At 40.4% G+C, this 57,671-nt stretch carries 51 protein-coding genes and 1 riboswitch (1 of these 52 running past the window's edge); of the genes, 24 read left to right on the forward strand and 27 right to left on the reverse strand.

Features of this window, described 5'->3' with window-relative positions; translation table 11 throughout:
• Positions 1-759: 759 nt before the first annotated feature.
• Positions 760-3,288: a phosphocholine-specific phospholipase C gene (locus BVH02_RS19435; RefSeq protein ID WP_086503186.1), complete on the reverse strand. Its 2,529-nt coding sequence runs from the start codon at positions 3,286-3,288 to the stop codon at positions 760-762.
• Positions 3,289-3,622: 334 nt separating this feature from the next.
• Between BVH02_RS19435 and BVH02_RS19440 the strand changes: the two genes are divergently transcribed.
• The gene (locus tag BVH02_RS19440; RefSeq protein ID WP_086503140.1) at positions 3,623-4,189 is read left to right on the forward strand and encodes a Pycsar system effector family protein; all 567 of its coding nucleotides are present in this window, start codon (positions 3,623-3,625) and stop codon (positions 4,187-4,189) included.
• 68 nt (positions 4,190-4,257) lie between these two features.
• Here BVH02_RS19440 and BVH02_RS19445 read toward each other — a convergent pair whose 3' ends face one another.
• The 11 genes from BVH02_RS19445 to BVH02_RS19495 all read right to left on the reverse strand — a co-directional run bounded on the left by BVH02_RS19445 (position 4,258) and on the right by BVH02_RS19495 (position 14,260).
• The gene (locus BVH02_RS19445) at positions 4,258-4,839 is read right to left on the reverse strand and encodes an O-methyltransferase (protein WP_086503141.1); all 582 of its coding nucleotides are present in this window, start codon (positions 4,837-4,839) and stop codon (positions 4,258-4,260) included.
• A gap of 55 nt (positions 4,840-4,894) precedes the next feature.
• Entirely contained in the window at positions 4,895-5,602 is a 708-nt protein-coding gene (locus BVH02_RS19450; RefSeq protein ID WP_086503142.1) for an SIMPL domain-containing protein, read from the reverse strand.
• A gap of 126 nt (positions 5,603-5,728) precedes the next feature.
• Complete coding sequence (locus BVH02_RS19455) at positions 5,729-6,700, reverse strand: Kelch repeat-containing protein (RefSeq protein ID WP_086503143.1); 972 nt, start codon at positions 6,698-6,700, stop codon at positions 5,729-5,731.
• A gap of 57 nt (positions 6,701-6,757) precedes the next feature.
• A complete protein-coding gene (locus BVH02_RS19460) occupies positions 6,758-7,057 on the reverse strand; it encodes a type II toxin-antitoxin system RelE/ParE family toxin (RefSeq protein WP_086503144.1) in 300 nt (99 codons plus the stop codon).
• On the reverse strand, positions 7,054-7,323 hold the full coding sequence (locus BVH02_RS19465) for a hypothetical protein (protein ID WP_205635760.1): 270 nt from the start codon (positions 7,321-7,323) through the stop codon (positions 7,054-7,056). Before BVH02_RS19465 ends, BVH02_RS19460 begins: the two co-directional genes overlap by 4 nt.
• Before the next feature lie 161 nt (positions 7,324-7,484).
• Positions 7,485-8,333 (reverse strand): prephenate dehydrogenase, encoded by an 849-nt coding sequence (locus BVH02_RS19470; protein ID WP_086503145.1) that lies wholly within the window; start codon positions 8,331-8,333, stop codon positions 7,485-7,487.
• Between the two features lie 122 nt (positions 8,334-8,455).
• Positions 8,456-9,601 carry a pyridoxal phosphate-dependent aminotransferase gene (locus BVH02_RS19475; RefSeq protein WP_086503146.1) on the reverse strand — a complete coding sequence of 382 codons (1,146 nt, stop codon included), beginning with the start codon at positions 9,599-9,601 and terminating at the stop codon, positions 8,456-8,458.
• A gap of 165 nt (positions 9,602-9,766) precedes the next feature.
• Positions 9,767-10,591 carry a prephenate dehydratase gene (locus BVH02_RS19480; RefSeq protein ID WP_086503147.1) on the reverse strand — a complete coding sequence of 275 codons (825 nt, stop codon included), beginning with the start codon at positions 10,589-10,591 and terminating at the stop codon, positions 9,767-9,769.
• 3 nt (positions 10,592-10,594) lie between these two features.
• Complete coding sequence (locus BVH02_RS19485) at positions 10,595-11,836, reverse strand: 3-phosphoshikimate 1-carboxyvinyltransferase (RefSeq protein ID WP_086503148.1); 1,242 nt, start codon at positions 11,834-11,836, stop codon at positions 10,595-10,597.
• Positions 11,837-11,848: 12 nt separating this feature from the next.
• Positions 11,849-12,892: a 3-dehydroquinate synthase gene (aroB, locus tag BVH02_RS19490; RefSeq protein WP_086503149.1), complete on the reverse strand. Its 1,044-nt coding sequence runs from the start codon at positions 12,890-12,892 to the stop codon at positions 11,849-11,851.
• Between the two features lie 270 nt (positions 12,893-13,162).
• On the reverse strand, positions 13,163-14,260 hold the full coding sequence (locus tag BVH02_RS19495) for a chorismate mutase (RefSeq protein ID WP_086503150.1): 1,098 nt from the start codon (positions 14,258-14,260) through the stop codon (positions 13,163-13,165).
• Positions 14,261-15,239: 979 nt separating this feature from the next.
• Here BVH02_RS19495 and BVH02_RS19500 point away from each other — a divergent pair.
• The 5 genes from BVH02_RS19500 (at position 15,240) to BVH02_RS19520 (ending at position 20,783) form a co-directional block, all read left to right on the forward strand.
• Positions 15,240-16,427 (forward strand): proline dehydrogenase family protein, encoded by a 1,188-nt coding sequence (locus BVH02_RS19500; RefSeq protein ID WP_086503151.1) that lies wholly within the window; start codon positions 15,240-15,242, stop codon positions 16,425-16,427.
• Between the two features lie 75 nt (positions 16,428-16,502).
• Complete coding sequence (gene lysS, locus BVH02_RS19505; protein ID WP_086503152.1) at positions 16,503-18,209, forward strand: lysine--tRNA ligase; 1,707 nt, start codon at positions 16,503-16,505, stop codon at positions 18,207-18,209.
• Positions 18,210-18,464: 255 nt separating this feature from the next.
• Positions 18,465-18,845 carry an RDD family protein gene (locus tag BVH02_RS22085; RefSeq protein WP_086503153.1) on the forward strand — a complete coding sequence of 127 codons (381 nt, stop codon included), beginning with the start codon at positions 18,465-18,467 and terminating at the stop codon, positions 18,843-18,845.
• Positions 18,829-19,059: a hypothetical protein gene (locus BVH02_RS19515; protein ID WP_205635761.1), complete on the forward strand. Its 231-nt coding sequence runs from the start codon at positions 18,829-18,831 to the stop codon at positions 19,057-19,059. Before BVH02_RS22085 ends, BVH02_RS19515 begins: the two co-directional genes overlap by 17 nt.
• 278 nt (positions 19,060-19,337) lie before the next feature.
• Positions 19,338-20,783 (forward strand): M48 family metalloprotease, encoded by a 1,446-nt coding sequence (locus BVH02_RS19520; RefSeq protein ID WP_086503189.1) that lies wholly within the window; start codon positions 19,338-19,340, stop codon positions 20,781-20,783.
• 179 nt (positions 20,784-20,962) lie between these two features.
• On the opposite strand, the gene BVH02_RS19525 is transcribed toward BVH02_RS19520, so the two are convergent.
• Together BVH02_RS19525 and sucD are read right to left on the reverse strand one after the other, a co-directional pair.
• Positions 20,963-22,594, reverse strand: a complete 1,632-nt coding sequence (locus BVH02_RS19525; protein ID WP_086503154.1) for an ABC-F family ATP-binding cassette domain-containing protein — start codon at positions 22,592-22,594, stop codon at positions 20,963-20,965.
• 207 nt (positions 22,595-22,801) lie between these two features.
• Positions 22,802-23,683 carry a succinate--CoA ligase subunit alpha gene (gene sucD, locus BVH02_RS19530; protein WP_086503155.1) on the reverse strand — a complete coding sequence of 294 codons (882 nt, stop codon included), beginning with the start codon at positions 23,681-23,683 and terminating at the stop codon, positions 22,802-22,804.
• 288 nt (positions 23,684-23,971) lie between these two features.
• Here sucD and BVH02_RS19535 point away from each other — a divergent pair, with 288 nt between their 5' ends.
• From BVH02_RS19535 to BVH02_RS19550, 4 genes are read left to right on the forward strand one after another with little or no spacing between them, the layout of a single operon-like run.
• A complete protein-coding gene (locus BVH02_RS19535) occupies positions 23,972-25,147 on the forward strand; it encodes a hybrid sensor histidine kinase/response regulator (protein ID WP_086503156.1) in 1,176 nt (391 codons plus the stop codon).
• A 2-nt stretch (positions 25,148-25,149) separates the two neighbouring features.
• Positions 25,150-25,782 (forward strand): ABC transporter ATP-binding protein, encoded by a 633-nt coding sequence (locus BVH02_RS19540; RefSeq protein ID WP_086503157.1) that lies wholly within the window; start codon positions 25,150-25,152, stop codon positions 25,780-25,782.
• Positions 25,779-27,044, forward strand: coding sequence for an ABC transporter permease (locus tag BVH02_RS19545; protein ID WP_086503158.1), 1,266 nt, complete (start codon positions 25,779-25,781; stop codon positions 27,042-27,044). Before BVH02_RS19540 ends, BVH02_RS19545 begins: the two co-directional genes overlap by 4 nt.
• Positions 27,045-27,072: 28 nt before the next feature.
• Entirely contained in the window at positions 27,073-27,513 is a 441-nt protein-coding gene (locus tag BVH02_RS19550; RefSeq protein ID WP_086503159.1) for a hypothetical protein, read from the forward strand.
• A 117-nt stretch (positions 27,514-27,630) separates the two neighbouring features.
• On the opposite strand, the gene BVH02_RS19555 is transcribed toward BVH02_RS19550, so the two are convergent.
• Complete coding sequence (locus BVH02_RS19555; protein ID WP_086503160.1) at positions 27,631-28,452, reverse strand: aminotransferase class IV; 822 nt, start codon at positions 28,450-28,452, stop codon at positions 27,631-27,633.
• Between the two features lie 130 nt (positions 28,453-28,582).
• Between BVH02_RS19555 and BVH02_RS19560 the strand changes: the two genes are divergently transcribed.
• On the forward strand, positions 28,583-29,002 hold the full coding sequence (locus tag BVH02_RS19560) for a hypothetical protein (protein ID WP_086503161.1): 420 nt from the start codon (positions 28,583-28,585) through the stop codon (positions 29,000-29,002).
• On the opposite strand, the gene BVH02_RS19565 is transcribed toward BVH02_RS19560, so the two are convergent.
• From BVH02_RS19565 to BVH02_RS19575, 3 genes are all read right to left on the reverse strand, one after another.
• Complete coding sequence (locus tag BVH02_RS19565; RefSeq protein ID WP_086503162.1) at positions 29,003-29,443, reverse strand: c-type cytochrome; 441 nt, start codon at positions 29,441-29,443, stop codon at positions 29,003-29,005.
• On the reverse strand, positions 29,440-30,090 hold the full coding sequence (locus BVH02_RS19570) for an SCO family protein (RefSeq protein ID WP_086503163.1): 651 nt from the start codon (positions 30,088-30,090) through the stop codon (positions 29,440-29,442). Before BVH02_RS19570 ends, BVH02_RS19565 begins: the two co-directional genes overlap by 4 nt.
• Positions 30,091-30,207: 117 nt before the next feature.
• Positions 30,208-30,741, reverse strand: coding sequence for a CopD family protein (locus tag BVH02_RS19575; RefSeq protein ID WP_086503164.1), 534 nt, complete (start codon positions 30,739-30,741; stop codon positions 30,208-30,210).
• Positions 30,742-30,794: 53 nt separating this feature from the next.
• Between BVH02_RS19575 and BVH02_RS19580 the strand changes: the two genes are divergently transcribed.
• From BVH02_RS19580 to BVH02_RS19590, 3 genes are read left to right on the forward strand one after another with little or no spacing between them, the layout of a single operon-like run.
• A complete protein-coding gene (locus BVH02_RS19580; RefSeq protein WP_086503165.1) occupies positions 30,795-31,202 on the forward strand; it encodes a hypothetical protein in 408 nt (135 codons plus the stop codon).
• Complete coding sequence (gene meaB, locus BVH02_RS19585; RefSeq protein ID WP_086503166.1) at positions 31,199-32,194, forward strand: methylmalonyl Co-A mutase-associated GTPase MeaB; 996 nt, start codon at positions 31,199-31,201, stop codon at positions 32,192-32,194. The genes BVH02_RS19580 and meaB overlap by 4 nt, the downstream gene beginning before the upstream one ends.
• Positions 32,195-32,196: 2 nt before the next feature.
• Positions 32,197-32,934, forward strand: coding sequence for a DUF3298 and DUF4163 domain-containing protein (locus BVH02_RS19590; RefSeq protein ID WP_086503167.1), 738 nt, complete (start codon positions 32,197-32,199; stop codon positions 32,932-32,934).
• A 210-nt stretch (positions 32,935-33,144) separates the two neighbouring features.
• Here BVH02_RS19590 and BVH02_RS19595 read toward each other — a convergent pair whose 3' ends face one another.
• Complete coding sequence (locus BVH02_RS19595) at positions 33,145-34,194, reverse strand: YncE family protein (RefSeq protein ID WP_086503168.1); 1,050 nt, start codon at positions 34,192-34,194, stop codon at positions 33,145-33,147.
• Positions 34,195-34,272: 78 nt separating this feature from the next.
• Positions 34,273-36,225 (reverse strand): TonB-dependent receptor, encoded by a 1,953-nt coding sequence (locus tag BVH02_RS19600; protein ID WP_223271922.1) that lies wholly within the window; start codon positions 36,223-36,225, stop codon positions 34,273-34,275.
• 18 nt (positions 36,226-36,243) lie between these two features.
• A riboswitch (cobalamin riboswitch) is annotated at positions 36,244-36,459 on the reverse strand.
• A gap of 99 nt (positions 36,460-36,558) precedes the next feature.
• Between BVH02_RS19600 and BVH02_RS19605 the strand changes: the two genes are divergently transcribed.
• The 5 genes from BVH02_RS19605 to BVH02_RS19625 all read left to right on the forward strand — a co-directional run bounded on the left by BVH02_RS19605 (position 36,559) and on the right by BVH02_RS19625 (position 42,242).
• Positions 36,559-37,719: an ABC transporter substrate-binding protein gene (locus tag BVH02_RS19605; RefSeq protein ID WP_223271923.1), complete on the forward strand. Its 1,161-nt coding sequence runs from the start codon at positions 36,559-36,561 to the stop codon at positions 37,717-37,719.
• Positions 37,706-38,737 carry an iron ABC transporter permease gene (locus BVH02_RS19610; protein ID WP_086503169.1) on the forward strand — a complete coding sequence of 344 codons (1,032 nt, stop codon included), beginning with the start codon at positions 37,706-37,708 and terminating at the stop codon, positions 38,735-38,737. Before BVH02_RS19605 ends, BVH02_RS19610 begins: the two co-directional genes overlap by 14 nt.
• Positions 38,738-38,740: 3 nt before the next feature.
• Positions 38,741-39,718: an ABC transporter ATP-binding protein gene (locus BVH02_RS19615; protein ID WP_086503170.1), complete on the forward strand. Its 978-nt coding sequence runs from the start codon at positions 38,741-38,743 to the stop codon at positions 39,716-39,718.
• A 347-nt stretch (positions 39,719-40,065) separates the two neighbouring features.
• Complete coding sequence (locus BVH02_RS19620) at positions 40,066-41,550, forward strand: DUF5687 family protein (RefSeq protein ID WP_086503171.1); 1,485 nt, start codon at positions 40,066-40,068, stop codon at positions 41,548-41,550.
• On the forward strand, positions 41,547-42,242 hold the full coding sequence (locus tag BVH02_RS19625) for an ABC transporter ATP-binding protein (RefSeq protein ID WP_086503172.1): 696 nt from the start codon (positions 41,547-41,549) through the stop codon (positions 42,240-42,242). The genes BVH02_RS19620 and BVH02_RS19625 overlap by 4 nt, the downstream gene beginning before the upstream one ends.
• A 365-nt stretch (positions 42,243-42,607) precedes the next feature.
• Here the strand turns inward: BVH02_RS19625 and BVH02_RS19630 are convergent, their stop codons facing one another.
• From BVH02_RS19630 to BVH02_RS19645, 4 genes are all read right to left on the reverse strand, one after another.
• Positions 42,608-44,047, reverse strand: coding sequence for a TolC family protein (locus tag BVH02_RS19630; RefSeq protein ID WP_086503173.1), 1,440 nt, complete (start codon positions 44,045-44,047; stop codon positions 42,608-42,610).
• Positions 44,040-47,207 (reverse strand): efflux RND transporter permease subunit, encoded by a 3,168-nt coding sequence (locus BVH02_RS19635; protein ID WP_086503174.1) that lies wholly within the window; start codon positions 47,205-47,207, stop codon positions 44,040-44,042. The genes BVH02_RS19630 and BVH02_RS19635 overlap by 8 nt, the downstream gene beginning before the upstream one ends.
• 29 nt (positions 47,208-47,236) lie before the next feature.
• Positions 47,237-48,307 carry an efflux RND transporter periplasmic adaptor subunit gene (locus BVH02_RS19640; RefSeq protein ID WP_223271924.1) on the reverse strand — a complete coding sequence of 357 codons (1,071 nt, stop codon included), beginning with the start codon at positions 48,305-48,307 and terminating at the stop codon, positions 47,237-47,239.
• Positions 48,308-48,482: 175 nt separating this feature from the next.
• Entirely contained in the window at positions 48,483-48,983 is a 501-nt protein-coding gene (locus BVH02_RS19645; RefSeq protein ID WP_086503176.1) for a hypothetical protein, read from the reverse strand.
• 331 nt (positions 48,984-49,314) lie between these two features.
• Here BVH02_RS19645 and BVH02_RS19650 point away from each other — a divergent pair, with 331 nt between their 5' ends.
• Complete coding sequence (locus BVH02_RS19650) at positions 49,315-50,781, forward strand: sulfatase family protein (protein ID WP_223271925.1); 1,467 nt, start codon at positions 49,315-49,317, stop codon at positions 50,779-50,781.
• A gap of 147 nt (positions 50,782-50,928) precedes the next feature.
• Here the strand turns inward: BVH02_RS19650 and BVH02_RS19655 are convergent, their stop codons facing one another.
• The 3 genes from BVH02_RS19655 to BVH02_RS19665 all read right to left on the reverse strand — a co-directional run bounded on the left by BVH02_RS19655 (position 50,929) and on the right by BVH02_RS19665 (position 54,759).
• Positions 50,929-51,873 (reverse strand): carbohydrate kinase family protein, encoded by a 945-nt coding sequence (locus BVH02_RS19655; protein ID WP_205635762.1) that lies wholly within the window; start codon positions 51,871-51,873, stop codon positions 50,929-50,931.
• A gap of 96 nt (positions 51,874-51,969) precedes the next feature.
• Positions 51,970-53,292 carry an MFS transporter gene (locus tag BVH02_RS19660; protein WP_086503178.1) on the reverse strand — a complete coding sequence of 441 codons (1,323 nt, stop codon included), beginning with the start codon at positions 53,290-53,292 and terminating at the stop codon, positions 51,970-51,972.
• Positions 53,293-53,316: 24 nt separating this feature from the next.
• Entirely contained in the window at positions 53,317-54,759 is a 1,443-nt protein-coding gene (locus BVH02_RS19665) for a mannitol dehydrogenase family protein (protein WP_086503179.1), read from the reverse strand.
• 154 nt (positions 54,760-54,913) lie between these two features.
• Here BVH02_RS19665 and BVH02_RS19670 point away from each other — a divergent pair, with 154 nt between their 5' ends.
• The 4 genes from BVH02_RS19670 to BVH02_RS21590 all read left to right on the forward strand — a co-directional run.
• On the forward strand, positions 54,914-55,924 hold the full coding sequence (locus tag BVH02_RS19670; RefSeq protein ID WP_086503180.1) for a LacI family DNA-binding transcriptional regulator: 1,011 nt from the start codon (positions 54,914-54,916) through the stop codon (positions 55,922-55,924).
• Between the two features lie 381 nt (positions 55,925-56,305).
• Positions 56,306-56,599 carry an IS66 family insertion sequence element accessory protein TnpA gene (gene tnpA / locus BVH02_RS19675; RefSeq protein ID WP_086503181.1) on the forward strand — a complete coding sequence of 98 codons (294 nt, stop codon included), beginning with the start codon at positions 56,306-56,308 and terminating at the stop codon, positions 56,597-56,599.
• A gap of 32 nt (positions 56,600-56,631) precedes the next feature.
• On the forward strand, positions 56,632-56,946 hold the full coding sequence (gene tnpB, locus BVH02_RS19680) for an IS66 family insertion sequence element accessory protein TnpB (protein WP_223271926.1): 315 nt from the start codon (positions 56,632-56,634) through the stop codon (positions 56,944-56,946).
• A gap of 74 nt (positions 56,947-57,020) precedes the next feature.
• A protein-coding gene (locus BVH02_RS21590; RefSeq protein WP_262481347.1) for an IS66 family transposase crosses the window boundary here: on the forward strand, positions 57,021-57,671 show its 5' portion. It continues 300 nt past the right edge of the window; 651 of the gene's 951 nt are visible here — the first part of the coding sequence; it begins with the start codon at positions 57,021-57,023; its stop codon lies beyond the right edge, outside the window.

The following is a 57,671-nucleotide window of genomic DNA, read 5'->3' on the forward strand; positions in this document are numbered from 1 at the left end:
ATCAAAAGTATTGTTTACCGAATCCTATAAAGCTATTGTCACTTTACTTGCAGAAAAGAGGATATAGGTAATAATTTATTTCCTTCGATTTACTAACAATGAAGGAGCATGATTTTCATCGCAAATTGTGTCAGTCCAAGCACCCGAGAGACGGGAGTCTAGAGGTTCGAGGACAATGATAAAAGGGGCTTCGACTTCGCTCAGCCTGACACCGTTATCTGGCAGCATGACCCGTCATCACTCTTTTGTAAGTTCTATACTTTTATTATTCAGCCTGACTAGATTAACACTACTCAATTAGGGAAGTGATTTTAATCTCAAATCGGGATATTTTTTACTCAAAAACTGAGGAGATGAAAAGTGTTAGGGTTAACCGAAAGCAATTTTTGAGTTCAATGTTAGAAGTTCCGATTTATCAACTCCCCCTTTCTTAAAGGGGGCTAGGGGGATTTATTTAAGCACAATTCTAACTGAGAGGCTTCACTTTCACTCAGAAACATATCCATTTATCAAAGAATTGCGCTCTGGCTTTTAACGATCTTCAAATATAAAAATTGCTATGGCACAACTTGTGAATTGTTCCGATAGCAATCATTTTAAAACATAAACTTCCCCCACATGAACAATCTTTTCAAAGGACTTATCGCAGGCTACGGAGCATACAAAATAGGCGGAGGGTGCCTAGGTACTATTTTAGTGTTTGTATTAATCTTTTTTCTTTTAGGTCAGTGTAGTTAAGCGAATACTCAGCTAACTACATCAAACCACCTTTCCCATCTGAGGATCTGAAATGCTGTCTTTGCCTGTTTCCAATCTTCCGGCGTAGGTGTATTTCAGATCCGAGTTACCTTTCCCTTCAATGGTAATCTGATACCAACCTTGATGCTTCTTCGTGTCGATTTTAAGGATGGCTTCTTCTCCCACCTTAATTTTGATTTCCTTATCTAGCTTTAGATAGATGGAGTCTTTGGCCTTCATCGTTAGGCTGTTTGAGGAGTTGTTTCTGATTTTTAATTCGAGCTCATCACTGACTTTTTTGTTTTTTAAAACTGAAGCAGCACTTACCTCTATATTCGAGCCAGCAGTGGATCTTATGAATTCCCGATAGAAGCCATTTGGCCCATAAACACGGAGATGGCAATGTCCATCTTCAAATTCGGAGATTGGCCACTCATAAAAAATACTATCTCCAGACTTGACTGCAAAAGCCCATGTCTTCACAGGCTCAAAAGCCTTGGTTTTTAGGTTCAGATAGTTTCCTGGAGCATAGACATTGAATCCTGATCCTAAGGCCTCTTTTCCAAAAACATCCTGCGAAGCGGTAAAAGTGATTATAAATTTCTCGCCGTCCGTGCTAAGTTTTCCATCTGCATGAAGATCATATTTCAAGCCATTTGAAGGTTTGGTTCCGGATTCTTGCACTGCGAAAACTTTAGAATTTGCTTGATTTTTAGCTTCCTTTTTCGCCTTCTCCTCGCTTAGTTTTATAAAGTTGGTGGGGATGTTCTTGAATTTTGCGTTATAGATCTGCTGGATAAATTCATCCTGATTTACAGGTTCTGCATGTGTGATTTTCTCTCCATTATAAGGCCTGAAGGCTGAAGTCAAGTCTCCGCTTACTGTTCTTCTCCAAGAGCTTATATTAGTTTCTTCTATAGTTTGTCCAGTCTTTTTTGAGAGGAATTTTTCTAGAAACTGTATGGTTGAGGTAATGTCGCATACCTCAGAATTGACCCAGCCGCCGCGTGACCATGGTGAGGCAATGATCAGCGGAACTCTATACCCTAAGCCGACTGGACTTGTTCGAGAGTCTTCAGGTTTAAAACCTGCTTTTATCTCTTCTTCAGCTGTTACAAATTCTCCCTTGCTGGATAGACCGGCTGACATTTTCCCATTTGGCTCAGTAGGATGAGGTGGTACGAATGGAGGAATGTGATCAAAATAGCCATCATTTTCATCATAATTGATAATGAAAATCGTCTTCTTCCAAACCTCAGGATCCTCCGTCAAAATATTCATCACTTCAGAGGCATACCATGCGCCATACCAAGGAGCACTTGGGTGATCGGAAAATTTTTGCGGAGCAACTAACCAAGTGACAGTAGGCAAGGTGCCTTCATTTACATCTTTTCGGAATTGGTGCAGGATATCTCCTTTTGGAATAAGAGTTTCCCGGTCTTCACCGTTTTCTTGATACGCAAGTTTTTCTGTTTGGTGATAATCCGGGTCTCCAGTATTCGTTTGGAATGCCTTTTTATGAAGACTTTTAGCTCGATCCGAAATCTTCTCATATTCCTCGGCGTTCCATTTCTGAAGATATTCGCCTAGGTATTCCAGGCCATCTTCCTTCTCCTTCAATTCCTTTTGAAGCTCTACCAGATTAGTGGGATTACTGGCCAATAGTACTTTCAGGCTAGCTATTTCGGCAGGTAGTTCTTTTTCTCTTTTTTGAAGAAAAAGGTAATGCCTAGGGTGAAAGCCTACTCCAAATTGTGAGAACCACTCTAAGTTGTTATCGGTAAAATTACCCAAAAGTGATTCCGCTTCCCCGTCTAAATCTGTGGTAATACTGATTTCGTTTTGGTAAACTTTCCAAGAAATTTCATTATTCTCAAGCAACTCTGGAAAAGTTCTCCAGTTACCCTCCTTGCCATAAGTCAGTTCTCCATTACGGACTTTGGCTTTTTCCCCATCAGCACCGTGAGTTTTTCCTGTCCAGAAATAACTTCTATTGGTCGTAGTGCCAGCCAGTGCTGCGCAAAAGTGCTGGTCACAAACTGTAAATGCATCGGCTAGCGCGTAATAAAATGGAAGGTCCTCACGGCTGTAAAAGCCCATGGTCAGTGGGAGGTCATAGTATTCCTTGCCCGGCCTTTTGGCCTCAATCCAATTGTTGTATTTCCCATCATTGCGAGCATCAACTTGATTTTCCCAAGAGTGAGGAGTTCCGCTCATCCAAGTAGCCTTGGTATCCTTGATGTCAAAGCGAAAAGGTGCAAAGCGATTCCCGTTTTTGTCTGGCTGAAGCCAGACGGGATTCTGGTCAGGAAGAGTGATTGCACGTGGATCATTAAATCCTCTCACGCCTTTCATGGTACCAAAGCAGTGATCAAAAGATCTGTTTTCCTGCATAAGCATCACCACATGTTCAGCATCATAAAAAGTAGTTCCTGGCACTGCAGGTATAGCCATCGCTCGCTGTACAGCCATTGGCATGGAGCTCCAGATACTTGCTCCACCAGTGACTAAAGCTGCTTTCTTTAAAAATTCTCTTCTTGAATCCTTCATCTTTACACTCATTTTTAATATTAAGTAGTATGATTATCCGCTTTTGTACTAGTTACCAGATACAAGCAATATTTAACTTGCTTAATTCTATCAATTAGACCGTTTGTGTTCCCCCTCTTCTGTCTTCAAGCCAATTGAACAAATGATATATAACAACTTGAATGATTGTGGATAATCAGGTTAAGTATAGTGACTTTTTATGTTTGATGAGCGATTTCTAAGGTTTCGTTTTTGTTAAGGTTAACAGGGGATTTGGTAATTAAAACTCTCTCAGAGACTTACCTTTTCTTGAATAATTATTTTGTAATTTCAGTTAAACAAAAAACAATTACCCATGGAAGAATTTTTAGAACCCAAAAAGGATAAAAATGAGCGTCCTCAACAGACTTTTTTCAGGGTTACTTTCATGAATAATTGTAATCTTCTCCAGATCGCCGATAATAAAGCTAACATTGTCATCAGCATCAATGCACTGGTAATTTCTTCTGTGGTTGCTATTATAGGATATGGGACTATCTCTCATCAGCTGGATTACCAAGGTGCTATTACCTTGGTTCCAATTTTAATACTGCTGACTACTTGTCTCACTTCCACCATTTTGGCCGTTCAGGCTGCTAGACCTAAAGTTCTTGGAAATAGGAGCAAAAGCAGTGAGGAAGAAAAGTCTAGCATGATGTTTTTTGGTGTGAGTTCTAATTATACTTTAACAGAATATCTTGCTGAAATCGATTTACTCCTGAATTCAAGGCAACAGGTGCAGGAGCAGATGGCAATTTCTTTATACTACCAAGGGAAAGTTTTAAATAGAAAATATAAGCTCCTTGCTCATGCCTACACCGTATTTATTATGGGTTTGGCGATTGGTGTTGCCACATTTGTTATCTATCTGTTGCTGCTGTAAAAAAAGAAGAGAGCGCTTTCCATTATTATGAAATGCGCTCTCTTCGATTTATTAACTTTGATTTTATACTACTTGATTTTAGTCATGATAATAATTCCAGTTGACCAATTCATTTTTGTAAGGCAAAAGTCTTTGCGAGCTTCCAACGTTTTAATTAGCTTTTCAGCTTTCTCCGCATGTCCATCTGGCCAATTAGGTTGCTCATCCATGTCGTCGATTACATAGATTCCCCCGATCTTGAGTAAGTTGAGAACTTCATCTAGGTCGCTGTATTTTCCCGGCCAGGCGTCTGCGAAGATCAAATCAAATTTGTCTTCACCATATTTTTGAATCCACTCTGTCCCATCTTGGCAAATTATTTTTACCCGAGAATCTAGACTGAAGAGCTGGCTAACGATAGCATTAAGTTTGGGGTCATTATCAATAGAAATAATTCTCCCAGATTCATCCATTCCATCCACCATCCAAGAAAGAGAAAGGCCAATTCCTGTCCCTAATTCTAGGAATTTTCCACAGGGTTTACTGGCAACCAATGATTTCAATAGGGTTCCAACATAAAGATCCGAGGGCATTTTAAAGCCTATTTCTTCGCATTTGGCTTCTATGATAGCATGAATAGCTGGTTTGTTTTTAATTTCGAAATCTTTCATGAATTTAGATTGAAAAAGTTAGCTATATAAAAAAAGCCACCTTAGTGGCCTTTATTTAGTTATTATAAGTGTATTTGACATAAACACGTTTTTCTACGCTTTGGTCATCTGGATTAAGCATGGGCGGTGCAGGAGCTGAATCAGCACTAGTCCGCATCATTTCCATTTTGGCATAAGGACGGAAAGTTGGCTGAGATTCCAAAGAAACTCTATGAACTCTAATGTTTTTTATACCCAAAGTTTGAGCAATAAGAATGGCTCTGCTTTCAGCATTTTTCAAAGCTGAGGTGAGTAATTCGTCTTCCAACGACTTTTGTGTAGCTTCTGAAATCTGGAAATTCAGATTATAACTCATGTCTCCAGCACCTTGAATGGATTCTACGATTTTTTGCAAATCTTCATTTTTGCTGCTCGTTACTATTCTGAGTGCTTGTCTGGCTACATAGCCAGAATCTCGTTGTACTCCACTTCTATAGATTCTATTTACATCTACTGAGTAATTATCTGCAATCAATTTAAAATCTTTGATTTTTGCCTTTTTCAGAGCATCAGAAAGCAGCTGAGTTTTTTTGTTTAATACAGCAACCGCATCGGTGACTTTCATCGCTTTTTCTTCCAAATTAATCTGGAAGGCAGCTTCGTCCGGAGCTACTTTTCTTTCGCTAAATCCTTCCACTTCGATCAAGGGAACTGTCATGTTATCCTGTGCAAAAACAGGGACCGCCAGTAATACGGCAAATAGTATCGTTAAGTAAGTTTTCATATGTGTTTGTTTAGTTCTGAGAATATCTATTCAAAATGGAAGCCAGTTATGAGGAAGGTCTGCTCAGTTAAGAGAAATTAAGAGGGGCGAACATCAATGTTAAAATTCAAGGTTAACTTTTATCTATTACTTCCATTCCAATACTTCCATGGTATTCAGCTCAGGCCCACCACCACGTTTTGCACTTCCAGCGGCTACATAAAGTTTGCCTTTGTAGTAAATCACTCCAGTACCATGGCGGCCTTGATTTAAGCTTGGCAAGCTAAACCATTTGCCACTTCGAGTATCGAGCACTTCTACTTCCGAATGGCTACTTTCTTGAACCTTACTCTCACCATTCATCACTACCATAAACGGCCCTTTTGCTATTGAAGAAGTTCCACCCCGTGGGGTAGGCAAACCTGCAGATACGGTACTCCAGCTATTTGTTTTGAAATCATAAAAGTCTACTTCTGGAATTACTAAGTCCAAAACTTTACCTATTTCTGCATGAGAAGTTCTTCCTCCTGCTGCATAAATTTTGTCTTCGACCAGCACCGCTCCGAAGTGATCTCTAGGTCTCGGAGAATCAGGCAAGATTTTCCATGTTTTAGTTTTAGTGTCATATTCATCAAACCAAGGCACAAAATCTGCATAATGCCCGTCAACTATCCCGCAGACTAAATAGAACTTGTCTCCTCGTACGACCACGCCGACAGAGCCTCGGCGTCTCTCTTCAGGGATTTCTGCTCCTTCTCGCCAGCTGTTGGTTTTAGGGTTGAAAATGAGAAAGTGAGTCAAAGGTGTTTCGTGAGGATAGTTACCCGTCATTGCTCCGATCACATAGATTTCATTTTTAAATGAAACAGCCTGAAAATGATGAAATTCTATTGGAGCCATCGCCAATGTCTTCCAAGTTTTGGTCTTGGGATTGTATTCTTCAATAGGTTTTATCCCTCGGCCACCAAGGAGATAAAACTTTCCTTTGTTTTCCACAAAGGAATTTTCATGCCTTGGAAGTGGGTAATTGACTGTTTCTACGGCCGTCCACTGTTCATTGGATTGTGCAAATGCTGTTAGGGAAATAAGTAGAAATGCTGCAATCAAAAAGTGTTTCATGGGTGTTGGATTTAGGTTTGTTTGGGATGAAAATACGGATTCGTACACAACTTATTCTTACCTGATCGTGTAATCTTGAGAATTCTGATGCGAATGAATAATAGCAAGAATTACTATCCTATTTTTCGAGGGATCAAATAGGTAGTGAATATGGTAGGGAAATTGATTTAATAAAACCGTTCGAACTTGGTTATACTTTATTTGGAAAGCCTCTGGAGATTGAGAAATGCGTGATTTAGCTTCTCGTATTCTGGATAAAAATTGCTTGGCTAATTTGGGGTTAATGTCATTATAATAGGCAACAGCTTTTTTGATGTCAGAATTGACTTTAGCATTGTCTACAAAAATGAATTTCATAAACTCTTTTCAATATCGTCAAGCGTTCTTTCAAAATCGCCTACATTTTCCGGATCATCGAAATAATCTGAAATACGCTCATCTAAGATTTTTTTTTGCCAAGACATTAATTCAGTTGAGGGCTCTACTTCTTCTTGCAACTCAGAATACTTTTCTTTTAGAGACTGCCATTCTTTGATTGGAATTATAACTCCCGTAGTTTTTCCTTCTTTATCTTGAATATATTGAAGTGTCATTTTATTCGTATTTGATGGTTTTAAATCCATAGGAATATACTGAATAAACGAGTAAAAGCTGAAAAACAGTTCATGAATTTGATTTTCAGATCTTTAATATCTATTTCTATGAAAAATACAACGCCACATGTATTACTACAAATGGCGCTCTTACAATATCCGAAATCATATATCCGAAATCCGAAATAAACTTATTTTTCCAAATCTAGAATATCTCGGATTTTATTGATTTCCGTCATATCATCAGATAATGCTTGTCCATCGCTTGCGGCGATATTATCACGGAAAGCGGACAGATTCGCAATATAACCATCCAGAGCAGACAAAATATTATCCTTATTTTCTGTAAAAATCGGAGCCCACATGGCTGGACTAGATTTAGCCAAACGAACTGTGGACGCAAATCCTGAACCTGCCATATCGAAGATATTTTTCTCATCTTCCATTTTCTGCAAGACAGTTTTGCCAAGCATAAAAGAAGAAATATGAGATAGATGAGACACAAATGCCAAGTGACGATCATGCTCCTCTGGATCCATGAACCTAAGTTTTAAATTGAGTGCATCAAAAAGTTTGTATGCTTTCTCCTTTAGTTGCAAATCCGTTTTTTCTAGATCACAGATGATGGTTACTTTTCTGTCGAGCAAGCCTGCAAATGCAGCACTTGGTCCAGAGTACTCCGTTCCAGCAATCGGGTGGGCAGCAAGGTATTGCTTTCTTTTTGGGTGGTCTGCAACCAAAGCACAAAGTTTTGCCTTGGTAGATCCTACATCAAAAACTAAGGTGTTTGCGCCTATTTGATCAAGCGTTTTCAAAAGTAAATCACCTAATGCATCAGCTGGGGTAGCTAAAATCACAATATCTGTGTCTGCATCAGCTGCATCTTTAGCTTCGTCGATAATCCCTAGGTTCAAAGCTTCCTGCAAGTTCTTCTCACTTACGTCGGTTCCTGTGATGATAATATCTGTGAATTTATTTTTAGCAGCTAGGCCAAAAGAACCTCCTAAGAGTCCCAGTCCTACAATGTGTATTTTTTTCATATCAAATTGTTTAAAATTTATATCTGTATTTCATCAGTAAAAAGACGAAAACATGATAGAATGAGCTCAACTCAAAGCCTTAGGCCTCTTCGGTCACCCGTCTTCGGTCTTCGGTCCATTTTTTATTTAATGCGGTTAATTGCTTCCAAGATCTTGAACTCAGGCATACAAAGAGAGAAGCGAACATAATCGTCGCCCTCCGAACCAAAGATTTTCCCAGGAGTGATAAATATATTTCTCTCGTAAAGTAGCTCATCCACCACTTGATCAGCAGATTTTCCATTTGGCACCTTGCACCAGACAAATAAGCCAGCAGCATTAGTGTCATAGGTCAAGTTGAGCTTATCAGCAAGCTTCCAGACTAATTTTCTTCGGCTTTGATATGTACTTTCAATGTCTGAAAACCAACTTTCTCCGAGGTTCAGCGCTGCAATTGCACCTTTTTGAATCCCTAGAAACATCCCAGAATCCATATTGCTTTTTACTTTCAAAACTTTAGCAAGCCAATCTTCCCGACCTGCTAGCATTCCCACGCGCCAGCCAGGCATATTGAATGCTTTGCTTAGTGAATTGAGCTCCATTGCAACTTCTTTAGCTCCGGGAATCGATAAAATGCTAATCGGCTCCTTAGTCAAAATATGACTGTAAGGATTATCGTGAAGCAACACGATCTCATGCTTTTTGGCAAACCCAACCAATTCTTGAAGAATCACTCGGCTTCCCGGCGCACCAGTTGGCATATGCGGATAGTTGATCCACATGATTTTCACCTTACTCAGATCTTTACTTTCCAATTCTTCCAGATTTGGCCTGCCTGCTTTTGCCAGATCGATGTGGTAATAAATAGGTGTAGCACCTAACAAATTTGTGACGGAAGTGTAAGTAGGATAGCCCGGATTTGGGATCAATACCTCATCTCCTGGGTTTAAAAAAGTCATGCTAAGATGCATGATGCCCTCTTTGGACCCCATCATCGGCAAGACTTCTTTATTTGGATTAAGAGAGACGCCATATTCTCGAGCGTAGAAATTCGCTATGGATGTTCTCAACTCAGGAATTCCTTGGTAGTTTTGGTAACCATGGGAATGTGGATTGTCTGCGGTGCTTTTTAGCGCATCAATTACCTTCTTGTCAGGAGCCAAATCTGGGCTGCCAATTCCAAGGTTAATGACTGGTTTTCCGTCGGCAATCATCTGATTTACCTCGCGAAGTTTGGTGGAAAAGTAATATTCCTCTACACTACTCACTCGATCTGCAAAGCCCTTCATCTATTAATTATTTATGTATTCCCGCTTTTTTCAGTAGGTGTAAATAGTATTTTAACTCTTTTATTGAAGTCATTTCTCTCTTCTGTTTCCAGATAACTTTGGAAGTCTCCCAGCCTTATGATCAAAGATATTATGGCTTATTTGTCATTGCAGACATTCACTCAATTATTTCCTACTTACGTATTCTCCGAAAATTTTCACCTCTCCAAAACTTCCTCGAATTTCCTCGATTGTCTGAGATAAAATAACGTGATTTTCAAAAACTAAATCTAGGAAAAAAGCATATTCCCAAGGTTTTTCGATCACAGGAATTGACTGAATTTTGCTTAAATCAATTCCTCTATCAGAGATCAAAGTCAGCAATTTTGCCAGTCCACCCTTTTGGTTTTGAATTGTTACTTTGATGGATGCTTTATTTACGGAGTCAGAAGGTTTTACAGATTCTTTTTGAAGTATTATAAAACGAGTGAAATTACTTTTCACTGTCTGAATATCTGGTGAGATAATTTGCATTCCATAAATATCAGCAGCTATACTAGAAGCTATAGCCGCAACACCTTTTAGATTCCCTAATTTAATGTCACGCGCCACAGATGCGGTGTCGGTATCTTCTTTGAGTTGGATATGAGGATGCTGCGCAAAAAAAGCCTTGCACTGCAACAATGCCATAGGATGGGAGCGAACTTCAGTAATTTCTTGAATAGACTGACCCGGAAGCGCCATGAATTGATGCCCGATAGGCAGGTAATATTCGTCTCGAATACTCAATTCATAGCGGTCGATCAAATCATAGTTTGGAAGAATTGCTCCTGCTATCGAATTCTCAATTGCCATCACAGCAAAGTCAGCCACGCCATTTGCCACAGCTCTGGCCACTGGCTCGAAGGTGGTGAAATCCAATATTTCTATATCTTCTCCGAAATTGCGCAGTGCAACTTGATGATGAAAAGAGCCAGGAACGCCCTGTATAGCAATTTTTAAAATGCTCATTATTTAAGATTGGCTAACGATGGATATTCCAGCAAGCTGGCAGTGTTTCCAGAAACTTGGGTAAGATTTATCCACTACAGACTTATCCTCGATGCTTACGCGTGTTTTGGTGATCAAAGGCATAAAAGCCATAGCCATCCGGTGGTCATCGTATGTATGAATCTTCACCTCTGAAGGCATAGTCACAGATGGGATTACCTGATATACCTCAGGTTCAATTTCTTTTAAATCTGCATTGAACTTTGCTAGCTCTTGCTGCAAAGCGAAGATTCTATCTGTCTCCTTGATCCTCAAACTTTCTAAACCTGTAAAAGTCGCATCCTGTCCTAGAATAGCACAGGTCACCGCAATCGTCTGAGCCAAATCAGGGCAATGCGTGAAATCCCATGTTTGTAATCCCGTTACAGCCAGTTTTTGCAATAAAACTCCTCCGTTTTGGAAAGTGCTTTTAATGCCTAGTTGTCCCATGATTTCCACTACAGCTGAATCTCCCTGAAGACTGTTTTCTTTCAAACCAGAAAGAAAAAGCTCTCCAGAATCCGCACAGGCCAATAAACTGTACCAGTATCCAGCGCCAGACCAGTCACTTTCTACTGCGAAAGTAGTCGGCTTGTACGCCTGATGTGGAACAGAGATTATATTGTCACTCCAAGTGTAGTTGATTCCAAACTGTGACATGGAATCCAATGTCATTTCTATATAGGAGCGAGAACCGACTTTTCCTATCAATTCAATTTCCAGCCCTTTTGGAAGCAGAGGGGCAATCATCAGTATTGCAGAAATGTACTGGCTAGAAACGTCACCTCTTATTTTGACATGTGTGCTTTTTTGGTCAGAAAGGCCATGAATCGCCATCGGTGGATAGCCTTCCACACCTAAATAATGGATTTCCGCACCTATAGTTCTCAGCGCATCCACTAAAATGCCAATAGGACGCTCACACATGCGGGCAGTTCCAGTCATGACTTTATTTTGGTTGGTGATAGCTGCGTAAGCAGTCAGGAATCTCATCGTGGTCCCAGCGTCCAACACATCATAAACAGGCGGATTTTTCTTAAGCAAACTGATCATGGTCTGCGTGTCACGCGCTTCAGCTAGATTGCTTAACGTATTTTTGCCGTCAGTCAAGGCATCAATAATTAGCACCCGATTGGATTCGCTTTTGGAAGAAGGAAGTGGAATATAGGTAGCCGAAAAATCTGTTTTCTGAGCCAGATGAATGGTCTCCTTGGTTTCAGTAGTCAAAATATAGGATAATTAGGTCTGAGGTAGGTTTTGATAATAGTGAATTGCTTCTCTGATTTCTTCTCTGGTGACAGGGATATTATAAGTGCAATTTCCGATGGAACTCAACAAAGAAAACATGAGCTGTTTGCCTTCGTTCTTTTTGTCTTGTAGGCAAAAATCAAGTACTGACGGAAGGTCCGAATCGAGAATTTCTATTTTGCCATAAACTTTCAAAAAGGCAGACTGAATTTGCTTCACTTCTGCCATAGAAAGGTCTAATTTCTTATGAGAAAGCCATGCTTCGCAGATCATTCCTACGGCTATAGCTTCTCCATGTAATAAATGTCTTGGGCCATCCAAAAAGTAAGTTTCAAATGCGTGACCTATTGTATGTCCAAAGTTTAAAATTTTACGCAAGCCAGATTCTTTCGGATCTTCTTTGACTACGGCCCTTTTGATCTCTACAGAATGATGAATCAGAGGAGGCCAATAGGAGGATTTCCAATGCTCAAAATCCAGGCTTTCGAAGTATTTCTTATCACGAATCAATCCATGCTTGATGATCTCAGCATAGCCGGATCGAAGTTCACGCTCAGGTAATGTCTTCAAGAATTCGGATGCTACAATGACCGTTTCGGGTTCATTGAATACGCCCAGATGATTTTTCAATCCTTCGAAATCTACTCCCAATTTACCGCCAACACTTGCATCCACTTGCGAGAGTAAGGTGGTGGGCATATTGATGAAGCGTATTCCTCTTTTATATATGCTGGCGCAAAAGCCACCCATATCTCCCAATACGCCACCCCCGATATTTAGGAAAAGTGCTTTTCGATCAAGTTGGGCTTCTGTCATCGCAGCCCAGATAACCATACAAGTGGCTATCGTCTTGTTCTTTTCTCCAGAATCTATCGTCAGAAAAGTGCTGTTAGAAGGAAAAATTTCTTCTACTAAAGGCAGGCAATGCTCTTTGGTGTTTTCATCTGTCAGAATAAAAAGACTAGAGAATTTGAGTTCACCCAGTACGGAAGTCAAATCAACAGATGCGTTTTCAGAAAAGATAATTGAGTTCACAAAGACGGGAGTTTACTGAGTCTAAAATTAGGGTAAAAAAATCTGAGGAGAAATATTCCCCTCAGATTTACTATAAGCTCAGTGTTTATTTTCTTACTATATATGTATTTCCGCATCTATACCAATAAAAGATAAAATACGGCTTAATCAGATGGTAAACACCTGAATTGAGGCAACCTTCGGTCATCCGTCATCGGTCTCCCGATAGCTCTCGGGACAGCCTGTTAAGCCAAGGAGATATATTTACTGGCATTATTGCTGAAAATTACTTTACTTCTTCACGGCATCAGCTTCTCTAAGCTGCTTTTCCTGACGCTTTACTGACTCTTCATGAATACAATAAAGTAACTCCTTCATGAACTTCTCGCTTAGGTTCTTAGCTACGCCTTTTTGAGTACGACTTTCCATCACATCTTTCCAACGATCCGACTGAAATACAGATAAATGATGCTCTCTTTTGTGCGCACCGATTTGGTCGATCACTGCGAATCTTTCCTGAAGGATATCCAACAACTGATCGTCCATGTGGTCAACAGCTCTTCTAAGATCGTTCAATCGCTCACTAGGTTGCTCAGATTCTACCGGCTTTTTGAAATCAATAGCATCTATAATTTCTTTTAAACGAGCAGGAGTAACTTGCTGCTTAGCATCTGACCATGCATTGTCTGGATCATGGTGAGTTTCGATCATCAAGCCATCCAAACCAAAGTTCATGGCTTTCTGAGAGATTTCAAGAATTCCATCTCTTTTCCCTACGATGTGAGAAGGATCATTGATCACTTCCATTCCAGTCCAAACGCGCTTCAGGTGCATTGGCATAGACCAGTTTGGCTTATTTCTGTATCGTTTGTCATACGCATCAGAGAAACCTCTGTGAATCGCAGCTAATTTCGTAAGTCCTACTGCATGGAATCTTTCCAAAGCTCCCATCCAAAGTTCAAGATCTGGATTCATTGGATTTTTCACCATCACTGGAATGTCAGTTCCTCTTAGTGCATCAGCAATTTCTTGTACTGCGAAAGGGTTTACTGTAGTTCTAGCGCCTACCCACACCACATCTACATTATTTCTAAGCGCAATTTCAGCGTGAGCTGCATTTCCTACTTCTATTGTGATTGGGATATTTAAGTGATGACGAACGATCTCCATCCACTTTAATCCTTCTTCACCGATACCTTCGAAGCTTCCTGGTCTAGTTCTTGGCTTCCAGATCCCAGCACGGAACATGGATGGGATAATGTTGTTTTCTTTCATCTCGATACAAATCTGTTCGATTTGCTCTGGAGACTCTGCCGAGCAAGGTCCTGCGATAATAGTTGGGCCAGTAAGTCCTAGGCCCCAGTCTTTAATTTGCTTGTGTTCTTTCATAATACTGAGCTTTAAATGAAAAAAGCCCGACTCTTTCGAATCGGGCTTTATGTGTTATATTTTTTATTAGTCTAAGCTAGGCAATACACAACTCCGATTCGATTTTGTCTTCGAAAGTAAAAGTAAAAGAAGCTAAAATATGTCGCTGTTGTGTTTAACATGTCCCAAATGTAAAGTGGTGATTTTTAAAATCAAAATTAATTTTTTGCCAGCTATGTTATTTAATCTTCAAAATTTCAGGTGTTTCATTGAATATTCCTAAATCCGAGGAGAATCGCAGTGGCTTTCCGAATTATATTTCGATTAAATATAAAATAGGTCTTAAAAAGTCTATTTTTTAATTTTTGAAATAAATTAATGTGTATATCCGCAATTCTACCAGTAAGCAGACTAAAGCAATACAAAATAAGCTCAACTCTAAATTTTAGGCCACTTCGGTCACCTGTCTTCGGTCTTCCAGCCGGATGAGCAAAGAATTAATGGCTGCTGGCAAGAATGCGGATAATCATATAAATTAATAAATGTCTAGAGGAATGAAAGAGAAAGGATGTTGGTTGGGGGAAGAATGAATTCAATGAGCGCTTTGACGGAACCGACTCCCAACTGTAAATGCTAGCTAGTCGTCAACTACTCGTCCTTAAGGAGTATTTATGTGTGATTAAAGCATTTTTTAAAGCGTTTCCATTTTTCTTTATTGTTTAAGAGAACGTTTGAAAAAAATGCATTTTGAAGGAAGATATGGTCGCTTGTAGGGTAGGGGGTGAGATTTTTTCTTTTCGTAAGTAAGTTGAAGTGAATTTCTTTTCGCTTTTTTTGATCGTTTTCAATTTGTTGTCAAATGATCTCTACTTCGCTGGACATGACACAATACGCATGTCTTATTTCTCCTGTATCATATCTCGTATCACCCCTCATTTATAGCAACAAAAACCAACCTAGAGGAGTTTTTTTAATATCTTTGCAGCTTTATTTCTGGAATATGCCCGTCAAACCCACTATCTCATTTGAGAACTTAAAGGTAGCTTTTGCTTCAAAAAGTGATGCAGAACTTAAGAGAATGTATTTGGTTTTTGCCTTGTTGAATAATAAGCTTGTCTCTAATCTGGGGATTGCAATGACTAAAATTGGTTTTGCGCTTCATTTGCCGATCAAAGGAATAATGAAGCAGACAATGTTTGGACATTTCTGTGGTGGTGAGACAATAACTGAAAGTACGGCTGCAGCCCAAAAACTTGCGGAATACGGTGTAGAAAGTACGCTTGACTATTCAGTAGAGGGAGATGGAGACGAGGCGAGTTATGATGAGACCTGTGCTGAGATCCTGAAGACTATCGACAAAGCAGAGAATCAAACATCTTTGCCATTCGCAGTTTTCAAAGTGACGGGGCTCGGTGATTATCGGCTGATGACTAAAGTGCAGGCTGGAGAGATACTTTCTCAGGATGAAAGCCTTGCCTTTGACAGAATGAAAAACCGTGTGGATCAACTATGTCATGCGGCTTTCCAGAAAGGAATAAAAATCCTGGTTGACGCAGAGGAATCTTGGTTTCAGGATACAATTGATGCCATGGCATACGAGGCCATGGAGAAGTATAATAGGGAAACTTGCACTGTATATAATACTTATCAGATGTATCGACATGATATGCTGGCAAGATTGAAAGCAGCTGAAGAAGTAGCAAAAGTTAATGGCTACGTGCTAGGTGCAAAGCTGGTGCGTGGTGCATACATGGAGAAGGAAGGTGAGCGGGCAGCGGAAATGGGCTATGCAAGTCCTATTCAGCCGAATAAATTAGCTACTGACACTGATTACAATCTTGGTGTGGAGTTTTGTATATCAAATGGTGTATACTTGGTTAGCGGATCACACAATGAAGAAAGCAATCAACTTGTGGTAAGACTAATCGAGAAACATGGGATTGCTAAGGATTCTGACCGCGTATTCTTTGCGCAGCTCTACGGAATGAGTGATAATATCTCTTTCAATCTGGCAGATGCTGGATATCGAGTGTTGAAATATGTGCCTTACGGGCCAGTGGAAAAGGTAATGCCTTACCTGATGCGTAGAGCATCGGAAAATTCTAGTATTGCAGGGCAGAGCAGTCGGGAGTTTTCGATGATTAAGAAGGAGATTAAAAGACGGAAGTCGGGAGACGGAAGACCGTAGCAACCTACTTCGGTCTCCCATCTGCTGTCTTCCAGCCAATAAATAACAAGAACTGAAAATTTCAAATTATATAGAATGCAACTTTTGAGCGAACAGGAAATAGATAGACGTAAAGACAGGGAAGAACTGATGAAGTTGGGGATCAATCCCTATCCAGCTGAGGAGTTCCCTATCAATGTCACTTCAGAGGATATTCATCGCAACTACGAAAACAGGAAGTTAGATTATAAAAATATCAAGATCGCAGGTCGATTGATGAGCCGTCGTATTATGGGTTCTGCTTCTTTTGGAGAGATTCAAGATGCTTCTGGAAGACTTCAGTTTTATATCAGACGTGATGACATCTGTCCAGGTGAAGACAAGACACTTTACAATTCTGTGTTTAAAAAGCTTCTTGGAATCGGTGATTTCTTGGGTTTAAAAGGATATATTTTTACTACTCAGACAGGTGAGATTTCTCTCCACGTGACGGAGTTAACCGTACTTTCCAAGTCAGTGAAGCCACTTCCTGTGGTGAAAAGAGACGAGGATGGTAATGTGCACGATGGATTTACAGATCCTGAGATGAGATACCGTCAGCGCTATGTGGATCTAACAGTGAATCCTGAAGTGAGGAAAACCTTCGTGACTCGCTCTAGAATCATTACTCAGATGCGTCGTTACTTCGATGATCACGGATGGCTAGAAGTGGAAACTCCAATTCTTCAGGCCGTTCATGGTGGAGCAGCTGCTCGTCCATTCGATACGCATCACAACACGCTGGATATGCCGCTTTTCCTAAGAATTGCGAATGAGCTCTATCTAAAAAGACTGATCGTTGGTGGGTTTGATGGTGTGTATGAGTTTGGGAAAATGTTCCGAAATGAAGGCATGGATCGTACCCACAATCCGGAATTCACTTCCATGGAAATCTACGTAGCCTATAAAGACTATATCTGGATGATGAAGATGGTGGAGGAGCTGATCGAAAAGGTGACTCAAGAGATTCATGGCAAAACCAAATTGATCGTGGGTGCAAATGAGATCGAATTTGCTGGACCATATAGAAGATTGACCATGTATGATTCTATCAAGGAATATGCAGGAATCGATGTGAGCAAGATGGATGAGGAAGGCTTGCGCAAAGTTTGTACTGAGATGGGAATTGCAGTGGATGCGACGATGGGCAAAGGGAAATTGGTGGATGAGATCTTCGGTGAGAAGGTTGAACCCAACTTAATCCAACCAACTTACATCACGGATTATCCGATTGAGATGACGCCTCTGGCAAAAAAGCATAGAACTGAACCAGGTTTGGTAGAGCGATTTGAGCTGTTTGTAAACGGTAAAGAAATCGCAAACGCTTATACTGAGCTAAACGATCCAATCGATCAGCGTGAACGCTTTGAAGATCAGTTGAAACTGGCGGAAAGAGGTGATGATGAAGCGATGGCGATGGATGAGGATTTCCTTCGTGCTTTAGAGTACGGTATGCCTCCAACGTCTGGTTTGGGGATCGGAATCGATCGATTGACAATGTTGCTGACAAATAATACGACGATTCAGGAAGTGCTATTCTTCCCACAGATGAGACCTGAGAAGAAGCAGGTGGAAATGACTGAAGAGGAAAAAGGCATTTTTGAACTCTTGAAGGTAGAATCCCCAGTTGGGCTTGCTGACCTGAAAGGAAAAGCTGGACTAAGTGGTAAGAAGTGGGATGTAGCGATGAAAGGCTTAACAGGCAAAGGGATTGCAAAAGTGACCAAAGACGGTGATGCTGTGACGGTGTCGCTGGTAGATTAATACGTTTAACATTTAGATAAAGCGAAACCGGGCTGAGAGGCTCGGTTTTTTTTTTCCGTGACTGTCTCCACTCGAGACCTAACAATTTGATCGTAATTAAAAATTTACATGACTAGGAGGGGAGAAATACAAACTTCAACATGGTCAACGCATGTGTCCCGTCTAGTGGCTTATTGTATATTTAGTTTTTATTTATGGAAGTTTAGTTGTGGTTTGTGTAAAGTATTATTATAATTGCGCCTAAATAATTAGATAATGAATTTGAGAGTTAGGTTAATTCACTTTTTTATAGACACTTTGGTCTACTTTTTTATTGCTTTGAGCATATTAACTCTAAATAATAATACAGTACGCATCGAACTATTAAAGCCTATTCTTTTAGTTTTTTATTTTATAAATTATTTTCTTTTTGAATTTTTTCTCGGTAAAACTCCAGGGAAATACTTTACCAGAGTCCAAGTTGCAGATTACAAAACTTTCCATAATCCTAATATTTGGCAAGTTTTGATTCGAACGATGGGAAGGATGATCCCCCTGTATTTTCTCTCTTATTTTATTACTGGTAAAGGTCTCCATGATCATATTTCAAATACATTTTTAATTCAAACCAATCAAAAAAATGAAAAAACTAAGTAACACTTTTGTAATTGCTCTACTTGTCATTTCAATGTCTAGTTGTGCTACAGTATTCGGTGGGAAAGTTTCCGAATACCAAAGGACAAAGCCTAAGGCTGGAGAACCACAGCGTGAAGTGAGAGTGGGTGCACTCATCGCCGATATTATTTTATTCTTGCCGGGTGTCATAGTTGATTTTGCAACTGGCGCCATTTACAAGCCAGAAGGAAAATAGGAATCTGGATAGTTAGACAAAACCGACTTAAATAGTAAGTCGGTTTTTTTATTTATGAACGCTCTGAAATATTTTTACGACTTTTATTTCTTTTCAGAAAATCTCCCACCACTTGCTTTTGGCATTATACTACATGAAAATTTCAAACTAATAATTGTCTATGATTTTAAATTAACAGCCTAATTTAAATTATGGAGAGAACCTATTCTTCATTGGGTAAAGAAGTGGAACGATATTTTCCTTACGCTCTACAAATAAACCACTCAACCTTTGATCTTATGAAAACTTTTAAAGATTTTCTAAAACTCTTTTCAGTGATGCTGATATTGAGTTTAAGTGCCTGCGCGATTAATCCTGTCACAGGAAAAAAGCAGATAGTACTTATGTCTGAAGCGCAAGAAATTGCGATGGGGCAGCAGTCCGATCCGGAAATAGTTGCCTTTTTTGGGCTTTATGAAGATCCCCAACTTCAAGAGTTTATCACAGCTAAGGGTAAGGAAATGGCGGCAATTTCACACCGACCAAAATTAGCTTACGAGTTCAAGATCGTTGACTCTCCAGTCATTAATGCTTTTGCAGTCCCCGGTGGTTACGTGTATTTTACTCGGGGTATTATGGCTCATTTCAATAATGAAGCAGAGTTTGCAGGAGTGCTGGGTCATGAAATCGGTCATGTCACAGCTAGGCATTCCGTCATCCAGCAGCGTAATCAGTTATTTGGTCAATTAGGACTTATAGCAGGAATCATATTTGTGCCGGAACTAGGGCAATTTATGGATCCTTTGTCCCAAGGAATGCAGTTAGCATTATTAAAATTTGGAAGAGATGCAGAGCGACAATCGGATAAATTAGGTGTGGAATATTCTTCCCAAATAGGGTACGATGCAACTGAAATGGCTGACTTTTTTGAAACACTGGAAAGGCAGCAGGAAAATTCTGGAGCAGGAGAAATCCCTCCATTTCTTTCTACTCACCCTTCCCCTGAAGAAAGAAATGCTACTGTTGAGAAAATGGCTTTGGACTGGCAGCAAAAATCAAAAATGTCTGAGTTTGCAGTTAACAGAGACAGTTATTTAAAGAAAATTGATGGACTTGTAGTAGGTGAAGATCCAAAGCAAGGCTTTGTGGAGAATAGCACATTTTATCATCCAGTACTGAAAATCCAATTCCCTATTCCAGCCACTTGGGCTCATCAAAATACGCCACAACAGTTTCAAATGGCACCTAAGACAGGAGATGCCGTCATGATGCTCACCTTAGCTCCTGGCGCTAGCTTGGAAGAAGCTTCAAATGCAGTGCTTCAAAACTATAAATTGACTTTGGTTGAATCTAAGAAGGAAACGATCAATGGGATGCCTTCTATTCTTATGATTGCCGATCAGCCACAGGAACAAGGGACCATTCGGGTACTTTCATCTCTTATTCAGTTTGAAGGAAATATTTACAGCCTGATGGGGATTACAGATCTCACAAAGTTCAACGCGGTACAACCAGTTTTTTTACAAACCATGCGGGAGTTTAAGGAATTGAGAGATTCTGAAAAATTAAATCGTAAACCTGATGTCATCAAAATCAAAACCGTTCCGAACCAGATGACATTACAGGCAGCTTTCCAACATTTCGGAATGCCTAATGAAAGATTTGAAGAACTATCACTTTTGAATGGTATGCATTTGACGGATCAGTTGAGGAAGGGTATGCTGATCAAAGTGGTAGGTAAATAAGAGAAATATTTTAACAGATAGATATAAGAAAAAAACCGAGCTGTGAGGCTCGGTTTTTTTTATACTTCTAGCATACATATTTATGTGCGAGTAGAATAATTGAGGCTATTTAAAACAAATACTTTACAGCTTACTGAAAAGTTTCACCGGTCATCTGGCACCTTATAACCAACATCAATCTAACGCTCTACTTCCTTCAGATTTTCAATCTTCTTATTTCTCAGGAAGCCATTTATATCTTCGAAGTGCTCTTTAACACGCTTATTTCCGAATTCAAAAACCTTAGTCACCAAGCCGTCTAAGAAATCTCTATCGTGGGATACAATGATCAAAGTTCCGTCAAAAGCCTTCAACGCATCTTTGATGATGTCCTTAGTTTTCATGTCCAAATGATTGGTCGGCTCATCGAGAATAAGCAAGTTCACCGGCTCCAGCAATAGCTTGATCATCGCCAAACGTGTTTTTTCTCCACCAGATAAGACTTTCACTTTCTTGTTAATCTCATCACCTTTAAACATGAAAGCGCCCAAAATATCCTTCACTTTCGTACGAGCTTCGCCAACCGCGATGTAGTCAATTGTCTCAAAAATTGTCAAATTTTCATCCAAAAGAGAGGCTTGGTTCTGAGCAAAATATCCAATCATGGAATTGTGTCCCAATTCACATTTGCCATCGAACTCAATCTCACCCATAATCGCTTTGATCATAGTGGACTTTCCCTCACCATTTTTTCCTACGAAAGAAACCTTCTGACCACGCTCTATCGTCATGGAAGCATTCTTGAAGACCACATGCTCATCGTATTTCTTGCTCATGTCCTCGACGATCACAGGATAGTTACCAGATCTCGGAGAAGGGGGGAAGCGAAGTTTTAAGGCAGAACTGTCCACCTCGTCCACTTCGATAATTTCCAATTTCTCCAGCATTTTCACGCGGGATTGTACCTGCAGAGTCTTAGAGTAAGTGCCTTTAAAGCGGTCGATAAACCCTTGAATATCCGCAATGACAGCCTGCTGCTCCTCGTATTGCTTTTGCTGCTGCTCGCGACGTTCTCTTCTCAGTTCTAGGTAGTGGCTATATTTAGCTTTGTAGTCATATATACGACCCATCGTTACCTCGATAGTTCTCGTCGTGATATTGTCTACAAACGCTCTATCGTGGGAAATCACAACGACTGCCTTTGCTTTGTTCAATAAGAAATCCTCCAGCCACTGAATCGATTCAATATCCAAGTGATTGGTAGGCTCATCAAGAAGGATCAGATCAGGTTTTTGCAAAAGGATCTTTGCCAACTCAATTCGCATTCTCCATCCTCCAGAAAACTCGGAAGTATTTCGAGTTAAATCAGCTCTTTCGAAGCCTAAGCCTAACAATACCTTCTCAACTTCCGCCTCGTAATTTACTTCCTCGATAGCATAGAATTTCTCGCTCAATTCTGAAACATCCTCGATCAGCTTGTAATATGAATCCGACTCATAATCAGTTCTCACGGTTAATTCATCGTTGATCCGCTCGATCTCAGTCTTCATAAACATGTAGCTAGCGAAAGCTTTGGACGTCTCGTCCATCACTGAGCAATCGTCCGATGTCAATAAGTGCTGTGGTAAATAAGCAACAACAAAGTCTTTTGGAGCAGAAACCGATCCCAAACTTGGCTTGGTTTGACCCGCTATGATCTTTAACAGTGTGGATTTGCCAGCACCGTTCTTACCCATAAGGGCAATCTTATCGGTTTCGTTGATGGCGAAAGAAACATTACTAAAAAGAGTGGTGCCGCTGTGAATGACGCCGACGTTATCTACTGAAATCATAAGTCTTGGAATTGAAGCGGCAAAGGTAAGGAATTGAGAATTTAAAAATTGTAAGATTTGAAAATTGAAAAGTGGGAAGGTTCTTTAACGTTTCCAATCTCACTTCTCATGTCTTTTTCTGGAAATTTCAAACAAAAAAAACCGCCACGAAATCAATCGAGGCGGTTTTCAAACATCCGACATCTAGCATCGGACATCTAACATATTTTAAGCATTCACACCCAATACCTGAGCTATAGTAGCTCCGATCTCAGCTGGAGAATCTACTACGTGAATTCCATTTTCTCTCATGATTCTCATTTTGGCTGCTGCAGTATCGTCAGCACCACCGATGATCGCACCAGCGTGACCCATTCTACGTCCAGCAGGAGCAGTCTGACCAGCGATAAATCCTACTACTGGCTTCTTGTTGCCAGTTTCTTTGATCCATTTCGCAGCTTCAGCTTCGTAGTTTCCTCCGATTTCACCGATCATGACGATTGCGTCAGTCTCAGGGTCTTCCATCAACAACTGTACAGCTTCTTTAGTAGAAGTTCCGATGATAGGATCTCCACCAATACCGATAGCAGTAGATACACCCAAACCAGCTTTTGCAACTTGATCTGCAGCTTCGTAAGTCAAAGTTCCTGACTTAGAAACGATTCCTATTCTTCCTGATTTGAATACAAAACCTGGCATGATACCAACTTTCGCTTCTCCTGGAGTGATTACTCCTGGACAGTTAGGGCCGATAAGTGTGGCTCCTCTTTCGATGATATAAGGCTTAGCTTTCATCATATCAGCAACAGGGATTCCCTCAGTGATAGCGATGATTACTTTTATGCCTGCGTCAGCCGCTTCCATGATCGCATCAGCAGCAAATGCTGGCGGCACGAAAATGATAGAAGTATTAGCGCCAGTTTTTTGAACAGCTTCTTCTACAGAGTTGAAAACAGGCTTTTCCAAATGGGTAGAGCCACCTTTTCCTGGAGTAACACCGCCGACTACGTTAGTTCCGTATTCGATCATTTGCTGTGCGTGAAAAGAACCCTCAGACCCGGTGAATCCTTGAACGATCACCTTGGAATTTTTATTGACTAGTACACTCATGATGCGATTTCTATAGTTTGGCACAAAAATATAACAAACAGACCGCCAACAAAAGAAAAGGATAACATAATACAAGGAATTCGAAGATTCTTTGAAAAACTGACCATACAGAGGCTAAATTGTAGGTTTAAATAGAAGAATGTCTAATTTAGACTTTTGGTTTATGGATAAGTAAGTAATCATAGTTTTAAAGTAGGTTTTGGGAAGCAATTGTTCTATTCCCACTTGTCAGACCCATTTTTTTTATATTTTCGACTCAAATTAGATTTACCGCTTTCAAGATTTGCTATGTTTAGCCTAAAAATCCTCATTGTTGAAGACGATCCAGTATCAGCACTTTTGCTACAGCGTGCGCTTGAGAAAAATAGACACGAAATCCTGGGAATAGCCGATTCCGGGGAAAAGGCGTTGGAAATCTTGGGAGCAAACCATGCAGATATGGTGATGATGGATATCAATCTTGCTGGTGAACTCGACGGGATAAAAACCACCGAAATCATCAATGAGATATATGATATTCCGGTAGTTTACCTCAGTGCAAGCTCTGATGCTGAGACGCTTAATAAAGTGGTGGGGACCAATCCAAGTGCTTATGTGATCAAGCCTTTTAACATCCGAGAGCTAAACATGGTGATCGAATTGGCTATCTATAAAGACCGGAAAGAAAAGGAACTTCACAAGCTTAATAATGAGCTTGAAGAAAAAGTAAAGCAACGTACCATACAGCTTTTCAATGCCAATACAGAGCTTACTAAAGCACTGGAAAAAGAGCGTGAAATCAATGAACTGAAATCAAGAATTGTTTTAAATGTCTCTCATGGGTTTAAAACTCCACTTACTTCAATCTTGAGTTCGGCTCAGTTATTACAGATTTATGCTGAGAAGGACCACCCTTTCAAGCCAAAGATCACGAAGCACGCATTCAAAATCGAGAATTCGGTGAGGGCATTGAATAATTTGCTTACAAGTGTTCTATTTTTTGGAAAAGCAGATGCAAACAAGATAGAGTTCAGGCCTAAAAAGATGTTTTTGGGAGCCTTTGTAAAAGAAATACTGGACATTGTGAACGCAGGAAAGGAGAATGATGTGAAAATCAAAACTGAACTAATTAACCTACCAAAAGTAATAACTTCAGACTCTGAGCTTTTATATCAGATTTTTGAAAATCTTGTTTCAAATGCAGTGAAATACTCTAAGGATGGGCAGCAAGTAATTTTTAAAATGGAATTTGCAGATAATAAGTTGATAGGCACCGTTGAAGATCAAGGCATCGGAATTCCTGTTGCCGAGCAAAGTCAGCTTTTCGAACGCTTTTTTAGGGCAAAAAACGTCGGCGTAGTTGATGGTTCAGGATTAGGGCTTTCTATAGTGAAAAAATCAATAGATGTGTTGAAGGGAGAGATTAGTTTTCAGAGCAGTGTCAAAAATGGAACAACCTTTAGGGTAGAAATTCCAGTTAATTAAATATGCTTTTTGAATCGAAGAATCTAAAATATGGCCATCCAGGCCAACAGCCCTTGATGTTTCCTGATATCACGTTGCAGAAAGGCGAAAGTTTGCTGGTGCTAGGTAGGTCTGGATCAGGGAAAACTACCTTGTTAAATTTACTTGCTGGATTACTTCATCCAACCACAGGCGAGGTAAAACTAGATGGGCAAAATTTGGCTGCAATGAGCGGGCAGAAATTAGATTTGTTCCGTGGAAAAGAGATTGGAATTGTATTTCAAAAACCACACTTACTTGCCGCTTTGAACGTTAAGGAGAATTTACAGATGGCTCATTTTTTTAGCAAGAAAAAAGGTCAAGCGGTAGATCATTTGCTAGCAGAATTGGGGCTGGCGGGAAAAGCTAAGGCGTCAGTCTTGACGTTGAGTGAGGGAGAAGCACAACGTGTTTCCATAGCTCGGGCATTAGCAACTAGTCCAAAGTTAATTCTAGCAGATGAACCTACTTCCAGCTTAGATGATGAAAATGCTTATAATGTCATCCAGCTGCTTAAAAATCAAGCATCCAAAATCGGAGCTGCATTGATCATCGTCACGCATGATCAACGGGTGAAGACTCAAATTCCCAATTTTGTAGAAGTAACAGGCTTATGAATTTATTTAAACTCAGTTGGAAATATTTGACCTTCAGGCCACTTTCAACAGGTCTAAATGTGTTTTTGCTTGCTCTTGGATTGGCTATTATCACCGTTCTGCTACTGATGCAGGATCAGTTCGAGAAGAAAATGAATCAGGATGCCGCGGGCATTGACTTGGTAGTTGGAGCTAAGGGGAGCCCTTTGCAATTGATTTTGGCGGGTGTATATCATATTGATTTTCCGACAGGAAATATCCCGATGGATGAAGCGCAAAAATTGTCCAGAAACCGATTAGTAAAGAATATCATTCCGATGGCTCTTGGTGATAATTACCAAGGGTTTAGAATAGTAGGTACTAATCATGATTATCCAGGGCTTTATGAGGCAGAGATGCAAAGTGGAGAGCTTTGGGCAAAGCCTTTTGAAGTTGTTTTGGGAGCAGAAGTTGCTGGGAAATCTGGCTATGTGGTAGGAGATGAGTTCTTGGGCAGTCATGGAATAAGTGTGGGAAGCCATGAGCATGATGCAAATAACTTTAGGGTAGTCGGTATTTTAGAAAGGAAAGGCAACGTACTAGATCGGTTGATCTTGACCAGTGTGGAATCTATATGGTTTACCCATGACGTAGAAGGTGTGGCTGAAACAAACGATTCTACTGGTAATGAAGAAATACACCCTGTACTAAATCTTCAAGATTCTGTCGCAACTAGAGGGTTTCCGAAAACCACTGAATCTCGAGAGTTGACCACTCTTTTGATCCAATATAGAAACCCTATGGCGGCAATTCAGCTCCCAAGGTTGATTAACTCAGGGACCTCCATGCAGGCGGCTTCGCCTTCTTTTGAGATGTCTAGGCTCTTCGAATTACTTGGTGTGGGAATTACGCTGTTACAAGGTTTAGCGATAGTGATTATAGGTGTTTCAGGACTTGGGATTTTCATTGCACTATATAATTCGCTCAAGGAAAGAAAATATGATCTAGCAATTCTAAGAGCTATTGGTGCATCGAGAGGGCAGCTTTTACTATTAATTTTTCTAGAAGGGATTATGCTGACTTTTATGGGTGCAATTCTTGGGATTTTGCTTGGACACACATTCCTTTCTGTGATCATTTCTCAAAATGAGCAAGGTGTAATCGGTACACTTGAGCCATGGGTTTTCCTTAAGAAAGAACTTTGGATAGTAATTTATGCGTTAGTGGTGGGAGTTTTATCTTCTATAATTCCTGCGGTTGCAGCTTATCAAACAAGCATTGCAAAGCAATTGACAAAGGCTTAACTAGCGTGCGATTTAAAAACCCGAATATATGAAAAAGTTGAAAATAGCCTTTATAGCTGTTCTAGCGATGATTGTTGGACAAGAATCTCTGCAGGCTCAAAGTAAAAACGTTTGGCAGAGTCTCACAGAGGTCACATACAAAATCTCAGAAGACGAATATGGCGAGCTTTATGTCCCAGTCTTCTCAGAGAATATTACGAAGTTGGAAGGTAAAGTAGTAGAAGCAGACGGTTATATCATTCCTTTCGAAGGTATGTTTAAGCCCGAGCACATCATATTGTCAAGTTTACCACTTGCAGAATGTTTCTTTTGTGGCTCTGGTGGCCCAGAGACAGTGATGGAGGTGGATATGGCTACACCGATTAAATACACATCTAATAGAGTGCGGGTGCGTGGAACGCTAACTTTGAACAGTAAGGATCCTGAGAAGTTGATGTATATCTTGAAGAATGGAACGCTGGTTGATTAAAAACTTTTTTTAATCGCTGACTTTTATAAAGGATTGCGAAAATGCTACTTAACCTTAGAGGTGTAATAAACCTCTAAGGTTTTAGGAATGAATTGCATACGAAAGTTAAGATTGATATTAGTAGCAAAGTTCCCTCTCCAAATCCCTAAATTTCGCTAAAAGATCAAGTGAAACAGGCCCTGGTTTTCCATTTCCGATTTCATGGTCATCGATCTGAGTTACTGGAAGTAGGATTTTAGTAGTGCTGCTAATAAATGCTTCGTCTGCATTCAAAGCTTCCTGCATACTTATTGGTCTGATTTGTACTTTACCAGCCAATTCAATGATATGCTTACGGGTAATTCCCATGAGTACATGTGAATCAGGTGTGCTGATGATTCCATTTTTAACGATGAAAAAATTGCTTCTGGAGCTCTCACTTACATGGCCATTTATATAGTACAGTACATCCTCTGCACCAGCATCATTCCAACGCATACTGTCCCAAACTGACAATGCGTAATTGGTTGTTTTGATCTCTGGGATCGGTCTCACATATTCTAGACTAAGAAGTTTTATACCCTTTTCATACTTTTCCTGAGATGGGAAAATAAGTGATTCTGCGAAAATAAATAGTTTGCCTTTGGCAGGAGAAAAGTGATTTGGAGAAACTCCACCACTCAAAACCATTCGTAGGCCACCTTCTTTAAGATGATTTTTTTCGATCAATTCTTGAATCACCGCCTTTAGCTCTGCACGAGAATATTCAAGTGGCAGGAAGGTTTTTTCAGCAGACGAAAAAAAACGATCCAAGTAGCTATCCAAGAAAAGGGGTTTAAAATTGACCGTTCTGAAAAAGTCAAAAATTCCATAACCTCTGATAAAACCTAGGTCCATCGGATGAATGCTTGCTTTTTCAGTTGATATTATTTGCCCGTCGGCAAAGCAGAATGGTTTCATAGAATTATGGGGGTTTAGAGCTTCTAAAAATAGTAGCTCTAGCTGAATAAATCACCTTTTTTTGTGATCTTACTTTTTGTTACTATTTTGAGATTAAATAATAACTTTACGGCATATAAAACGATTTATCATGAAGCGAACAATTCTATTTTTTATTTTTACCTCATTTTTAGTATTGAACTCCTGTGGGCCGAAGGGGCCAAGTGAGAATGTAAAACTTCGCGAAGAAGTGATTGAAGTTCATGATGAGGTAATGCCAAAAATGGGACAGCTGAAATTACTGGAGCGTAAATCCCTAGAAAAAGTGGAAGAATTGGAAAGCAAAGATTCTATTGATTCAACTGAATTAGCTAAGTATAAAGCGATAGCTTATGATCTTAATCAATCGCATGAGGCTATGTTTGACTGGATGCATCAATACGAAACTGAGGATGGAGAAAAATCGAATGAAGAACTGAAGCAATACTTAGAAGACCAAATGGAGCTGATAAGTAAAGTCAATGTTGACATGAAAGAAGCCTTAGAAAAAGCGCATTCATTGCTGAAATAATCAGAAATCAGGTTTCTGCTGCAGGTATTTTTCTACCTGGCTTGAGGTGATTTTCCCTTCGCTCATTCCCCAAATATTGTAAAGATAGGTACTGATTTGAGCGATTTCCAATGGGGTCAGTTTAGGACTTGCCGGCATAGGTTGGTTATAGACTTGACCATTTACTATGACATCCCCTTCTTGTCCGTGTTTCATTATCCACACGGTGCGATGAATGTTGGCTTGGAAATAATCTGCATCTCGCAATGGAGGAATGAGATTGCCTACACCGGTCCCATCGCTTTGATGGCAATTTCCACAGTGATTTTCGTAAATAGTTTTCCCATCCACAGCATATTTCATCACTTCAGGATCCTCTATTTGAGCTAGAGTGTTTTCTTCGCTTGTGCTTTTTGGGCTACATGCAACTGCCAGAAGCAAGACTATTAAAAGCTTTTTCATTTGCCTAAAATCTTTGGAATATCGGATAATAATTTATCCACTTGATCTGACTTGGTTCCGTCGTAAACCCCTCGGATATGCCCCTGTTGATCTATAAGAAGAAATGCTCCAGAGTGTAAAAAGCCTCCAGGCTCATCCTGGTCAGCTTGAGCTGTGGTGATGTAGCTCGTCTGACCTATTTCGTATATTTTCTCAGCATCTCCAGTTAGAAAATTCCAAGTTTTAGCATCTTCGATTCCCAATTTCTCAGCATAATCTTTTAATACTACCTGAGTATCATGCTTGGGATCAATAGTATGACTTAATATCTTAAAGTTTGGGTTATCTCCGAATTTTTCAAAAACACGAATCATTTCCTTCTTCATAATTGGGCAGATCGTTGGACATGTTGTAAAGAAAAAATCTGCAACATAGACCTTCCCATTCACATCGGAATTGCTGATTACTTGACCTTCCTGGTTGATAAATGAAAACTCCGCGATTTGATGGTAAACAGTGTCATTGACTAAGGTTCCGCCAACAGTTTTTTCCTCCATATGCCAATTTCCAAGTTTTGGAAGAGGGGCATTGTTTTCTCCCGCAGGTTTGCATTGAGAAAAAAGGAAAGAAATAATCAGAAGAGAAAGGATAGAAAACCTTGTTTTCATGTGCTTTTAATTTAATTTTTATTGGCTATCCCGATAATTATCGAAACTGGAGAAATCTAGCATGACGGATATTTATTCCTCCGTATGAGGTTTTCAAGATGCTAGGCTGATGAGTTGTTATTTGTTTCTGAATTTTTTATAAAGTCTAATGGCGAGCATCAAAGTAATACCAAGTGTGATCAATCCAGCCAGACCCCAAACCATACTCAAGGTGCTTTTCAGCACGATCAGAAACACTATAGCAAATAGCAAAAGCGTAGATGCCTCATTCCATATCCTCAACTGTGTAGAGGTCCATCTAGTTCGGCCTGCCTGAAGTTCTTTGAAAAGTTTGTGACACCAGCCATGGTAGCAGTACAGTAGGAACACAAAAGCTAATTTGGCGTGCATGAAGCCCATTTCCATATAGCCCATGCGCATACTCAAAACTAATGTACCAAAGATCAATGTGAGCACGGCAGATGGCCAGGTGATGAAATACCAAAGCCGAGAAGCCATAAGGTCAAGCTGAGGTTTGAGGATATTTCGCTCTGCCAATGGGCGTTCCATTGCTTCAGTCTGATAGATGAATAATCGAACGATATAGAATAGCCCTGCAAACCAGGTAACTACAAAAATGATGTGAAGTGCTTTGAGGTACTCGAAGGTCATTCTCGGAATTTTCGGCTAAATTAAGGCCTTATCTTTATAACTCTACTTTAATTTTGAAAAGCTCTAAGTTCATTTATTATATCCTTGTCGGGTTTGCGATTGCAATAGTGATCTGGATAGCAAAAGAATCTTTCTCTCAGCCTGGAATTGCGCGTTTTGAGGGGAAGTATGAGGAATTATCCACTTTTAGAAATGAGAATAATACTGGTCCAGTTATAAGGATCTACGCGATTAAAGCTTTGGATGATTCAAAAGATTGGATGCGGGAATATGGCGATGCAATGCCACATACTAAATACGGAAGGACTGTAGTTTTCTTTTTCTCCAATGAAGTAGATTTGGAAATCGACTTATCTCTTAAGGCCCCTTATTTTATCGAAAGCTTGCAACCTCATGTACTTGCGACCTACCAAAAGAGCCCGATGGGCGATGTGAGCTTTATTGATGGTTATCCAAAATGAGAAAACGTTTTACACTAGAAGAATACAAAGAAGGTGTTCTGGCGGGAGATAGAACGAAACTCAGTCAGGCAATCACCTTGGCGGAGAGTGCTTTAGAGAGTGACTTGGCTTTGGCATCTGACTTAGTGCAGGAGCTTTTACCATATACAGGAAAGTCAATTAGGATAGGTATTACTGGAGTTCCTGGCGTTGGGAAAAGTACGTTTATAGAGGCTTTTGGAAAACTATTATTGGAGCAGGGGAAATCTGTGGCAGTCTTGGCTGTGGATCCTTCCAGTAAAAAAAGCAAAGGCAGTATACTCGGTGATAAAACCCGAATGGAAAACCTGGCGAGCGATAATCGAGCTTTTATCCGGCCTAGTCCGACGGGCACTACGCTTGGAGGAGTGAGTTCCAAAACTAGGGAGGCAATGTTGCTTTGCGAAGCGGCAGGATTTGACGTGATTCTTATCGAGACAGTGGGGGTGGGGCAGTCCGAGACCACTGTAAAAGGGATGGTTGATTTCTTTCTTTTGCTGATGCTTTCAGGGGCTGGTGATGAACTTCAGGGTATCAAAAAAGGTATAATGGAAATGGCCGATGGTCTAGTGATTCATAAGGCTGACGGTGACAATCTTGCAAATGCCAAAAAGGCAAAATCAACTTACAGCAATGCACTCCACCTTTTTCCGTTGGCAGAAAATAACTGGTCACCTCCTGTGTTGATTGCTTCTTCACTTACAAAAGAAGGCTTGATTGAAATTTGGGAAATGGTACAGCAATATACTGATCAGATGCAGAGCTCCGGTTTTTGGGAGTCTAATCGTGCCGAACAGCGTCTTAATTGGCTGGACGAAAACTTACAGTTTCTACTTGGAAAATTTTTCTTGGAGCATGAGCAAGTTCAAGAAATGCTATGTCAAAATCGAAATCGTGTTGAGAATGGAGAACTCAGTCCTTTATCTCTTGCACGAGATTTGATCACTACATTTTTTAATTCAACCAAAAATTAAAAATGAAATACATAGTCATTTTAGCCTCCATTTTATGTTTCGCTTGCAGCAAGTCAGAGCAAATTGAGGCCCGACTTACCTTCAGCACCAAAACCTTTACTTCTGAAAGGTGCGTTGATGACAATTGTGCCGAAGTTAAATTGAGTTGGCCAGTGGCAGAAAATGTACCGGCGTCTTCCTTAATTAATGAGCAAATAGCACTTCAATTACTAGCTTATTTTCAGCAGGATAAAACCTACGAAAACCTAGATTCTGCCGCTAATGATTATTTGAATTCATACGAGGATTTTAAGTCTGACTTTCCAGATGCTCCTGGCGGTTGGTCTATTGAGGTGAACGTAGAGAAGACTTATGAATCTGATAGTACATTGAGTTTTAAGTTTGCAGAATTCAATTTCTCTGGCGGAGCACATCCGAATTCAAGTATATACTACATGAACTTTGACACCCAATCAGGCGAGTATCTGAGTATTGATCGAGTAGTATTGGATGAAAAAAAGATGTTGGAAATTGCCGAAAAGGCATTTCGCAAACATCATGAGGTAGAAGATGGAAAGTCATTGGAAGAAGCTGAGTTTTTTTTACCAGAAACAGGTTTCTTTCTCCCAAATGCCATGGGGTATGAAAATGGTAAGTTTATGCTTATATATATTCCATACGAGATTGGACCCTATGTGATGGGATATACTGAATTGGAGTTTGAGCTTAAGGATTTGGAGGGGACCGTGAGGCAGAAATAAGTCTTACTGGCATGAATTTTAAAAGACTTATATGGCTCTTAATCCACAAAAAGATGGATTTTCATGGAATGTAATTTACATAAAGATGATTTTTGTCAATCGTGTGATTGTTAAAGCGAAAAGCCGCTGAGAAATTACTCCCAACGGCTTTTTATAAAAATTGAATTACAAATTCCAAACAGTATTTCTTATGACTAATATTTCAATCTTCTAGTAAACCAAAAACCCAGACGGGCCTCTTCCTACGTCGAAACTTCTGATAACAGTACCAGTCTCAGATAAAACTGTTACTGTGCCATTTCCTTGAAATCCTTTAGCGTTAGCTACATAAATTTGATCGAGATCGTCATCATAACCGATTCCGTAGAAGCCCGACCCAGTCATCAATTCAGTGACAGTAGCTTTGCTACCTTCGATATCAATTGAAACTACCGTATCGTTGTAATCTGGCCATCCTGAACTTGTCAGCACGAACATTTCATCATCTCCGTCGAAAGCAATGCTTTTAGTAGCATTGGCGACAGGCACGGTATAGGAAGTGCCAAGAGTCATGCTGCTCAAATTCACCGTATAGAAAATCACTTCATTTGCCTTCACTGCATATATCCATAATATTCCGTCCTCTGCATGGAACTGTTTTGGTGATGCTTCCAAGTCTAATGTTTTGATTACAGCTTCCTGCGTCGCGTCGATGATTTCGATTTTGTTTTCTTCAGAACCGGCAACTAGAATGTAATTACCATGAGAAAAAAGGTCTTCAGGTTTGTTAGAAACAGCAATTTTTTTGGTTACAACACCGCCATCAAGGCCGTTAACCACAGCAACATATGAATCAGGCGTAGCATAACTTGCGTCATAAGGACCGTAGTCACTTATGAAAAGCTTATTTCCATTTACCGCCAATGATCTTGGCTGATCCAATTCTGCTGACACCGCACCTATACTTTTAAAGTCCCCTGGATTTACGATTTCTACTTTCCCGGTGTTTGCTACCAAATATAATCTGTCTGCCTCAAATACCATATCCTCAAGCAAACCCGCAAAAGGTCTCATGTTTTCTGTTTCGAAAATATTTGGAAGTAGCGCTTCGGAAGATGGATTTAAGTGATAGACTTCGCCATCATTGGTTCCAAAATTCCCTTCGTTCATGATCAGAATCCCGTTGTTGTATTTGCCTAAAGGCTTTTCTTCGCCGCTATCAGAGCAGGCAAAAGAGACGGAAATCAGGGCAGCTGCCCACAGTAGTTGGTTTAATTTCATATGATTATAATTTGTTGTTTTTTAGAGGCAAGTCTCTACCAATAGTATTTTGCTTGTCTGCCTCAAGCAGACTTGATTTTAAAGTAGTATTGATAGATTGAATTGATAAGATCTTCCCGGCATAGCTCTCAAATAGAGCACTTGGTAGTCGGTGTTTAATATATTATTGATTTGAAAGCTCACAGGGAAACGAAGCTTGCCGAACGTTAATTTATCGTAGCCCATTCCAAAATTGAATAGCTGAAATGAAGGCATCGTACGGGGATTATCAGCTGTAACAGCTCTTTCTCCCACGAAGAAGGTTCCTATTAAGCTGGAAAAACCAGCTTTCTGTACTCGAAGGTTCGCATTTGCCTGATGCTGTGGAGTGTATGGAAGTTGCTTGCCAACTGATTGGTCATTTTCGTCCGTGCCTCTTGTCGTCACAGCTTTGGAGAAAGTATAGGAGGTCGTCAATTTCCAGTTCCAAGATCCAATTTGCCTTGCTAGAGTACCTTGATACTCGATTCCTTGATTTGATACTTTTTTAATGTTTTCAGGAGTCCAGACATTTCCTTTAGGTAGCCAAATTATCCAGTTGTCCACCGACATTTTGTAATAAGTCAGTCCTTGATTCCAAGTGATTTTTCCAGTTCCACTCCAATTCAAGCCAATCTCACCACTTAGACTTTCTTCAGGTTTTAGCTCTGGATTTCCACCAGGGTTCCAATACCTATCATTTAGAGTTGGAACTTTAAAGCCTTTTCCGATAGAAGTCTTGAGTTGTAAGTACTGATTACTTCTTTTCCAGAAGCTCCAATCCATTCCCAGACTTGGAGTGAATGGCGCAAAAGTGCCAGAATAGATCAGCTGGCGAAGATTCAGTGAAATTGCCAAGTCTTCGTTTGCGTTGAATTTGGTGCTTTGGTAGAGCTCGACTCTAGTGTCATCTGCTGTGTATGTGCTGAGTTTTCCTTGTGCCAGCGAATATCGAATTCCTGTTTTGGTGTTCCACTTTTCAGAAAAAGTCTGATCCCAATCGCCACTTACAAAATATTGAGTGGTTTGATTTAAACTTTCATTAAAAATCATTTTGCCTTGCACAATCCCCGTTTTCAGGTTCCAAATTGACTTTTTTCCAAAATGGAAATAGTCCAAAACTCCACGAATACTCTGATCTTCCTGCTCATCCCGGGTGTTTGATCCCATAACTGGCTGAACATCCCGATTGGTTTGATTCCACCAAAAAGCGGCTTTCAACTGATTTCTTTCATTCAGATTCCATCCCAAATCTTGCACAAATCCAATTTGATCAAACTTCGCATGATCTTCCTTGACTTCTGGTGTGCCGATTAGTCCAAGGTCTTTATATGGAAAATTATTCTTGGAAAATTCCCGATAAACCCTCGTTTTACTACTGAAATTCTGAGTGGAAAAACCTCCGGTAAGGTGTGTGTTGAGCATGCCGAAACTTCCTACCTGCTGCATAAGTCCCAATTCCAGCCCATTTCCAAACCTAGATCCTGACTCGAGATGAATGCTGCCGCCGATCGCTTCATTGCCGAAAAGCGCTCCGGCATTACCAAACTGAAGACTCACTTGATCGATAGCGGAAATAGGCAAAATAGACAAATCACTTTGTCCGAGAGAAGGACTATTGATCGGTAACCCGTTCCAGAAAATTGCTGTATGCCCAGCCGATGTGCCTCTGAAAGAAGGGGAAGCAATCATTCCAGCGCCATATTGACGAATAAACACAGGAGATTTTTCCTGAAGAATAGATGCGAGGGAGCGACCTTGGTAGCTTTCAAGGTCTTCTTTCTTCCAGCTCATTACTTTTTGCCCCTGCGCAAATCTATCCAAAGCAGGAGCATACACTTCAACCTCAACCAGTTTGACTGTGTCTTGAATCGGGCTAGCCGCCACTAAAGAAAATGCCCACAAAAGCAAAAACATCCCTGATCGAATTAAATTAAAATTCGATTCGGGCTTGAAGAGAAATGAGAAGAAAGGATCAAAACCGATGGCTATCGATTGAGGTACATTCTTCATAGCCTTTCCTCCGAAAGCGCAGAATCACTGAAATAGGTAGGTCTCCTGGCTTACCTTGATTTGCCGCCTTCTCAACCCGAATTTGTTTCGGATCAATGGCATTATTGACAAATCATTTACGGAAAAAATCCGCTTGGTTTACAGTTGCGGGGACAGCCTTGGTTTTACACCAAATTCCCTTTTAATCCCAAGAGCTCAGAAGTGAGATTGGGAACCTATTTCGGCTGCAAAAGTAGAGCAGGAAAGCTTACAAAAAAAATCTGTTTGCCGACAAATTTTGGAAGTGGCGAAATCCCGAGCTTATTTTGGATTTTATTACCTCAAAGAAATTCCGTGAAGAACCTTCGATTTAGTCTGTTTATTGCACCAGTATTTTTCATCTTAAGCTGTTCTTTTTCAGGATGTGGCGAAAAGAAAGGTGAGGATATTCAAGCACTTGAAAAAATACCACTAAGCTATGCTTCTGGTTTTTCGATTTCTCGTGGAAATGATTTTTATGAAGTAGAGGTGACTCAAGCTTGGACTGGAGCTGATAAAGTTTTCAGGTATTTAGTTTTGGACGAAAATGCGGCGAAGCCTGAAGGGAAATACGATGCAATTATCCAGCTTCCAGTAGACAAAGTTATTTTGACTTCCACTACACATATTCCACATTTAGACATGCTGGATGCTACAGAAAAACTCATAGGTTTTCCTAGTTTAGATTTGATTTCATCTGAGAAAACTTGGGCTCAAATTGATGCTGGTAAGGTGGAAGACTTGGGTGCCGGACCTTCAGCAAATACTGAAATGGTCATAGATTTGGAGCCAGATTTGATCATGATTTCTACGATGGGCGATAATTTAAAGTACTTGGACTTGCTGGCACAAGCCAAAATTCCGGCAGTAATTAATGGGGAATATGTAGAGCAGCACCCACTTGGCAGAGCTGAGTGGATCAAGTTTACTGGTGTGCTTTTAGGTAGCTATGAAGAAGCTAAAATTGCTTTTGAACAAGTAGAAAAAGACTATTTGAATGCAGAAAAACTAAGTGAAACTATTATTGATTCCCTTCGCCCAACGGTGCTAAGTGGCGTACTTTATCAGGACATTTGGTATGCGCCAGGTAGTGAGAGTTGGGGGGCTAAAATACTCCAGAATGCTGGAGGAATGTATATTTTCTCAGATCAGAAAGGAACTGGAAGTGTACAATTGAATTATGAATTTGTACTTGAGAATGCACTGGAAGCTGATTTTTGGATTGGTTCAGCTGATTTTCCAGATTTAGAAACTATGGGGAATGCAGAGCCTCGCTATAAAGCATTTGTGGCATTCAAATCTGGAAATGTTTTTTCTTATACACAGAAAAGAGGGAGAACAGGAGGGCTAGAATATTTTGAGTTGGGCTATATGCGACCAGACTTGATTCTAAAAGATATGATCAAAATCCTTCATCCCGACTTACTTCCAACCTACGAGTTGTATTTTTATCAGCAACTCCATGAAAGAAACTAGGTCTATTCTTCTCCTTTCCGTAGCACTAATTTTACTGGTTCTGAGCTTTCTTCTCAATATCAGCTTGGGGTCAGTGTCTATAACTTCTGGTGAGATCTTGAATGGGATTTTTACAGGTGAATGGGCAAAAGCATCTCGGGAGCAGATCATTTTAAATTATAGACTTCCAAAGGCGCTGGTTGCGATTTTAGCTGGAATAGGCTTAAGTATCAGTGGTCTTCAAATGCAGACTTTTTTCAGAAATCCGCTTGCTGGGCCATTTGTGCTGGGGATTAGTTCTGGCGCAGGACTTGGGGTAGCGATCCTGATGTTGGCAGGTTCTGCATTTGGTTTGGTCGCTTTTGGCGGAGCCATTAATCCTTGGGCTATAGCAATTGCTGGGACAGTAGGAGCAAGTTTGGTCTTGATTACGGTAAGTTTGGTAGCGTGGAAAGTGCGGGATAGCATGACCCTTCTGATCGTCGGATTGATGTTTGGTTCGGCTGTTTCGGCTGTGATTTCTGTGTTGTCATATTTTTCCGGCGCCGAAGATTTGAAGTTATTTACGATCTGGTCCATGGGGAGTTTGGGAGGCTTGGTTTGGGATCAGGTTTGGGTGCTGATTTTGGTGATTATTTTAGGAGTTATTCCGGTAATCGCCTCGGTTAAATCCTACAATGGAATGCTTCTGGGAGAAAGCTATGCGAAAAGTATGGGAATAAATCCTGATCGTTTGCGCTGGTTGATGATACTCAGTACGGGTTTACTGGCAGGTTGCATTACAGCTTTTTGTGGACCGATTGCATTTATAGGAATAGCTGTGCCGCATGTTGCACGCATGATTTGGAGAACTTCTGACCATCGGGTATTATTTCCAGCTACGGCTATTTTGGGTGCGATTTTGTTGCTGCTTTGTGATGTAGTGGCTCAGATGCCAGGTTCCGCTCAGACGCTTCCAATCAACGCGGTGACTTCTCTGGTTGGGGCGCCAATCGTGATTAGCCTAGTGTTAAGAAAGAACTTTAGTAAAGAATTCTAAACGATGGAAAAAGCAGCTGTTATCGGTAAGAATTTGACTGTGGGATATAGTAAGCAGAAGGAGAAAAAAGAAATTCTTCATGACTTGAACTTTGCACTTTTTTCGGGGGAGATGACCTGTCTTCTCGGGCCAAATGGCGTTGGAAAATCTACACTCGTCAAAGCAATTTTGGGACAACTCAAACCTTGGTCTGGATCGATATTTTTGAACTCTAAAGAAATTGGCTCTTACGCTAATGAGGAATTGGCAAAAGAACTTTCTGTCGTATTAACAGAGCCGTTTTTACCGGGAAATATGACCGTTGGACAGTTGGTGGCGATGGGGAGGATTCCTCATACTGGTTGGACTGGAAAGCTGAATGTTGAAGATGTTAAAGCAGTTGAAAATGCTTTGGAAGCCACTAAGATTACCTATCTGAAAGACGAGCGTCTTGGAGAAATCTCAGATGGTCAGCGACAAAAGGCGATGATCGCTCGTGCCTTGGCGCAGGACGGAAAGGTGATGGTGCTGGATGAACCCACAGCTCATTTAGACTTGGTCAATCGCTTTGAAATTATGCGTTTACTGCATGAGATTTCGAGAAAGCAACTTAAGGCTATCTTGGTCGTGACGCATGATTTGGAAATTGCCTTGGAAACTGCAGATAAATTCTGGTTGTTAAACTGTGGTTCACCGCTGATTTCAGGTTTGCCAGAGGATTTGGTGATCTCTGGTCAGATCAATCAGTTGTTGCCAGGCAAGCAATTTCATTTTAATGTAGAGCGAGGCAGAATTGAGTCAATTGTTCCGGAAGTGAAATTCGATATTACTGGTCCGAATGAGCTAGCTCAATGGCTGAGAAAGGCTTTGCAGAAAGCAGGGATTCAAGCGCTAGATTCATCGATTCAAGTTGTTGGAGATCCATTTTCGATTGAATATCTCGGGCAATTTTATAAGAGTGTTGGGGAGTTTGTGGAGAGTTTGAAAAGTAAAGATTGTTAACCTTCGATATTTTTAACCCCGAAGATTTTGGGCTGATAATTATACCTTCGAGGTTAAAAAAAACTTGTAAGGTAACATACCATTAAAAATCAAATATTGCCTTAACCTTCATTCTCAGCCCCGGAATTTGAACTTGGCTGAGATTTCCAAGTTTTTCTATAAGATAAATCCTCATTAGTTGATTGGGAAAAAGTGAGATTGCTAAATTTTAAACTACAGTGTTTGGCTTAATAATTAGAGATATAGTTTTCTTTTTACTGATATTTCTAAAATCCTACCGTAAAAATTCCTCTACCTTTCCCTATATTTTGAGTTGAAATTAGACCCCTTCTTACTTTTGAAATTGTATGTTATTTGAATTGATTCGGCTGGAATTCATAAAGAGTTTCCGGTCCACGGCATTTGCCAAAAGTGTGATGGTGGCAATTTTTCTGGGATTTTTGGCAATTATGTTTTTAAGCTACCTGCTGATGGCTGGCTTATTTCTAAATAGAATTTTGGAAGTATTGGCAGAGGGAGAAAACACTATTGAAGTCCTAAATTCTGGACTGATTTTCTTCTTCTTAGTGGATTTTATGTATCGATATTTTCTTCAAAAACTCCCAGTTATCGAGCTGGAAAGCCTTTTACATCTCCCTATTTCTAAACATAAAATCATGCATATGCTACTGGGCAGATCATTTTTCTCCCCACTAAGTATAATTGCATTAATACTATTTACACCTTTTGCATTTACAGTTATTGGCCAAGAGTATGGTATTCAAGGTGCGATTTCTTGGCTAGGTACTGTGGTATTTATCAGTTGGACTTTGCATTGGTTTATGCTCTGGTTCAAGCAGCGATTTGAGGATGGCTTGATTGGAGTAGGGATCGTGTTTGCTATACTTTTGCTAGGTGGTGGATCTACCTATATGGGATGGTTTAATTTGGGTGAAATCGTTGCTCCATTTTTCAGGTTTGCAATGAGTAGCTCTATTCCTTTGCTGGCTACTCTTGTCCTGTGTGGGGCTGGATACTACATGGCATTTTCCTATTACTTGAATAACGCCTATTTGGAAGACTTGTCCGATGAGGAGGAGGTTCGCTTCGTCAATCAAAGTGTGGGGTTTTTCTCGAGATTCGGAATGGCGGGGGAGTTGGCTAACCTGGAATGGAAGCTGATTATTCGTCACAAAAAAAGTAGAACCTTCTTGATGTTAAGCGCCTTCTTTTTGCTATATGGGACGATTTTTTATGATAATCCAGCCTATCAGGATGGTCCTATGCAGCATATGTTCATTTTCGTTGGCATCTTTATTACAGGCATTTTCACTATACAGTATGGTCAGCTTTTTCTAAGCTGGAATTCAAGTTATTTTGATTTTTTCCTTACTAGAAAAGATGGGATAAAGAATTTGGTAAAAGGTAAATACTTGTTGCTGCTATCAATCTCGGTATTGTGCTTTTTGCTTTCTATACCTTATGTATATTATGGGTGGAAATTCTTATTAATACACTTCGCGACATTTCTTTTCAATGCTGGCATAATGATCCACGTGATCACTTATTTAGCGATTTGGAAACCAAAGCCCATGGATCTTAACAAGGGAGCAATGTTCAATTACGAAGGAGTAGGTGCGGCTCAGTTTCTTATGATTATTCCCATGATGGTTGCTCCTTATCTCATTTACTTACCTTTCGCGTTGTTTTTCAATATGTACGCTGGCTTGGCTGCGCTAGGCACTGCAGGAGTTATAGGAATTTTGTTTTTTAATAAATTAGCAACTATAAATATTAATCGGGTTCTGAAAAACCGATTTGAAATTTCATCTTCATTCCGTCAAGAGTTATGATCAAAATTACCGAACTAAAAAAACAATATAAGGAAGCTGTTGTACTCGATGTGCCGCTTTTGGAAATCCCGAAATCTGAATGTTTTGGATTGGTAGGAAATAATGGTGCAGGTAAAACAACTTTGTTCAGGATTATGCTTGACCTCGTTCGTGCTACTTATGGTGTAGTGGAGATTGAAGGGAATGATGTGAGCAAGACTGAAGATTGGAAGCGTAGGACTGGAGCTTATTTGGACGAGCATATGCTATTATCCTATCTGACGGCAGATGAATATTTCCAAACCCTGCGAAAAATCTACGGCCTCTCAGAAGCTGATTTACACTTGCATTTGGCCAAGTTTACCGAGTTTTTCAATGATGAGATTACCGGTAAAAAAAAGTATATCCGAGATCTATCCAAGGGTAATTTGAAGAAAGTGGGTATTGCAGCGGCCTTGATGGGAAATCCTGAGGTTGTATTTCTAGATGAGCCTTTTGAAAATCTGGATCCAAGCTCTCAAATTCGATTGAAGAAATTGATTCTTCATGAAAAGGAAACTTCTCAGGTTACATTCCTGATTTCCAGTCATGATCTAAATCATGTGACGGAGATTTGTGATCGAATCTTATTATTGGAAAAAGGTAAGATTCTCAATGACCTTCGTGATAGATCAGCAATGCTAGCTGAGCTTGACGCTTATTTCACAGGATAAGAAGCTGAATTTATAGGTTCATTTTTAGCTCGTCAAAGAAACGCATACTAAGAAAAGTCACTTTTTCTGGACAGGTCTTGCATGCATGTCCATTTTTTCTAAAAATCTGGACATGTTATTTACTGAAATTGGTGATATAGACATTTTTGGGAATGGATGGTTGATTTGTACAAAGGATGAGTCAAAACGATTTAATGAAATTGTTATTTGATTGTTTAATCAACCGCGTTCTCTGCGTAATCCTCTGCGTCCATTGCGGTTAAAATTTTTTTACAAAAAAAAGTCCCTCCGAACATTCAGAGGGACTTTCGAAATCACTATCCATTCGTAAAATGTATAGCTGTTCAACCTTTAAACATTCATTTTTACTTCCATCCGCCACCAAGGGCTTGATAAATATTAACCTTGGCATTCATCTGTTTCATCTTGGTCTCGACCAAGTCGAACCTAGATTCCAGTGCATCTCTTTGCGTCAATAGCACTTCCATGTAATCTGCTCTTGCCGATTTGAAGAGCTCATTTGAAATATCTACTGACTGAGTAAGTGCCTCAACTTCCTGAGATTTCAAGTCGTAGCTTTGTTCTAAATTTTCGATGTTTGAAAGTTGATTAGCAACCTCCACGTAAGCATTTAGGATGGTTTGCTCATAGTTATAAATAGCCTGAATCTGCTTTGCGTTTGCCATTTGATACCTCGCTTTTATCGCATTTCTATTGATCAAAGGAGCTACTAATTCACCTGCCAGTGAATAGATCAGCGACTCTGGAGACGTGAATATGTAGCGAGGATTGAAGGCATTGAAACCGAGGCCAGCTTTAATCTCAAGACTAGGGTAGAAATCAGCTTTGGCTACTTGAATATCAATTTTTGATGCCGCTAGTTCCAACTCTGCTTGTCTGATATCAGGCCGATTTGCTAAGAGTTGAGATGGAATACCTGCATGAACCTTTTCCGAAATAAGGTCAGCAAACGCATTGGAATCTCTCTCAATTTTCTGGGGGAATCTGCCTACCAGGAAGTTGATTCTATTTTCAACTTCTACGATTTCCTGCTGAATACCAAATTGCAAACCCTTGGTATTGAGTACCTGTGCCTGAAATCTACGTACAGCCAACTCAGTAACTCGAGCTGCTTCTTTTTGGTATTTTACTACCTCAAACGCATTGTTTTGAATCTCTATATTCTGCTGAACGATGGTAAGTTGATTGTCCAAGGCTAGCAACTCATAATAAGAATTAGCGATCTCGGAAATCAAATTGGTAACCATAAAGTTTTTGCCTTCTACACTGGCCAAATACCTGGTCATTGCAGACTTTTTAGCATTACGCAGTTTGTGCCAAATATCAACTTCCCATGTAGCGTAAGCACCCAACATATAATCTTGCAATGGTTCAGGCATTTCCATGCCAGGCTTGATGTCTGTATTAGCATCATTGGCACCTTGGCTGGTATATCTACCTACTTTGTCAACACCTGCTGCAGCTCCTAAACCTAAGGAAGGTAATATTTCACCCTTGCGAATTCTTATTTCGCTTTGAGCGATCTGGATTTCCTGCAATGTGATGTTCAACTCCTGATTGTTGCTCAGGGCTGTATCAATCAATGCTATCAGATTTGCATCAGTAAAATACTCCTGCCATTTGACCTCTGTGACTATATTGCTGGTGTCCTGAGGGCTATTTGCATAGCTCTCAGGTGTTGTATTATTTACGTCTTTCTGAATTAGCTCTGGAGTTTTACAGCCTGACACCGCTAGTGTCATAAAAGCTACTCCTAAGCCTGTATATATGATTCTCTTAAGCATGAGCTTTTATTTTTGGTTCGGATAGTGGTGACTCATCTTCATTCTTAACTAAGTGACGGCCATCAGCCAGACTACCGAATATGTAGTACAATCCAGGGACAATAATTACCCCGAAAATAGTCCCGAAGAGCATACCTCCAAGTGCAGATGCTCCAATAGTATGGTTACCAATTGCTCCAGCACCTGAAGCCATAATTAAAGGAATCAAACCTGCGATAAAGGCAAATGAAGTCATAAGGATAGGGCGGAAACGTACTCTTGATCCTTCTATAGCTGCTTCAAATATGCTTAACCCTTCTAGGCGTTTTTGGACAGCAAACTCTACAATCAACACTGCATTTTTACCTAATAGACCTACTAACATAATGAGACCAATCTGGGCATAGATATCATTGTCTAGTCCCATCAGTTTTAACAAGAAAAACGATCCGAATACACCTGCCGGAAGTGAGAACACTACCGCGAGTGGAATGATAAAACTCTCATATTGTGCCGCTAGGACGAAATACACGAATACCAACACGATCAGAAAGACAAATAGAGCTTCATTTCCTCTGTTTGACTCATCATAGGATAGGCCTTCCCATGCGATGTCATATCCTTTAGGTAAGGTCTGCGCAGATACTTCTCTGATTGCTTGAATCGCATCAGCCGTAGTGTATCCATCTCCCGGAAGTCCACGGATAGAAGCTGAATTGTACATGTTGAATCGGGTAACCTCATTTGGACCTTGAGTTTTCTTCATAGTCATGAAGGCTGAATAAGGAACCATTTCGCCTGATTCATTTTTAACAAACAGTTTTAAGACATCAGAAGGAAGCCGTCTAAACGCAGGATCTGATTGGACGTAAACCTTGAAAAATCTACCAAATCGGATAAATCCTTGTTCGTAAGTACTACCGATAAGAATGTTCAGGTTTTCCATTGCATCTCCGATTGAAACTCCCTTTTGCATCGCTTTTTCGTTATCGATTTCCAATTCGTACTGAGGATAATTGGCAGCAAAGAAGGTGAACAGGCCGGCAAGCTCTTTTCTCTTGCTTAGATCGTCCATAAATTTCTGATTGATCTTATCAAATTCCTGGTAATCAGTGGTTGTCGTCTTGTCAAGGAGACGCATAGAGAAACCTCCTGATGAACCAAAACCTGGAATTGCTGGTGGCTCGAAGAATTCGACTACAGCACCCAATCCTTTGGATTCTTCTTCCAGTTCTTCCATGATTTCTTTCACGGTGTGCTTTCGATCTCCCCACGGCTTTAAATTGATCAGGCAAGTGCCGGCATTGGAACCACGACCTTCGGTCATGATTTCATATCCTGCCAAAGAGGATACCGATTCCACACCGTCAATTTCTTCACATATTTTCATGAGCCTCTGAGAGACTTGATTAGTTCGTTCAAGTGTTGATCCCGGAGGTGTTTGGATGATGGCGTAGATAGTACCCTGATCTTCACTTGGGATAAATCCTGCAGGAAGAATTTGGTTTTCGAAAACGATACCCGCTCCAAAAAGTAACAGGATTGCCCAAGTGAGCCATTTTCTACTGACCATAGATCTCAGTAAGCTCACATATTTTCCTGTTAGCTTGTCAAAACCATTATTGAAACCATCAAGTGCTCTGGTTAGGAGATTTTTCTTTTTCACTTTGCCATGATTATTTTTCAATAGCATCGCACAGAGAACTGGAGTCAAGGTCAAAGCAATGATCGCTGAAATCACGATAGAACTGGCCATTGTAATAGAGAATTGTCTGTAGAATGTACCTACTGGGCCACTCATAAATGAGATCGGTAAGAATACCGAAACCATTACAGCGGTGATAGCGATGATAGCTCCGGAAATTTCTCCTAATACTCTTTTTACAGCTTGATATGGTGTCAAATGTGGCATTTGTTCCATCTTGGCGTGTACCGCTTCCACTACCACGATCGCGTCATCCACCACAATACCAATAGCAAGCACCAAGGCAAAAAGAGTGATAATGTTGATGGAAAGCCCAAATAATTGGAGGACGAAAAATGCCCCTATCAGTGATACAGGAACGGCAATGATTGGGATCAATGTCGAGCGCCAATCACCAAGGAAGATAAATACCACCAAGGCCACTAAGATAAATGCATCTCGAAGCGTGTGGATTACCTGTTCGGTGGAAGCATCTAAGAATCGGGATACGTCATAGCTGATTTTGTAATCTATTCCCGGAGGAAAGGATTGTTTCATGATCTCAAGCTCCGCTTTTACTTCTTCAATTACATCACTCGCGTTACTGCCATAGTTTTGTTTCAGTACTATGGCTGCCGAAGGTTTTCCGTCCAAATTGGAATAGATATCAAAAAATTCACTACCCAATTCAGTTCTGGCAATATCTTTAAGCTTTATTAATTCTCCTTCCGGGTTTGCTCGGATGATGATATTGTCATACTCTTCAGGCTTGCTGAATCTTCCTTTGTATGTCAGAACATATTCCAGTGATTGAGCTTCAATTCCTGAGCTTTGTCCGATTCTTCCTGGTCGTCCTACAATACTTTGCTCCTTCATAGCTTCCATCACCTCATCCACTGAGACATTGTATGCGCGCATACGATCCGGGTTTAACCAAACACGCATAGCATAGGTACGGCTACCTAATATTTGAGTTCTACCAACTCCTTTGATTCGGTTGATCTCAGGGATCATGTTGACGTTTGCGTAGTTGTAGAGGAATTTCTCATCTATACTCTCACTGGTAGAATATAGGTTGACATACATCAACATACTTGGCTGGATAGGTGTGATAATCACGCCTTCTCTTTGCACGAGCTCAGGGAGGAGAGGCATCACTTGATCGACTCTGGTTTTCACTCGTATTACCGCCTCATTGGGATCCGTACCAGGCTCGAAGATGATGTTAATTGTGGCTTCGCCTGCACTGGTAGCATCAGTTGCGATGTATCGCATATCCTGCACACCGTTGATAGCATTTTCTAAGGTTATCAACGTAGACTTCACAAGTACATCCGCACTTGATCCAGGATAGGCTATGAAAATACTTACCGTGGTAGGCGCAATTGGAGGGAACTGAGATATAGGTAACTGATTGATAGACAGTAATCCTACAAATACAATAACGATTGAAATGACAATCGCTAGGACTGGTCGTTTTATGAATGTGCTAAACATTGTTGCTGCTGGTTTTAATGAGAGATGAACTACTCTGCATATAAGGATAACTGAGACAATGCTGTGTGAGGCTGCACGAAATCGAAGTGTATTTCTTCGTTTTCTCTTACCAGACGGAGACCTTCAAGAAGTATTTTATCTGTTTTCTCTAGACCTGCTGAAATAATATAGATATGTGGGATTTCTGCTGCGATAGTGATTTCTCTAGAACGAATTTTATTTTCCGAATCAATCACATAGACATACTTTTTGTCAAGTACTTCGAAGGTTGTTTTTTGAGGAATCAAAAGGGCATCAATAAGGGGAATGCGCATTTCAATATTGCCGGTTTCTCCATGTCTTAAAAGGCCATCAGGATTTGGGAAGGTGGCTCTGAAGGCTATGTTTCCTGTCTCATTGTTGAAATCAGCTTCTATAGTTTCTACTATGCCTTGATAAGCGAAGTACTTATTGTTTGCCATCAAAAGATGCACAATTACATTCTCTTGGCTCTTTACCTCTGCTTTGTATTCTAAATATTCAGCTTCTGGGACGTTATAATAAACCCACATTTTGCTATTGTCTGAAAACTCAGATAATAATTCACCTTCATCCAGCAAGCTTCCTTCTCTCACACGAAATCGACCAATTATCCCATCAAATGGAGCTCTGATCTCAGTGAATGCCAAATGGACTTCTGCTAACGCAAGTTCAGCTTGAGCCTTAGAAAGCTTTGCCTTCGCCATTGCCAACTCATTAGGCGCCACTATATTTCTATCTGCGAGTGTTTTTGTGTTTTGGTATTCTATCTCTGCAAAATCTACTTCTGCTTTTGCACTTTGCTGCTCAGCTTGATATAGGTTGGGCATAATTTTGAATAAAAGCTGGCCTTTTTTGACGAGTTGACCTTCATCTACATAGATTTTCTGTAGGTAGCCTCTTTCCTGAGCGCGCAGCTCTATGTGTTGGATGGAATGTATTTGGGAGACATAATCTTTCGTGATTAATGTATCCATAATAAGAGGGCTGGTAACCAGAAATGTGGTTTCTGCCTCTTTATACTCTTCTCCGTGTGTGGTACAGCTTGCAATCCAAAGTGTGCCGCACAGGCTGATGAGCATGAAAATTCGATTTTTCATAAGTTGATTTTTTCTAAACGAAACTGTTTTCCAGATGATTTTGGGATGGGGTATAAGAAATACGCCGAAGCTCCATTAGCATTTTGCTAATGTGTTAAGAGCAGGAATTAAATTGAAGGAGTATTGGCAAAAGTGAGATTTGCCTCAAAAAAAGGTATTACAGCCTAAAAACTTGAAATAATACGTGTAAACGAAGTGTTGGTGTATTGGGAGTAAACTTGCTAAAAGGCAAGTCTTCGGATAGATCATTTGATAGAAATACGAAAACTTGAGTGAATTGCAGCGCACTGAAGTACTGAAAGTCTAAAACATTGCTACTTACAAAATCATCGTCTTCCTCTTCAACTTTGGAATTATTGACAATGAAAATATCATTTCCATGATCATTTGCAGCAGAAAAAGTTAGTGGGTGCTGGCTAGAATTATTGACCCCTATGCTATTCGCAAAGAGACTTCCATATTCATCTTTAGCATTTTCATTGGCCTGATTGGCGTATACAGCACTATATCCACTCGATATGAGGATACTTAGCGATACTAGAAACCTGACTAAATAATTTGCCATTAGAGTACAAACGTAAGTAAGGAATTTCTGATATTCAAATGCTTTTGAGTAAATATTCTCAATGATAAGGCTGTTTTGTTGAAAATATTTCATTTCATGCTTCTAGTAACTAGAAATGAGGATTTTGGTTTAGTAGAGAAAGATGGAACTCTTGGAATATATATCATATTGAAAAGTAGCTTTCCTTGAAAAAATTCAGTGAAATGACGAGTTCCATTCTTTGGTCTATCTTTTAATAAAATGAGAATAACCTTTAATAGAGCAGGTGAGAGGGTTTTGTCTCTATGATTTCCGGTACATATTTTCTGTTTTAGAAAAAGTTTTCTGCAAGGAGATTTTTGAAGGGGGTTTCAGATCATTTTCTTCAAAGAGTTTTGAAATGTTGATTCAAATTGTGTTTTTAGATTTTTCAAAAAATAGTCTTGTGTTAAGAAAATATATAGGAATTACCGCGCTGTCAGGACTGCTGCTGATTGGGTGTGGCTCACTTTTAGGAAGTTGTAAAAGTTCTCCCAAATCAGATTTACACCAGCAGGAAAATAGAGAAAGCCCTCCTAATATTATTCTGATTATGGCAGATGATCAAGGTTGGGGAGATACAGGTTACAATGGTCACCCAAATCTTCTTACTCCCAATCTGGATAAGATGGCAGCTAGCGGAGCAATTTTTGAACGTTTTTATGCCGCAGCACCAGTTTGTTCCCCTACCCGTGGAAGTGTAATGACAGGAAGGCACCCTCTTCGATATGGGATTTGTACTGCCAACTGCGGGCATATCAAGCAAGAAGAAATAACCTTGGCTGAATTGGTTAAAGAAAAAGGCTATGCTACAGGACATTTTGGAAAATGGCACTTAGGAACTTTGACTCGTGATACCTTGGACGCGAACCGAGGAGGTCGAGCAAAATTTGACGGTGATTATGCGCCACCTTGGGACAATGGCTTCGATGTGAGTTTTGTGACGGAGTCAAAAGTTCCTACTTGGAATCCGATGATAACTCCTCCTAAATCAGCGGAAGATGTGGGTGATAAATTGGTAGAAGGAGAGTCGTTTCAGACTTTTTATTGGACAGGCCCAGGCGAGATAGTAACTGACAATCTGGAGGGCGATGATTCCCGTGTCATTATGGATCGGGCGATTCCTTTTATTGAAAATTCAGTCAATCAAAAAAAGCCATTTTTAACGATCATCTGGTTTCACACCCCACATTTGCCCGTGTTATCTGGCGAAGAATATAAGAAGCCATATGCTAACCTGTCTGAGGATCAGCAAAATTATTATGGTGTAATGTCCGCTTTGGATCTGCAGGTAGGTAGGTTGAGAGATAAGCTGGAAGAACTGGGAGTAGCAGAAAATACAATTTTGTTTTATACAAGTGACAATGGCCCAGAGGGCAAATCTGTAACTGGTCGTACTCAGGGCCTGACCAAAGGTCTGAAAGGAAGAAAGAGAAGTTTGTACGAAGGAGGGATTCGAGTGCCGGGTATCGTAGAGTGGAAGGGCAAGATAGCTCCGGGTACAAAAATTACTGCTCCGAGTTATACCTCTGATTATTTCCCAACGATAGCTAACTTATTGGGAGTGGATATTCAGCCATATAACCGGCCTTATGACGGAGTTGATCTATTCCCTTTTATATATGGGAATCAGACCCAAAGAGAGCAGCCTTTGGCTTTTAATTTTGAGTCACAATCGGCTTTGATTGAGGAAGATTATAAGATTTATAGAAAAGGACCCAACTCGGAATTTGAGTTGTATCATATCAAAAATGACCCGGGAGAAACTATTGATTTAGCCAAGAAGGATCCTAGAAAGCTCGAGGAAATGGTTAAGTACTGGGAAGATTGGAATGCTTCAGTAAAGCGAAGTGAGGCTGGGGAGGATTATTGAGTTATAGAAATGACGTCAAGTCTAATCGTGCTTAAAATGTGAAATTATAATGAAAGCTCCGGTATATGTGATACCGGAGCTTTTCCTTTTGGTTTATATACACCTAAATCTTGTATGGTGATCAATTTGACGAATGCAAGCCTGAGCTTAATAGTCCAACTCAATAGGATATACCTGATTTTTTTTACTGAACGACAAGAAATCTGTTAATGAATAGTCTGGACAAGCTCCTTGCTGAGCGGTAATAAATGCCCCTAATGAAACTGCATTACTCATTATTTCCTGGGCAGTAGAGTTCTTTTCTAATCGCTTTGAAATAAATCCAGCCAAGAAGCTATCACCACTGCCTACAGTATCTTTTACCGTAATAGGAATAGTTGGGTAATTGTGAATAGCATCTTTACAAACGTAAAGAGCGCCTTTGCTGCCTTTAGACACGATCACTTCCATGATCCCAAATGTGTCTTGGATAAAACGAATACTATCTACTTCATCTTGGTAGGATTTGCCCAAAAAATCTAAGATCAAGCGCAGTTCTGCCTTGTTGAATTTGGCCAACTGCGTTTTGTGAAGAAGCTGTTTGATTTGAGTTACATCAACATGTGGAGGCCTTAGATTAATGTCAAAAATATTATAAGTGCTTGCCTCCACAAGCTCAAATAGCGTGTTTCGGGAGACTTTGTTTCTTGCAGCCAAAGAACCAAAAACCAGAGCATCCATCATGGATATATTTTGATTGTCGCTTGGTAGGAAATCAATATAGTCCCAAGCTACACCTTCTACTATTTCATATTGAGCTTCGTTGTTTTCATCCAAAGTAGCCAACACTTCACTAGTTGGGTACTGAGTCGAGACTTGGATCCCAGCGGTAGAGATATTCCAGTTTTTGATTTTCTCTAACAGTTCAGCGCCTAAGCTATCGTCTCCAACGCTACTGATCATATAGGCTTCAACTCCCATTTTGGAAAGGTGATAAGCAACATTGAAAGGTGCGCCGCCAGCTCTTTTATTTCCATCCATGAACCTGTCCCACAGGACTTCACCGAAGCATGCTACTTTAATTTTCTTGTTGATCATTTTACTTAAGGTCATTATTGGGCGGGAGTGCAGAATAATTCTAGGACGACGCCAGTAGCTTCTACTTTCTACTGGCATGTCCTGTTAGGTATTGAGAGAGGAAAAGGGAAATTAAATATCAACCATGTCTTTTTCTCTAATGCGAGAACCAAATAAAGCATAGAAAAGCATAAGCAATTCACAAACGACTGTGATAGTCCATGTCCATCTCCAGGAGCCAAAAACATCGGCAAGACCACCCTGAAGTAGGGTAAACACAGCTCCACCGAAAACAGCGGAGATAAAGACACCTGATGCTTTGGAAGTGTATTTTTTTAAGCCCTTGATAGAAAGAGAATAAATGCAACTCCACATGGTAGAGTGTAGTAAGCCTATTGCAACTAAAAACCAAAGGTTTTGAGTAATCATCGCAATGATGGCCAGCACTGCGGATAGTGATGTAGTTACAGTTAGCTGCGTTCTTGCTGATATGTTTGTGAAAAAGCTAGAGATGCCTCTTCCAATAAAGAAGCCGCCCCAGTATAATGTAGAAAGCAAGGCGTGAATACCGAGGTCCATTCCGCCAATTATGATATCTGTTTTGCCGAAAAATGACATTGGATTGCCCGTGTCAGCTAGTTCGAAGGCATGCAAATTAATATTCGCTCCGATGGCCACTTCTGTTCCTACATAAAAGAAAATAGCCACGACTCCCAGCGCAAAATGTCTAAACGACCAGAGTTTTCGCGTGAGTTTTTCACCATCAGCTGCTCTCGTGTTTGCAATATCTGGTAAGTGAAGATTCTTTGTGATCAACGTAACTACTAATACACTCAGGATCAGTAATCCTATGGGTAAAAGCAACTGGCTTATTTGGACGTCTAGAATAGAAACACCACTAAACATGACAAGCGTGACAAAGAATGGCGCTGTCGTAGTACCAATGGAGTTAATGGCAGTGGTAATGTTCAATCGCTGCACGGGTAATGTTCCGCCCAATTCGTAAGAAGCAACGTATGGATTGACCACCACTTGGATGATCGCTGCTGAAGTTCCCATCAGAAAAGACCCGATGATGAATATGATAAAACCGTAGGGTATAAAGACATCTGAAAAATCAATTCCTAAGTCAGGGAATCGATCTCCTACCATGGAGGATATGAAATACATAGATAGTCCGGAAATCATAAATAGAAGTCCTCGAATTATGGTGGCTTTGTACCCATGTTTGTTGACCCATTTGCTGGCTACAGTGCCATTGACCAGATATCCTAGAAAGAAGAAAAAGGAAATCATCGTGGTTAATGTGTTCTTTAAACTTCCCGCATCAGAGAGAAATGTAAATTTCAGCGGAGCCTGTAGTTGCTCGTTCACCGTAGTAAGAAAGCCTACTATGAAATAAATGAATGTTACAATTACAAAAGGGAGAAGACGATTTTGGGTTTTTGTTGTCATAATGTTTTGAAGGGAGAGTTAATACTAAGGCTTGGAAAGAATAGCTTTTAGAGCAATTCGAGTCCCATCGTTTTGAATGCTATCCACATACTTCTGGTAGGATGTGGTGAACTCATTATGATCGATAAGTGGTACACTTTTGAAAGCCGATAGGCCTAAGAAACTAAGTGGGTCTTTACTTGCTATCAACTCCTTGTCTGCAGCAGTTAGCCATGGCTCTGCATAATCAAACTCAATCTTTTTATCATCTTTTTGATATTTTAGGTAATGTCTGTAGTTGGCAAATAAAAATGCCACCCGAGACAGATCTTGCTGATTGGATATCATTTTGGCCAAGTTAGGCATGATATATACTGGGAATTTGGAAATTCCGTCATAGCACAAGCGGCTCAACTGATCGCTTACGGCTTTATTGGCAAATCGCTCTACCAGTGTTTGCTTGTATTCTTCGAGATCAATCCCTTCTGGTGCTGGGACATTTGGTGTGATATCTATATCCATGAATTCACGGACAAAACTCACAATATCCTCGTCTGCCATGGCTTCATCTACTTTTCTATAGCCAATTAGAAAGGACGGGTAGGAGAGTAAGGTATGAGAAGCATTTAATAAGCTAAGCTTCATATTCTCATATGCCGTTACATCATCCGTAAACTGTACTCCGACGGTTTCCCAGTCTGGTCTTCCTGCAATAAAATCATCTTCAATCACCCATTGGATGAAGTCTTCGCAGTAAACGGGCGCTTCATCATGGAACGCACTGGATTTGTTCAGTCGCTCTACATCTTCAGGAGTGGTAGCAGGCGTGATTCTATCCACCATACTGTTAGGGAAAGTCACATTGACTTCTACCCAGGTACTAAGCTCCTTGTCTTGCGCTGCAATAAACGCCATAAAAGCAGCTTTTGCAGTGTTTCCGTTGTGTTGAAGGTTGTCGCAGGAAAGGATGGAGATTCCTCCAGCTCCGTTGGCTCTTCGTCGGCGAAGTCCTTCGGCTATGAATCCAAAGACCGTTTTTGGAGTAGATGGATTTTCTAAATCATAAACAATCTGAGGATTGTCGAGGATAAATTCATTGGTAGTTTTATCCAAGTTATATCCACCTTCCGTGATAGTCAGGGAAATGATTTTGGTAGAAGCGTCAGCGATTTTATTTAGAACGAGTTCTGGATGCTTAAACGCCAGGATCAATTCTTTAATAGAATTGATCGTATGAGTTTCATTTACTCCGTTTCTACCACAAACAGTAAGTGTGTATTGTAGTTGCTGTGCGTGAAGTTTTTCAAAAAGAACTTCGTCAGAAGGTAACATGCCTACTCCACAGATGGCCCAATTTGGGGAGCCCCCATTTTCTAGAAGTAACTGTGTGTAAAATGCCTGATGAGCTCTGTGAAAGTTGCCAACACCTATATGTAAAATACTGGTGGAGGAGTCATTTTGGGTTTGCTTATTGTTCTTTGATTCCATTTTTACAGTTGATTAACTATTTCAAACATAAGGTTTTACCATTATGCTTGGCACTTTTTTTCTGTAAAAAATATTATGGGAACGCTCCCAATTTTATGGGAGCGTTCCCAGCGCAAGAATTTTTACTATTTTTGAGTTACACCAGTGCAATTTTATGAAAAGGATAACAGTGAAAGATTTAGCAAAGCACCTATTGCTCTCCACTTCTACGGTGTCGAGAGCTTTGCTAAATGATAAAAACATTCATTGGGAAACGAAAAAGAAAGTGCTAGCCGCAGCAAAAGAACTTGGGTACAAGCGCAATTCTGCAGCGGCCAGTTTAAAATACGGCCAGTCCAAAAATATAGGTTTTGTGGTGCCGGAAATGGTCACTCCGTTTTCATCAAAAGTTTTACGTGGCGTACAGGAGGTTCTCTATCCTTTGGGCTATAGAGTGATAGTCACTGTGTGCGATGAAGATCCGCAACGAGAGCGAGAAAATCTGCTGCTTCTTGAAGAGTTTAACGTGGATGGAATTATAATTAACCTCTGTGATGAAAGTAAAAATCATGACATCTACCAGCAATTGATAGATCAAGGTATTCCCTTGGTGTTTTTTGATCGAACGCCTAATGAAAGTCTGAACGTATCTAAGGTGCTAATAGATAATTTTTTCTATGCTTCGGATATGATGGAACATTTGGTAGATCAGGGGAGAAAAAAAATAGTACATATCATGGGACCGCCTTCACTTAGAAACTCTCAAGATAGAGCCAAAGGATATGAAGAGGTTATGGATAAGCATGGTATTTATGATCCAGCCCTGATTATAGAAGTTGAAGGCTTAGGTTTTGAGGATGGTAAAAAGGCGATAAAGACGTTGATGGATCAAAAAATTGACTTTGATGGGATTTTTGCATTCACAGATACCTTAGCTATTGGGGCTATGAATTACCTGCTGGAGAATGGTGTAAAAATCCCTAATGAAGTTTCTATGGGAAGTTTTTCTGGAACTGAGCTGGCTACTATGGTCTACCCACAATTAAGTAGTGTGGAACCTCCTTTGGAGCAAATGGGAGAGGAAGCAGCTCGATTGATACTAGAAAAAATTAAAAATTCTGATATAGATTGTAGGGATATTTTTTTAAAAGCTGAGCTAAAAATACGTTCCTCATCCAGCCTTTAATTCCTAAATAGCCATTACAAATTCACGTAAAAAAAACACCTGTAAATCATCGATCTACAGGTGTTTTAAATTGGTTGTTGTGGAGCTGGCGATACAGAAGTCGAACCATTTTGAGGAGGATTTAAAGCTTTTAGCTAGGTTGTTTAAATCTCTTTAGGACATAATTTAACGCTGGTGTAGTAAGAAGTTCTTTTGTGAAATAAGTTTGAGGGATTTACGTCGATATAATTATAAGGTAGAATCCAAGGTGAATTTTTTGATTTAGTATCTAGAGATAGACTTCAAACTTACCATATTACAAACACCTAATTCTAAGAAGTACGGTATCCATCCGAGGAACCCCAGATTGATATAGGGATCCTGAATATATAATGTTGCAGGATGAAAAAGACATCCAACGAAGCGTATTATTCCCTGTATTGTAAATGGCAGGAATCAGGTAAGAGCAAGACAGCCTTTGCTGCATCCGTGGGCATCCCGAAAGCAACCTTCTATTATTGGTATAAGAAGTTTGACACCGATTCGGTCACTACAGCTTCCCCTTCCCCGTTTTCGATTATTCCGATGGATCATATCACGGCAATTCCTGTCGCCAGGATCAGCTATCCCTCCGGAATCAGTGTGGAACTGTTTGGGGTTGTGGACGTGGTAACTGTCCGTGAGCTGGTGGGCTGATGCTGGCCCTGTCCAGCTCTGTGAGGTACTTCATGTACCATGAGCCAACTGACATGCGTTTTGGGATCAACTCGCTTGCCGGGCTTGTCCGCAATAAACTTGGTTTTGACCCGATGAACGGAGACGTATTTGTTTTTATCGGCAAGCGATCCAACCAGATCCGCTTTCTGCAGTGGGGCCGGGACGGTTTTGCCATGTACATCAAAAAGCTTGAACAGGGGACTTTTGAACGTCCTGCACTGTCGGGAAACGCTGTCACAAGCAGTCAGCTCAGCCTGCTGTTACAGGGGGTAAGGCTGGTTTCGGTGAGCTACAGAAAGCGCTATGACCCCTTAAAAAGAGGCTGAAAATAGTCTGTTTATTTTAGGTAAAAAGTGTCTTTAAATACTTATTAAGGCACTTTTTTACCTATATTTAGGTCATGGAAAACAAGGAGACGGACTACAAGAAACTGTATGAAGAGACCTTGTTGGTGCTGTCCGAAAAAGAAGGGCTTCTTGCTGAAAAAGACCATGTGATCGCCAATCTGGGTTTTGAGCTGGATAAACTCCGCAGGTATATTTTCGGGTTTAAAAGCGAGAAACGCAACGGCAATACAGGGGACAACCAGATGGGTCTTTTTGAACTCGGTGTGACCCAGTCAGTACAGGAAGAGCTGTCCTGCTCGGTGGACCAGCAGAAGCCAGCCCCGAAGAAACGGGCCAAAGGAACCGGCCGTATGAGCCTGCCCGAAGAGCTGACCCGGAAAGAGATTTTCATTGAGCCGTCTGAATCCACCGAAGGCTGCACAAAGATCGGCGAGGAAGTAACCGAGGTATTGGAAATCGAGCCGGCTTTTTTCTATGTAAAACGGTATGTACGCCCAAAGTATGCTAGACCAAACGGCGAAGGTATCCTGATAGGTATGCTTCCTGACCGGGTCATCGAAAAGGGTATCCCTTCCGAATCGGTCATCGCCCAGCTCACTGTTGACAAATACGTTTACGGGATGCCGCTGCACCGGCAGATTGACAAATACAGTAAAATGGGGGTCCGTATTCCCGCTTCCAGCGCATCGGACTGGCTGATGGGA

It is taken from the genome of Algoriphagus ratkowskyi, assembly GCF_002150505.1.
Classification (GTDB): domain Bacteria; phylum Bacteroidota; class Bacteroidia; order Cytophagales; family Cyclobacteriaceae; genus Algoriphagus; species Algoriphagus ratkowskyi.

What these genes read in the sequence shown, in the direction of transcription:
- BVH02_RS19435 (WP_086503186.1), bottom strand. Translation starts at nt 3,288, where the DNA reads ATGAAGGATTCAAGAAGAGAATTTTTAAAGAAAGCAGCTTTAGTCACT.
- BVH02_RS19440 (WP_086503140.1), top strand. Translation starts at nt 3,623, where the DNA reads ATGGAAGAATTTTTAGAACCCAAAAAGGATAAAAATGAGCGTCCTCAA.
- BVH02_RS19445 (WP_086503141.1), bottom strand. Translation starts at nt 4,839, where the DNA reads ATGAAAGATTTCGAAATTAAAAACAAACCAGCTATTCATGCTATCATA.
- BVH02_RS19450 (WP_086503142.1), bottom strand. Translation starts at nt 5,602, where the DNA reads ATGAAAACTTACTTAACGATACTATTTGCCGTATTACTGGCGGTCCCT.
- BVH02_RS19455 (WP_086503143.1), bottom strand. Translation starts at nt 6,700, where the DNA reads ATGAAACACTTTTTGATTGCAGCATTTCTACTTATTTCCCTAACAGCA.
- BVH02_RS19460 (WP_086503144.1), bottom strand. Translation starts at nt 7,057, where the DNA reads ATGAAATTCATTTTTGTAGACAATGCTAAAGTCAATTCTGACATCAAA.
- BVH02_RS19465 (WP_205635760.1), bottom strand. Translation starts at nt 7,323, where the DNA reads ATGGATTTAAAACCATCAAATACGAATAAAATGACACTTCAATATATT.
- BVH02_RS19470 (WP_086503145.1), bottom strand. Translation starts at nt 8,333, where the DNA reads ATGAAAAAAATACACATTGTAGGACTGGGACTCTTAGGAGGTTCTTTT.
- BVH02_RS19475 (WP_086503146.1), bottom strand. Translation starts at nt 9,601, where the DNA reads ATGAAGGGCTTTGCAGATCGAGTGAGTAGTGTAGAGGAATATTACTTT.
- BVH02_RS19480 (WP_086503147.1), bottom strand. Translation starts at nt 10,591, where the DNA reads ATGAGCATTTTAAAAATTGCTATACAGGGCGTTCCTGGCTCTTTTCAT.
- BVH02_RS19495 (WP_086503150.1), bottom strand. Translation starts at nt 14,260, where the DNA reads ATGAAAGAACACAAGCAAATTAAAGACTGGGGCCTAGGACTTACTGGC.
- BVH02_RS19500 (WP_086503151.1), top strand. Translation starts at nt 15,240, where the DNA reads ATGCCCGTCAAACCCACTATCTCATTTGAGAACTTAAAGGTAGCTTTT.
- lysS (WP_086503152.1), top strand. Translation starts at nt 16,503, where the DNA reads ATGCAACTTTTGAGCGAACAGGAAATAGATAGACGTAAAGACAGGGAA.
- BVH02_RS22085 (WP_086503153.1), top strand. Translation starts at nt 18,465, where the DNA reads ATGAATTTGAGAGTTAGGTTAATTCACTTTTTTATAGACACTTTGGTC.
- BVH02_RS19515 (WP_205635761.1), top strand. Translation starts at nt 18,829, where the DNA reads ATGAAAAAACTAAGTAACACTTTTGTAATTGCTCTACTTGTCATTTCA.
- BVH02_RS19520 (WP_086503189.1), top strand. Translation starts at nt 19,338, where the DNA reads ATGAAAACTTTTAAAGATTTTCTAAAACTCTTTTCAGTGATGCTGATA.
- BVH02_RS19525 (WP_086503154.1), bottom strand. Translation starts at nt 22,594, where the DNA reads ATGATTTCAGTAGATAACGTCGGCGTCATTCACAGCGGCACCACTCTT.
- sucD (WP_086503155.1), bottom strand. Translation starts at nt 23,683, where the DNA reads ATGAGTGTACTAGTCAATAAAAATTCCAAGGTGATCGTTCAAGGATTC.
- BVH02_RS19535 (WP_086503156.1), top strand. Translation starts at nt 23,972, where the DNA reads ATGTTTAGCCTAAAAATCCTCATTGTTGAAGACGATCCAGTATCAGCA.
- BVH02_RS19540 (WP_086503157.1), top strand. Translation starts at nt 25,150, where the DNA reads ATGCTTTTTGAATCGAAGAATCTAAAATATGGCCATCCAGGCCAACAG.
- BVH02_RS19545 (WP_086503158.1), top strand. Translation starts at nt 25,779, where the DNA reads ATGAATTTATTTAAACTCAGTTGGAAATATTTGACCTTCAGGCCACTT.
- BVH02_RS19550 (WP_086503159.1), top strand. Translation starts at nt 27,073, where the DNA reads ATGAAAAAGTTGAAAATAGCCTTTATAGCTGTTCTAGCGATGATTGTT.
- BVH02_RS19555 (WP_086503160.1), bottom strand. Translation starts at nt 28,452, where the DNA reads ATGAAACCATTCTGCTTTGCCGACGGGCAAATAATATCAACTGAAAAA.
- BVH02_RS19560 (WP_086503161.1), top strand. Translation starts at nt 28,583, where the DNA reads ATGAAGCGAACAATTCTATTTTTTATTTTTACCTCATTTTTAGTATTG.
- BVH02_RS19565 (WP_086503162.1), bottom strand. Translation starts at nt 29,443, where the DNA reads ATGAAAAAGCTTTTAATAGTCTTGCTTCTGGCAGTTGCATGTAGCCCA.
- BVH02_RS19570 (WP_086503163.1), bottom strand. Translation starts at nt 30,090, where the DNA reads ATGAAAACAAGGTTTTCTATCCTTTCTCTTCTGATTATTTCTTTCCTT.
- BVH02_RS19575 (WP_086503164.1), bottom strand. Translation starts at nt 30,741, where the DNA reads ATGACCTTCGAGTACCTCAAAGCACTTCACATCATTTTTGTAGTTACC.
- meaB (WP_086503166.1), top strand. Translation starts at nt 31,199, where the DNA reads ATGAGAAAACGTTTTACACTAGAAGAATACAAAGAAGGTGTTCTGGCG.
- BVH02_RS19590 (WP_086503167.1), top strand. Translation starts at nt 32,197, where the DNA reads ATGAAATACATAGTCATTTTAGCCTCCATTTTATGTTTCGCTTGCAGC.
- BVH02_RS19595 (WP_086503168.1), bottom strand. Translation starts at nt 34,194, where the DNA reads ATGAAATTAAACCAACTACTGTGGGCAGCTGCCCTGATTTCCGTCTCT.
- BVH02_RS19600 (WP_223271922.1), bottom strand. Translation starts at nt 36,225, where the DNA reads ATGAAGAATGTACCTCAATCGATAGCCATCGGTTTTGATCCTTTCTTC.
- BVH02_RS19610 (WP_086503169.1), top strand. Translation starts at nt 37,706, where the DNA reads ATGAAAGAAACTAGGTCTATTCTTCTCCTTTCCGTAGCACTAATTTTA.
- BVH02_RS19615 (WP_086503170.1), top strand. Translation starts at nt 38,741, where the DNA reads ATGGAAAAAGCAGCTGTTATCGGTAAGAATTTGACTGTGGGATATAGT.
- BVH02_RS19620 (WP_086503171.1), top strand. Translation starts at nt 40,066, where the DNA reads ATGTTATTTGAATTGATTCGGCTGGAATTCATAAAGAGTTTCCGGTCC.
- BVH02_RS19625 (WP_086503172.1), top strand. Translation starts at nt 41,547, where the DNA reads ATGATCAAAATTACCGAACTAAAAAAACAATATAAGGAAGCTGTTGTA.
- BVH02_RS19630 (WP_086503173.1), bottom strand. Translation starts at nt 44,047, where the DNA reads ATGCTTAAGAGAATCATATATACAGGCTTAGGAGTAGCTTTTATGACA.
- BVH02_RS19635 (WP_086503174.1), bottom strand. Translation starts at nt 47,207, where the DNA reads ATGTTTAGCACATTCATAAAACGACCAGTCCTAGCGATTGTCATTTCA.
- BVH02_RS19640 (WP_223271924.1), bottom strand. Translation starts at nt 48,307, where the DNA reads ATGCTCATCAGCCTGTGCGGCACACTTTGGATTGCAAGCTGTACCACA.
- BVH02_RS19645 (WP_086503176.1), bottom strand. Translation starts at nt 48,983, where the DNA reads ATGAAATATTTTCAACAAAACAGCCTTATCATTGAGAATATTTACTCA.
- BVH02_RS19655 (WP_205635762.1), bottom strand. Translation starts at nt 51,873, where the DNA reads ATGACCTTAAGTAAAATGATCAACAAGAAAATTAAAGTAGCATGCTTC.
- BVH02_RS19660 (WP_086503178.1), bottom strand. Translation starts at nt 53,292, where the DNA reads ATGACAACAAAAACCCAAAATCGTCTTCTCCCTTTTGTAATTGTAACA.
- BVH02_RS19665 (WP_086503179.1), bottom strand. Translation starts at nt 54,759, where the DNA reads ATGGAATCAAAGAACAATAAGCAAACCCAAAATGACTCCTCCACCAGT.
- BVH02_RS19670 (WP_086503180.1), top strand. Translation starts at nt 54,914, where the DNA reads ATGAAAAGGATAACAGTGAAAGATTTAGCAAAGCACCTATTGCTCTCC.
- tnpA (WP_086503181.1), top strand. Translation starts at nt 56,306, where the DNA reads ATGAAAAAGACATCCAACGAAGCGTATTATTCCCTGTATTGTAAATGG.
- tnpB (WP_223271926.1), top strand. Translation starts at nt 56,632, where the DNA reads ATGTACCATGAGCCAACTGACATGCGTTTTGGGATCAACTCGCTTGCC.